42 protein-coding genes, 3 tRNA genes and 1 riboswitch (1 of these 46 only partly in view) are annotated in these 57,671 nt (G+C 37.3%); of the genes, 30 read left to right on the top strand and 15 right to left on the bottom strand.

Annotated features, from left to right (window positions below):
- The 4 genes from L323_RS36715 to tkt form a co-directional block, all read right to left on the bottom strand.
- Positions 1-572 carry the start of a DUF4153 domain-containing protein gene (locus tag L323_RS36715; RefSeq protein ID WP_020816674.1) on the bottom strand. Its footprint begins 1,000 nt before the window's first position, so only the first 572 of its 1,572 coding nucleotides appear in the window; its start codon is at positions 570-572; its stop codon lies off the left edge, out of view.
- A gap of 33 nt (positions 573-605) precedes the next feature.
- The gene (locus tag L323_RS36710) at positions 606-839 is read right to left on the bottom strand and encodes a helix-turn-helix domain-containing protein (RefSeq protein WP_020816673.1); all 234 of its coding nucleotides are present in this window, start codon (positions 837-839) and stop codon (positions 606-608) included.
- Between the two features lie 15 nt (positions 840-854).
- A complete protein-coding gene (locus tag L323_RS36705) occupies positions 855-1,325 on the bottom strand; it encodes a DUF2975 domain-containing protein (RefSeq protein WP_020816672.1) in 471 nt (156 codons plus the stop codon).
- A gap of 208 nt (positions 1,326-1,533) precedes the next feature.
- The gene (gene tkt / locus L323_RS36700; protein WP_020816671.1) at positions 1,534-3,522 is read right to left on the bottom strand and encodes a transketolase; all 1,989 of its coding nucleotides are present in this window, start codon (positions 3,520-3,522) and stop codon (positions 1,534-1,536) included.
- 258 nt (positions 3,523-3,780) lie between these two features.
- Here tkt and L323_RS36695 point away from each other — a divergent pair, with 258 nt between their 5' ends.
- Both L323_RS36695 and L323_RS36690 read left to right on the top strand, forming a co-directional pair.
- Entirely contained in the window at positions 3,781-4,590 is an 810-nt protein-coding gene (locus tag L323_RS36695) for a metal ABC transporter ATP-binding protein (RefSeq protein WP_020816670.1), read from the top strand.
- Positions 4,590-5,426, top strand: a complete 837-nt coding sequence (locus tag L323_RS36690; RefSeq protein ID WP_020816669.1) for a metal ABC transporter permease — start codon at positions 4,590-4,592, stop codon at positions 5,424-5,426. The genes L323_RS36695 and L323_RS36690 overlap by 1 nt, the downstream gene beginning before the upstream one ends.
- A gap of 45 nt (positions 5,427-5,471) precedes the next feature.
- Here the strand turns inward: L323_RS36690 and L323_RS36685 are convergent, their stop codons facing one another.
- Positions 5,472-7,946, bottom strand: coding sequence for a GH36-type glycosyl hydrolase domain-containing protein (locus L323_RS36685; RefSeq protein ID WP_020816668.1), 2,475 nt, complete (start codon positions 7,944-7,946; stop codon positions 5,472-5,474).
- Between the two features lie 116 nt (positions 7,947-8,062).
- Here L323_RS36685 and L323_RS36680 point away from each other — a divergent pair, with 116 nt between their 5' ends.
- On the top strand, positions 8,063-8,617 hold the full coding sequence (locus L323_RS36680) for a UbiX family flavin prenyltransferase (RefSeq protein WP_031342390.1): 555 nt from the start codon (positions 8,063-8,065) through the stop codon (positions 8,615-8,617).
- A gap of 25 nt (positions 8,618-8,642) precedes the next feature.
- Here L323_RS36680 and L323_RS36675 read toward each other — a convergent pair whose 3' ends face one another.
- A complete protein-coding gene (locus tag L323_RS36675; RefSeq protein WP_020816666.1) occupies positions 8,643-9,536 on the bottom strand; it encodes a TraB/GumN family protein in 894 nt (297 codons plus the stop codon).
- Between the two features lie 128 nt (positions 9,537-9,664).
- Between L323_RS36675 and L323_RS41800 the strand changes: the two genes are divergently transcribed.
- Positions 9,665-10,795, top strand: coding sequence for a glycoside hydrolase family 3 protein (locus L323_RS41800; protein WP_242835321.1), 1,131 nt, complete (start codon positions 9,665-9,667; stop codon positions 10,793-10,795).
- A gap of 28 nt (positions 10,796-10,823) precedes the next feature.
- A complete protein-coding gene (locus tag L323_RS41795; RefSeq protein WP_242835320.1) occupies positions 10,824-11,582 on the top strand; it encodes a glycoside hydrolase family 3 protein in 759 nt (252 codons plus the stop codon).
- A gap of 283 nt (positions 11,583-11,865) precedes the next feature.
- On the opposite strand, the gene L323_RS36665 is transcribed toward L323_RS41795, so the two are convergent.
- A complete protein-coding gene (locus L323_RS36665; RefSeq protein WP_020816665.1) occupies positions 11,866-12,165 on the bottom strand; it encodes a hypothetical protein in 300 nt (99 codons plus the stop codon).
- A gap of 228 nt (positions 12,166-12,393) precedes the next feature.
- Complete coding sequence (locus L323_RS36660; protein WP_020816664.1) at positions 12,394-12,945, bottom strand: ECF transporter S component; 552 nt, start codon at positions 12,943-12,945, stop codon at positions 12,394-12,396.
- Positions 12,946-13,048: 103 nt separating this feature from the next.
- Positions 13,049-13,177, bottom strand: a riboswitch (FMN riboswitch).
- A gap of 155 nt (positions 13,178-13,332) precedes the next feature.
- On the opposite strand from L323_RS36660, the gene galU reads away from it, so the two are divergent.
- A complete protein-coding gene (gene galU / locus L323_RS36655) occupies positions 13,333-14,208 on the top strand; it encodes a UTP--glucose-1-phosphate uridylyltransferase GalU (protein ID WP_020816663.1) in 876 nt (291 codons plus the stop codon).
- 86 nt (positions 14,209-14,294) lie between these two features.
- Here galU and L323_RS36650 read toward each other — a convergent pair whose 3' ends face one another.
- Both L323_RS36650 and L323_RS36645 read right to left on the bottom strand, forming a co-directional pair.
- Positions 14,295-17,153, bottom strand: coding sequence for a phosphodiester glycosidase family protein (locus tag L323_RS36650; RefSeq protein ID WP_020816662.1), 2,859 nt, complete (start codon positions 17,151-17,153; stop codon positions 14,295-14,297).
- Between the two features lie 98 nt (positions 17,154-17,251).
- A complete protein-coding gene (locus tag L323_RS36645) occupies positions 17,252-17,971 on the bottom strand; it encodes a tRNA 2-thiocytidine biosynthesis TtcA family protein (RefSeq protein WP_020816661.1) in 720 nt (239 codons plus the stop codon).
- A gap of 304 nt (positions 17,972-18,275) precedes the next feature.
- Here L323_RS36645 and L323_RS36640 point away from each other — a divergent pair.
- A tRNA-Pro gene (locus tag L323_RS36640) sits at positions 18,276-18,351 on the top strand.
- Between the two features lie 160 nt (positions 18,352-18,511).
- On the opposite strand, the gene L323_RS36635 is transcribed toward L323_RS36640, so the two are convergent.
- The gene (locus tag L323_RS36635) at positions 18,512-19,600 is read right to left on the bottom strand and encodes a DUF6385 domain-containing protein (protein WP_020816660.1); all 1,089 of its coding nucleotides are present in this window, start codon (positions 19,598-19,600) and stop codon (positions 18,512-18,514) included.
- A gap of 188 nt (positions 19,601-19,788) precedes the next feature.
- Here L323_RS36635 and L323_RS36630 point away from each other — a divergent pair, with 188 nt between their 5' ends.
- From L323_RS36630 to L323_RS36540, 19 genes are all read left to right on the top strand, one after another.
- Complete coding sequence (locus L323_RS36630; RefSeq protein WP_020816659.1) at positions 19,789-20,190, top strand: hypothetical protein; 402 nt, start codon at positions 19,789-19,791, stop codon at positions 20,188-20,190.
- A gap of 34 nt (positions 20,191-20,224) precedes the next feature.
- A complete protein-coding gene (murI, locus tag L323_RS36625; RefSeq protein WP_020816658.1) occupies positions 20,225-21,001 on the top strand; it encodes a glutamate racemase in 777 nt (258 codons plus the stop codon).
- Positions 21,002-21,128: 127 nt separating this feature from the next.
- Entirely contained in the window at positions 21,129-22,409 is a 1,281-nt protein-coding gene (locus tag L323_RS36620; RefSeq protein ID WP_020816657.1) for a glucose-1-phosphate adenylyltransferase, read from the top strand.
- A complete protein-coding gene (gene glgD / locus L323_RS36615; RefSeq protein ID WP_020816656.1) occupies positions 22,406-23,524 on the top strand; it encodes a glucose-1-phosphate adenylyltransferase subunit GlgD in 1,119 nt (372 codons plus the stop codon). The genes L323_RS36620 and glgD overlap by 4 nt, the downstream gene beginning before the upstream one ends.
- Positions 23,525-23,822: 298 nt before the next feature.
- Entirely contained in the window at positions 23,823-26,666 is a 2,844-nt protein-coding gene (locus tag L323_RS36610; RefSeq protein WP_020816655.1) for a hypothetical protein, read from the top strand.
- Positions 26,667-26,955: 289 nt separating this feature from the next.
- Positions 26,956-29,868 carry an Ig-like domain-containing protein gene (locus L323_RS36605; protein ID WP_020816654.1) on the top strand — a complete coding sequence of 971 codons (2,913 nt, stop codon included), beginning with the start codon at positions 26,956-26,958 and terminating at the stop codon, positions 29,866-29,868.
- A gap of 211 nt (positions 29,869-30,079) precedes the next feature.
- On the top strand, positions 30,080-32,362 hold the full coding sequence (locus tag L323_RS36600; RefSeq protein WP_020816653.1) for an S-layer homology domain-containing protein: 2,283 nt from the start codon (positions 30,080-30,082) through the stop codon (positions 32,360-32,362).
- Between the two features lie 102 nt (positions 32,363-32,464).
- Positions 32,465-33,709, top strand: coding sequence for a TolC family protein (locus tag L323_RS36595; protein WP_020816652.1), 1,245 nt, complete (start codon positions 32,465-32,467; stop codon positions 33,707-33,709).
- 19 nt (positions 33,710-33,728) lie between these two features.
- Positions 33,729-34,826 carry a TolC family protein gene (locus L323_RS36590; protein WP_020816651.1) on the top strand — a complete coding sequence of 366 codons (1,098 nt, stop codon included), beginning with the start codon at positions 33,729-33,731 and terminating at the stop codon, positions 34,824-34,826.
- A 186-nt stretch (positions 34,827-35,012) separates the two neighbouring features.
- The gene (gene yycF, locus L323_RS36585; RefSeq protein WP_020816650.1) at positions 35,013-35,711 is read left to right on the top strand and encodes a response regulator YycF; all 699 of its coding nucleotides are present in this window, start codon (positions 35,013-35,015) and stop codon (positions 35,709-35,711) included.
- 35 nt (positions 35,712-35,746) lie between these two features.
- The gene (locus L323_RS36580) at positions 35,747-37,570 is read left to right on the top strand and encodes an ATP-binding protein (protein WP_020816649.1); all 1,824 of its coding nucleotides are present in this window, start codon (positions 35,747-35,749) and stop codon (positions 37,568-37,570) included.
- A gap of 107 nt (positions 37,571-37,677) precedes the next feature.
- Positions 37,678-38,118 (top strand): hypothetical protein, encoded by a 441-nt coding sequence (locus tag L323_RS36575; protein ID WP_020816648.1) that lies wholly within the window; start codon positions 37,678-37,680, stop codon positions 38,116-38,118.
- A 5-nt stretch (positions 38,119-38,123) separates the two neighbouring features.
- Positions 38,124-39,629, top strand: coding sequence for a hypothetical protein (locus L323_RS36570; RefSeq protein ID WP_020816647.1), 1,506 nt, complete (start codon positions 38,124-38,126; stop codon positions 39,627-39,629).
- A 73-nt stretch (positions 39,630-39,702) separates the two neighbouring features.
- Complete coding sequence (yycI, locus tag L323_RS36565) at positions 39,703-40,536, top strand: two-component system regulatory protein YycI (protein WP_020816646.1); 834 nt, start codon at positions 39,703-39,705, stop codon at positions 40,534-40,536.
- 205 nt (positions 40,537-40,741) lie between these two features.
- The gene (locus L323_RS36560; RefSeq protein ID WP_020816645.1) at positions 40,742-42,007 is read left to right on the top strand and encodes a UDP-N-acetylglucosamine 1-carboxyvinyltransferase; all 1,266 of its coding nucleotides are present in this window, start codon (positions 40,742-40,744) and stop codon (positions 42,005-42,007) included.
- Between the two features lie 23 nt (positions 42,008-42,030).
- Positions 42,031-42,822, top strand: a complete 792-nt coding sequence (locus L323_RS36555) for an MBL fold metallo-hydrolase (protein WP_020816644.1) — start codon at positions 42,031-42,033, stop codon at positions 42,820-42,822.
- Positions 42,823-42,899: 77 nt separating this feature from the next.
- A complete protein-coding gene (rlmH, locus tag L323_RS36550; protein WP_020816643.1) occupies positions 42,900-43,379 on the top strand; it encodes a 23S rRNA (pseudouridine(1915)-N(3))-methyltransferase RlmH in 480 nt (159 codons plus the stop codon).
- Positions 43,380-43,609: 230 nt separating this feature from the next.
- Positions 43,610-44,983, top strand: a complete 1,374-nt coding sequence (locus tag L323_RS36545) for an MATE family efflux transporter (RefSeq protein WP_020816642.1) — start codon at positions 43,610-43,612, stop codon at positions 44,981-44,983.
- 288 nt (positions 44,984-45,271) lie between these two features.
- The gene (locus L323_RS36540) at positions 45,272-47,377 is read left to right on the top strand and encodes a sensor histidine kinase (protein ID WP_020816641.1); all 2,106 of its coding nucleotides are present in this window, start codon (positions 45,272-45,274) and stop codon (positions 47,375-47,377) included.
- Here L323_RS36540 and L323_RS36535 read toward each other — a convergent pair.
- A complete protein-coding gene (locus tag L323_RS36535) occupies positions 47,374-48,714 on the bottom strand; it encodes a flagellin (protein WP_020816640.1) in 1,341 nt (446 codons plus the stop codon). The two genes, L323_RS36540 and L323_RS36535, sit on opposite strands and share 4 nt — an antisense overlap.
- A gap of 146 nt (positions 48,715-48,860) precedes the next feature.
- Here L323_RS36535 and arcA point away from each other — a divergent pair, with 146 nt between their 5' ends.
- Together arcA and amrA are read left to right on the top strand one after the other, a co-directional pair.
- Positions 48,861-50,087: an arginine deiminase gene (arcA, locus tag L323_RS0121090; RefSeq protein ID WP_031342385.1), complete on the top strand. Its 1,227-nt coding sequence runs from the start codon at positions 48,861-48,863 to the stop codon at positions 50,085-50,087.
- Between the two features lie 31 nt (positions 50,088-50,118).
- The gene (gene amrA / locus L323_RS36530; RefSeq protein WP_020816639.1) at positions 50,119-51,525 is read left to right on the top strand and encodes an AmmeMemoRadiSam system protein A; all 1,407 of its coding nucleotides are present in this window, start codon (positions 50,119-50,121) and stop codon (positions 51,523-51,525) included.
- A gap of 25 nt (positions 51,526-51,550) precedes the next feature.
- Here amrA and L323_RS36525 read toward each other — a convergent pair whose 3' ends face one another.
- The 3 genes from L323_RS36525 to deoD all read right to left on the bottom strand — a co-directional run bounded on the left by L323_RS36525 (position 51,551) and on the right by deoD (position 57,013).
- Positions 51,551-53,206 (bottom strand): PAS domain-containing sensor histidine kinase, encoded by a 1,656-nt coding sequence (locus L323_RS36525; RefSeq protein WP_242835319.1) that lies wholly within the window; start codon positions 53,204-53,206, stop codon positions 51,551-51,553.
- Between the two features lie 316 nt (positions 53,207-53,522).
- Positions 53,523-56,000, bottom strand: coding sequence for an LTA synthase family protein (locus L323_RS36520; RefSeq protein WP_020816637.1), 2,478 nt, complete (start codon positions 55,998-56,000; stop codon positions 53,523-53,525).
- A gap of 305 nt (positions 56,001-56,305) precedes the next feature.
- Positions 56,306-57,013, bottom strand: a complete 708-nt coding sequence (gene deoD, locus L323_RS36515; RefSeq protein ID WP_020816636.1) for a purine-nucleoside phosphorylase — start codon at positions 57,011-57,013, stop codon at positions 56,306-56,308.
- A gap of 160 nt (positions 57,014-57,173) precedes the next feature.
- Between deoD and L323_RS36510 the strand changes: the two genes are divergently transcribed.
- Together L323_RS36510 and L323_RS36505 are read left to right on the top strand one after the other, a co-directional pair.
- Positions 57,174-57,249: transfer RNA gene (locus tag L323_RS36510), tRNA-Val, on the top strand.
- Between the two features lie 271 nt (positions 57,250-57,520).
- Positions 57,521-57,596: transfer RNA gene (locus L323_RS36505), tRNA-Thr, on the top strand.
- The last annotated feature ends 75 nt before the right edge of the window (positions 57,597-57,671 follow it).

Here is a 57,671-nt window from a genome sequence, read left to right as displayed (position 1 = left end):
GCGTACAAGATGTTTTTAGTAGTATCAGATTTCTTGTTCTTGAGTATTCCAAAAGAGTTGAAGGGCATTGGAAGATTAGTAAAAGGCTTAGCGAATAGGTTTGAAATAACTTTGACAAGTGTGTCCGGCGAAAATAAGCTGTTTATCTGAAAATTGCCAAGAAGAATAAGCTGTATGCATATAATTCCGGTTAACGTAAGCCATGTAATCCATCTGGTACTTGGATTGTAATGAATAAAGAAGCTTACTGCCATTAGCATTGCCGGTATGGTTAAAAGTACAGCTGCTTTATTAAGGGGAGTAGCATTCTCTCTGAAAAAGTAATAAATGCTGCAATAAAAGGCAGTGAGATATATTGGAGCTGCTATCCCCGGTGATTGGAAAAAAATCGTTTCTAAAAACAGTATAGATAATATAATGCTCAAGATTGAGATTGTTAATCCTTTGGATGAAGTAACGCGTGATTTAAATTCATGATATTCAGGTTTTTTATTTCTTGGCACATAACTTGCATAATAAGGTGGGGGTAATGGAGTGGCTGAAGCTCCGGATATTTGATCTTTATTTTCCATTGTATGACTCCTTTCATTAATTAAAAAATATATCTATTCGTCTATTTCTGCGATTTTTTCTTCAGATGGTACGTATTCAAGGATATCACCGGGCTGACAGTTTAAGGCCCTACATATCTCCTCAAGAGTTGAAAATCTGATGGCTTTAGCCTTGTTGGTCTTTAATATTGATAGGTTGGCAGTAGTTATACCTATTTTTTCAGCTAGTTCTGTTGAACTCATTTTTCTCTTTGCAAGCATTACATCAACATTTACTATAATCGGCATAGTGGTTCTCCTTATCTATATTGTCAAGTCGTTTTCTTGCTTATATTTAACTGCCTGATAGAACAACTCTGCAATAATAAATATGCAGGCAGCTAAAAATAAAAAGGTCAGTCCTACTAGAATAACGAATACCGACGGGATAAAGAATATGCCTATAATATACGCAAGTGCTACAGGCAAACACAGGTAGGATATATATTTTATTCGATTGGCCGTATCAAATGTAAAGGGGCTTTTTGAATTAATATTATGCAAAACCTTCTTCGCTTGAATTAATATTGTAAAAGCACATATACCAGATATTACTAAAAGTACTATCATGGAATAATATATTCTAGGTTCTACAGTTGTATTTTTTAGCAGAAGGTAATAGTTTAGAGTCCATGGCAAGCTGGCAATCAATATAACACCCAAAACCTGAAACACTGTGCAGAGTACTTCCATAAGCTGACTTAAACCTTTTTTTCCAAGTATCTGATAACCCATAAATAATTCACACCTTTTTTAATTTATTATATTTATTTTACTGCTATCCAAATGTAATATACATCTATTATTATTGTTTGTCAATAAAAAAAGTATTAAATAATGATAAATACTTTTCGATATTCAGTATATTCAGCAAACAAAAAACACCCGGAAAATAATATGTTATTTTCTCGGGTTGTTTTTTGTATTTTTATATAAGAATTATTTATTTAGCCAAAACAGCCTTTGCCTTTGCAACAACATTTTCAGTTGTGAAGCCAAAGTGCTTAAATAGCTGGTCTGCAGGGCCGGAAGCACCAAAGGTATCTATGGAAATTACTTCGCCCTTTAATCCAACGTACTTATGCCATCCGAATGAAGAAGCTGCTTCAACAGCCACTCTGTTAGCAACAGATGATGGAAGTACGCTTTCCTTGTATTCAGATGACTGTCTATCAAAGAGTTCCATTGATGGCATACTTACAACTCTTGCATCAATGCCTTCTGCTTGCAGTTGTTTGCCGGCTTCAAGAGTAATGTGAACTTCTGAGCCACAAGATATCAAAATGATTTCAGGAGTTGCATTCTTTGAATCCAACAAAGTATAAGCACCCTTTAATGCTACCTTTCCGTCGATATCAAGGACAGGAAGGTTCTGTCTTGTTAATACCAGGCAAGTAGGTGATGAAGGGTTGGTAATTGCTGTAAACCAACCTGCAGCTGTTTCATTTGCATCAGCGGGTCTGAAATCAATAAAGTTTGGTATACTTCTTACAGATGCCAATTGTTCAATTGGTTGGTGAGTAGGTCCGTCTTCACCTACACCAATGCTGTCATGAGTCATTACATAAGTAACAGGTAATTTCATTAGAGCGGAAAGTCTCATAGCACCCTTCAAATAGTCAGTGAACACAAAGAAGGTTGCACAGTACAGTTTTAATCCGCCGTATACAGCCATTGCGTTTGCTATAGCTGCCATTCCGTGTTCTCTTACGCCGAAGTGAAGGTTTCTGCCGCTGTAATCTTCAGCTGAGAAATCTCCAACACCTTTCATAGCAGTCTTGTTTGAAGGTGCAAGGTCAGCAGAACCTCCAACAAGGTTTGGTATTCTTTGTGCCAGATAATTTATAAGGTTTCCTGAAATAGCTCTTGTCGCATTTGGTTTTGAATCAGCTTTCCAGAAGTTTTCATCATTTAGCAGCATTTCTTCGTAGCTGTCATTATGCCACATTTCCCATTCCTTTGCGAGACCGGGGTATTCTGCAGCATATTTCTTAAACATTTCATTCCATTCGTTTTCAGCTTTTATACCCGAATCAACGAGTTCCTTCATGTAAGCTGCAACTTCTTCATTTACGTTGAAGCAGTCATCCTTGCACATTCCCAAGAATTCCTTAGTCTTTGCAAGACCTTCATCTCCAAGGGGTTCACCATGAACAGAAGAGCTTCCTGCTTTTGGTGAGCCATAGCCTATTTGAGTATTTATGATAATAATTGAAGGTGCACTTGTGTCAGCTTTTGCCTTGGCAACTGCTGCACTGATGTCCTCAACACTGTTTCCGTCTTCAACTTTAAGTACCTGCCAACCGTATGCGTCAAAACGTTTTGCAACATCTTCAGTGAAAGCTATGTCTGTACTTCCTTCTATAGTAATTTTGTTGCTGTCATAAAGTAATATAAGCTTGCCCAGTTTTAAGGTACCTGCAAGTGAAGCTGCTTCGCTTGCAACACCTTCCATGAGACAGCCATCTCCTGATAGTGCAAAAGTATAGTTATCAACTATTTTGTAGCCGTCCTTGTTGAATTTGGCAGCAATAAATTCTTCAGCCATTGCCATACCAACCGCATTGGCAATACCCTGACCAAGTGGTCCTGTTGTAATTTCAACACCCGGTGTATGTCCGTATTCAGGATGTCCCGGCGTTTTACTGTTAAATTGTCTGAAGTTCTTCAAATCTTCCATTGAAACATCATAACCGAACACATGCAGCATTGAATAAAGCATTGCTGATCCATGACCGGCTGAGAGTACGAATCTGTCTCTATTCGGCCATTGTGGGTTTTTGGGATTATGTTTCATATGTTTTGCCCAAACAGTATAGGCTATAGGTGCTGCACCCAGTGGCAAACCCGGATGTCCTGACGATGCTTTTTGAACTGCTTCTGCAGCCAACACCCTTATAGTGTTAATAGAAGCTGTGTCTATCTTGCTCATTATTAGTCCTCCCCAATATAATTATTACATTAAACATATTAACACAAAAATATATAAAAATAAGTATATATTACAAAAATTATAACTATATAATAAAAAAATTAATACTAAAATTTCTCAACACATATAACTAAGTGTTTGCATATAGGCAGATATTAATACCATATAATTTTAAAAATATTATCTTTTCAAAGGGAAAGGTGTATAATAGTTAATACTAAAATTAACTGCAATATTATTGGAATATGAGGAAATATAATGGAAGAGTTTATTGGAAAGCACAGGGGAAATTGTGAGAATAGCTTGGGCTGTTGCGGATACTGCTGTACTAAGATAGAGAATTTTTCAGTAACGATAGGCAGAACGCAAATATTACAGGATGTAAATCTTCACCTGCACTGTGGGGAGCTGACTGCGATTATAGGCCCTAATGGGGCAGGAAAGAGTACTTTGCTTAAATCTATACTCGGAGAAATTAAGCATGAGGGTAATATTGTGTTTGCAGGAGCCAGTGGGGAGGCTGCCGGGAGGCCTGTTGTCGGGTATGTACCTCAGCAACTGGAATTTGATACTTCCGCACCTCTTAGCGTAAGAAACCTGTTTGCATCATGTATGAGTAGAAAACCTGCATGGCAGGGTGTTTCAAAAAAAGTGGACAAAAGAATTATAGATTGTCTGGACAGAGTTCAGGCGGATAAACTTATAGACAAACGATTGGGAGCTTTGTCCGGTGGAGAGTTGCAAAGAGTGTTACTGGCGCTGGCACTTGAGCCAATGCCACAGCTTTTACTTCTGGACGAGCCGGTGTCAGGAGTTGACAGGAAGGGTCTTGAAGTTTTCTATGAGATTGTATCTAAGATAAGAAAAGAGTATGATCTGACTATAATACTTGTATCCCATGACCTTGATTTGGTAAGGAAACATGCAGACAGGGTGGTTTTGTTAAACAGGACTGTAATACTTAACGGAACTCCGGAAGAAGTTTATACTGATGAACGTATGCATGAAACCTTTGGTCTGACCGGTATTTTGGGAAATGAAACCGACGAGAACGGAGGCGGGAAATAATGGAGCAGATATATAAAATACTTGATATTATTCTCCCGTTCAGTTGGCTTAGCTATGAATTTATGAAAAATGCCTTTCTGGCTATTTTGCTGATTGCTCCGGTATTTGGTATTCTGGGAACAATCATTGTAAACAACCGTATGGCATTTTTCTCTGATGCCTTGGGGCATGGTGCGTTTACCGGGATTGCAATAGGCACTGCAATAGGTATTTTTCAGCCTATGTGGTCTGCGATAGTGTTTTCTATTGCTTTTTCCGTACTGATTACAATTGTGAAGAATAAAACAAAGACATCCACGGATACGGTTATAGGTGTATTTTCTTCTGCTGCAATAGCCTTGGGTGTTGTCCTAATATATTCGAAAGGCAGCGGTAAATACTCTTCTGTACTGGTGGGGGATCTTTTAAGTATAAGTGCCGGAGAGGTAGGGCTATTACTCATTATAGCCATTGTAATAATCGTACTTTGGTTAATGTTTTACAATAAAATACTTTTGGTAAGCTTGAATCAATCACTGGCAAAAAGCCGCGGAATAAATACTATAGCGGTTGAACTGGCTTTCACATCTGCTATTGCAGTGGTGGTAACAGTCAGCATACAGTGGATCGGACTTTTGATAATTAATTCACTCCTGGTTCTTCCCGCCGCAGCTGCAAGAAATGTATCAACAAACGCCCGGCAGTACAATATCATTGCGTTACTGATTTCTTTTGTTTCAGGTATTGGTGGACTTATCATGTCATACTATCTGGATACTGCAACGGGGGCAACAATAGTTATTATTGCTGCGGTTATTTACTTTATAACGCTTGGATTAAGGAAAAGGTTTATATAACAAGAAGCAGGGTATGTGATAATATATCATACCCTGCTTTCTCTTTTATTTTCCCATTACTACTACTATTTCATTAGTATCCTTAAGTTCATTTATGCTGATATAACAGCCATCAATGTGTTTCCCGTTAACGGTAACGTATTGTACTCCTTTTTCCACTCCCTGACTGTTGTCGACAGTTATATTGAGAACATTATTTCTAAACACCTTTGTCATTTTAAAGTTCTTCCAGATTGAAGGGATGCATGGATTGATTTTTATACCATCGTACTCAGGTTGTAATCCCAGAATTCCGTACACCATTGAAACCATGACGGTTGAAGCTGTACCTGTCAGCCAGTGAACATGTGAACGTCCGTGATTTTGGGTATCAATTCCTTCTGTGGCCTGACCGTGGATATATGGCTCCAGTTTTCTCTTTTCGGCATTGTCATTCATGGCAGCCGGATTTATTTCGGTAAAATATTCATAGGCCCTGTTGCCATTTCCTATTATTGTTTCAGCTAATATCAACCAGCCTTGGGGCTGTGAGAATATTCCAGCATTTTCCTTGGTTCCAGCATTAAAAAGTGACATTCTTGCCACAGGAAGACCATATTCCCTGAAAGCCGGGTAAAATAACATTGCACCATATTTAGTATTCAGATTGGCATATACCTTATCAAGAACGGTACTGGCCTTTTCACCTTCAGCAGCACCGCTTATAACGGACCAGACCTGAGGATTAAGCCACAGGCTTGCTTCGGAATTGTTCTTTGATCCGATAATATATCCGTCATCAGTGAATCCACGGACATATTGATCCCCTTCCCATGCGGATTTTTGGAGATTTCCGCTTAATTCTTCAAGACGGTCTTTTGCCCATACCATATCAGCTGAAGCACCCTTTTTAACTGCAAATTCTTCAAAAATTTTAAGGGCATGGTACAGCTGGAATGCCACGAAAAGAGATTCTCCCTTTGAGCCAAGTCTAAGGCAATCGTTCCAGTCAGCAAACAAACCGGCAGGCAGACCATGGCTACCTTGTCTGTCCAAGTTAAACTGTATCGCTTGTTTCAGGTGAGTGTAAACAGTTGCTTCACCCTTGTCTGCATAAGGGATTTTTTCATCTATAAAGTTCCAATCGCCGCTTTCTTTAATATATGTAATAACAGTTGGGAAGAGCCAAAGTGCATCATCTGCCCGGTAGAAGGATTGTCCCGTCTCTTTTGCATATTGTGATTCATCAGGAGTAGCTTCCTTTCCGGGCATATGATCGAACTTCACAAGAGGCAGACCGCCGCCGTTGGAAACTTGTCCCGAAAGCATAAGCCAAAGTCTTTCTCGTGCAGCATTAGGGTCTAAGTGGATTATACCCTGTATATCCTGTACCGTGTCACGGTATCCTAAACCGTTTCTCAGACCGCAGTATTGGAAGGAGGCTGCTCTGGACCAGAAAAATGTTATAAAGCACTGGTATGCATTCCAGACGTTTGCCATATTATTAAAATTATCATCCGGGGTTTCCACCTGAAGGTTGCCCAGCCTTGAATGCCAGAAGGTTTTAAGTTGTGTAAGCTCATGTGATACAACTTCGCTGAAGTCAAAAGCATCTTCACAAGAGCACTTATTCGTCTTTCCAACGGTATCATATTTTGAAATTAAATTTCTTGCAAACTCGTCATTTCCTGCTCCAAGGAGGAAAGTCATTTCAGCTTCCTCACCGGGATTTAATTCTATATCTGTCTGGAGAGCCCCAAAGGAATTTCCGTTATAGGCAACGGTATTTGAACACCTTCCCGATTCTACGGCAACAGGATTGCCATAATTTCTGTAGTTACCTATAAACACATCTCTTTCGCCGTCAAAAGCAGAAACTGACTGTCCTGCCAGACCGAAGAACCTGTATATGGGGTCGCCCTTTTTATTGGAAGTTCCTTCAACATCTGCTGATGCCTCACTTCCATTTTCGTTAATTACCTGGAGTATGTGATTATCTTTAAAATATGTTTTACTTATAAATTGCGAATATTGAAGATTTACAGTGTCATTTTCATAGTGATCATGGTTTGTAAATTCCGCCATGCCATATATAGATAAGCTCCGTTTGTTTATGCCAGTATTCTTTATTCTCAAATTCCATACTTCATAGTTTTTATCAAGAGGAACATAGTAAAGGGTACGGCTTTCTATATCCTTGTAGGAGGAAGAAATAATAGTGTAGGCAGTTCCATGTCTGCACTCACTCTTATAGCTGTCAATTGATTTACAAACCGGCTGCCACGAGCCTGACCAGTAATCCCCGTCTGCATTGTCCCGTATATAAATAAATCTTCCGGGTTGATCGTTGGACATTGAATTTAATCTGAAACGAATTATTCTCCCGGCTGCACCGGATTTTACAAAACTATAGCCCGTTGCATTGTTGGATATAATTGCACCGTAGTCTACAGACCCAAGATAATTACACCAGGGGGCAGGAGTATCCGGGCGGGTAATAACATACTCCTTGTTAACTGGATTAAAATGACCAAAATTCATTAAAGCACCTCCGAAAACCAAATTCAGAGATAATAATATCATAAATCTTAAAATAAATGTCAACAATTCAAAACATTAGAAAAATAATTATTAATGAAAAAAGGCAGGTGTTTTAAATAAATATAGTTGTAGGGATTACCGGGGCTTCAGGAGCCATTTATGGAATCAGACTCCTTGAGGTACTTAAGATTGTACCCCAAGTAACAACTCATCTTGTAATGAGCAAATATGCCGTTAAGAATATAGGACTCGAAACGGACTACAGTATTGAGCAAGTGTTGGGGCTTGCAAATTACACATATGATAATGATGGCTTGGCTGCGAGGATATCCAGCGGCTCATATATAACTGACGCAACAGTAATTGTTCCGTGTAGTATGAAGACACTGGCTTGCATTTCAAACGGTATCTGCGACACTCTTGTATCAAGAGCTGCAGATGTTGCTCTTAAAGAATCACGAAAGCTCATCATTTGTCCCAGAGAAACTCCGCTTAATTCCATACACCTTGAAAATATGCTTAAGCTCTCACGACTTGGAGTGAAAATAATACCGCCAATGCCGGCTTTTTATAATAAGCCGAAAACACTGGATGATGTACTGAATCATCAGGTTATGAAAATATGTGATTGCTTAGGCATTGCCAATGAAATAGGACGCAGATGGGAGTAATTTACCTGCAAGCCCCTTTTAAGTACTACAGCTGTTCTACTTTATAGCCTTTTTCCCTGAGCATATTAATAATACCGCTCTTTCCAGTCAATCTTGAAATATCTGCTATGGCAAAATATTTACCTCCGGATTTTAAATATTTTGTAATGCATTCATAGGTTTTTTGGGTTACCGTTGTTTGAGTGGCCTTGTCAAATGAATATAGCTCGCTAAGGCCCTCGATGTCACCGTCTTTCCATAATGCCGTTGCATTTTTTACAGCTTCAGATTCCTTTTCTATAACTTTAATGGTATTTTCAAGTAGTGAACCTTGAAGAGAATATGACATTGAGCTGAGCCTGCTTAGCTGTGAATCGGGAGATTCAATTTCAAGTATTGACTTTCCGTCCTTCTTTGCCTTTGTTATAAAATATGAAGGAACAGGGTCTTGTAAAAAATTTGGTGAGTTGCTAATTGAAAGACTAGAAATCAGGTTTTCTATTACCCAGGGCATAAAAGTCTTATAGGCAGAAAGTGATTTCTTATTCTGAGTATACTTTTTTATAAGGTTGTCTGCTTTTGTATACTGTTCCTTTGTTAACACCTTATCTATGGTTGTTTTTGATAGCAGTCCATATTTTAGCAGGGCTGTTACGGTTTGATCCTGTGTAGTTTTTGTCATGTCTGTTTCTACAATGATTTTTGAACATTCATTGTATACCTTTTCAAGTTGTGAATTTAAAGGGAATATGCTTTTGTCTGTAATTGATAATGATCCCAGAAGGTATGTAATATTTCTTTCCGAGGCATCATTTTGATTTGTAACTTTCCACATGCTTATATGGTTATTCTCGGCAGGAAGGGCTTCAGTAGAAGCTGAAGATGCCAAAGTAAGGCATATAATAAGTATTAAGGTAATAAAGGGTAGTAATCTTCTCATTGAAAACCTCCGGATTATATTAATTTATTAAATACTACTAACTATATTAAGATATAAGTAGATTACTGTTGATATATTACAATAATTTTAATATTATAGTAATATATACCAAACACTGGGGTGATTAATTGAACTTTAAAAGACTGGAAAGATTACTTCTGACCTCTTTATTAATAATATCACTATGCTGCTGCAGTAATACTACACCAAATACACATAAGGCTCCAAACAACACTCATATTTCCACAGACAGCGGAAATAATTCAGGAGTAAAGGCAATATACGACAAAGAAAAATCAATCAAAGAAAATATAACTGCATACATAAAAAATATGACGCTGGAGGAAAAAGTAGGTCAGATGATTATGGCGGAAAAGGACTATATTACCGTGCAGGATGTTAAAACCTACTCAATAGGGTCTGTTTTTGCCCAAGGGGGCTCAGCTCCGGAAGAAAATAACCCGGATGGTTGGAGAAAAATGATACGTACATATAAAAATGCGGCTAAAGAGTCAAGGCTGTCGATACCTCTCTTATTTGCCGTAGATGCAGTTCATGGCAACAACAACATGAAGGATACCGTTATATATCCTCACAATATCGCCTTGGGGGCTACCCGTAACGGAAAACTTGCAAGGGAAATCGGAGCAGCCGTGGCAGATGAATTAAATTCAATAGGCGTTGATTGGACATTTTCCCCGTGTGTTGCAGTAAGCAACGATATAAGATGGGGGAGGGATTATGAGTGTTTCAGTGAGACCTCGGATCTTGTGACCATGATGGCAACCCCTTTTATAACATCTCTTCAGGAAAAGGGGATAATTGCATGTGCAAAGCATTACGTGGCAGACGGAGCAGTTGAGTTTGGCTCAGGCACGAATGGACTGCTTGATCGTGGAAATACCAATATCAGCACAGAGGAACTTAAAGATAAATATATATCTGTATACAAGGATGCAGTTAAAGCCGGAGTTAAAACAATTATGGTCTCATACAGCAGTGTAAAGGGCAGAAAAAACCACTCCGAAAGAGATCTAATAGAATACAAACTTAAGCAGGATATTGGCTTTCAGGGAGTAGTAATCAGTGACTATGAGGGTGTTGAATATCTGGATGGCAACAGCCTTTATATAAAGGTAGTAAATGCAGTGAATGCAGGAATAGATGTATTAATGGAAGGGAAACGGTGGAAGGAGTCCTATAAATGTTTACTGGAGGCAGCAAGTGAGAAGCGTCAGGATATAAATATGGATAGATGAAGCAGTTTTCAGAATACTAAGAGTAAAAATGGAGACAAACAAATTTGCCGATAAAGGTGATAGGACAAATAAGGATTATGATATCAGGCAGAATTCCAATATTAAAATTGCAGAACAGGCTGTGAAGGAATCCTTGGTTCTTCTGAAAAATAAAAAGAACATACTTCCACTCAAAAAATCAGCAAAAGTTGCAGTTATTGGACCAGCCTCTGATAATATAGGTGTACAATGCGGGGGGTGGACAAAGACATGGCAAGGTGGATTGGATGTCGGAGATAAGAGGTGGATGAGTGGTACAACTATTCTGGATGGATTTAAGGAAATGGCAGATGAGGGAAGAGGTATTATAATCACCGATCCTGCAAAAATAAAAGACGCAGATGTTGTTGTTGCAGTTTTAGGAGAACATCCTTATGCTGAGGGAAAAGGCGATGAAAAGACTCTGGGATTAAGCGAGGGGCTGGCCTTTAGTGATAATGCCCATACACTGAAAATTGCATATGAATCAAAAAAACCCATCGTTGTCATTATTGTATCTGGGAGACCAAGGATAATTACAAGTGAGATTAATAAATGGGATGCCTTGGTTGAGGCATGGTTACCAGGCACGGAAGGAAGGGCAGTTGCATCGGTCATTTACGGAGATAACTGCAATTTCAAAGGACGATTACCTGTGAGCTGGCCTAAATCAGCTGAACAACTTCCCATTACAATTGAAAAATTGGATAACAATGAAGAATATGATGCTCTTTTTCAGTACGGATTTAATTTGAAATATTCAAATTAACTCACTTTTCCACACTTATGTGAACTATCAAATTTGAATTATGCACAGATTTATACACATTATCCACATATATAACGCAATATTAAAAAGTATGTAGAAAACGCGGGGAATCCTTAATCCCCATGAGGTTTTATAGTTATTCACAGTTTTTTGTAAACAGTATCACATATCCACATGTTATAATTAACAAGTAATTCAGAAGTTATCAACAGCTTTTAGGACATTTTGTTGAAAAAATAAAAAGCGAGGAATTTTCCCTCGCTTTTTAAAATATAATATAACTTTATAATTCTTCTTCGTCAGTTTCTTCATCATCAAGAATATCATCTTCAGCTATAAATTTCTTGTCAGTGTCATCCAACCGTTCCAGATAGTCATCAATAAGATATGAAGCGTCATTTTTTGTCATGGTTTCGAAGTTCATTTCACTGACATCTTCATTTAACTGCTCTGCCAACTCTTTGATGTACTCAATTTGCTGAGTGGTAGCCAATTCTACCATAGATTTAACATGTTGATCACATTTTTTGTTTGTGCAATTCCCGCTAATCTTCAAAGAGCCGCATTTATTACAAAATTCCATACCAATATCACCCCGCAATTGTTGCATTAGCAAAATTAAAATTAATTGGCATATGATGCCCATGTGACACTGTCACAATATGATGTTAATATTATAATACGTGCTAATTATTTTAATGTAAATATGTAATTCCTAATATTTTATATTTTTGATAACATATATCATAATAGCTATAACAAATAATTGCAATCATTTCCTGATTTTTGGGGTGATAGTCCCCGAATAGCCTTATTTAAGGGCTATCTGGGATAGTAGTCTGCCGGCAGATTTGTACAGTAATAAGGCGATTGCTGAGTTAAGACCTGCCTTCATTAGATTAAAAGGAAGCAAAGCCGGAACAATCATTTTAATTACAGCATCAACCGGGGTTCCCGCAAACAAAGGATAAAATATCATGTTCATGGGTATCATTAGTGCAGTCATTGCAAGACTTCCCAGAATTAAACCTATAACAGCACTTTTAAGAGTTTTTTTCTTTAAATAAACTATAGAAGCGGTACTTACCAGAGCTGACGTAGCAACAATATGCATAACGCAACCTATCCATCCCCCTCCGGTACTAACTGCCAGAGTTTGAACAAGAGCCGTTACAATGGTAAGTATAATGCCTTCAACAGGCCCAAAGATAAATCCTCCTATAATAATGGAAACGTCTGCAGCATCATATACAAGGAACGGTGCAGCGGGAAAGGGAAATTTTAGTGGAGATATTATGAGTATTACTGAAATTGCTACCAATACACCCATTGTTGTCATTTTTCTGATTCTACTGCTATTCATTGAGATTTGCCCCCTTATGGTAATGTAAATAATAAAAGTAAATTAAAAAGCCCTGGGAATAATAATCCACAGAGCTTAACCAAATAACAAATTAATGTTGTTTATTGTTCTTCTTTCATCCAGACTGTACTGTCGGCCATGGAATCACACCATGTCTGCAAAACGCTCGCGGGCTAATACTAATTAGTACATTACCGCCGGTAGGGAATTACACCCTGCCCTGAAGATATTATGAAGTTTTTAATTATAGCTATGTTAAAACTATAACATAAAATAAAACGATAATCAATGCATTGGATTAAAAGGGTATAAATGGAAACATTTGTTGCGATAAAATTAAAATATGTGGTAAAATATATTTGAATAAAGTACATATGGAGGAAATCTATGAAAGTACGAAAAGCGATAATACCTGCTGCCGGTCTTGGAACTAGATTTTTACCTGCAACCAAGGCACAACCTAAGGAAATGATACCTATAGTCGATAAACCTACTATACAATACATTGTTGAAGAAGCAGTTGCTGCGGGGATAGAGGATATACTTATTATCTCCGGAAGAAATAAAAGAGCAATTGAAGACCATTTTGATAAATCTTACGAACTGGAAGAGGAGCTCCATAGAAAAGGTAAACAGGAGCTGTTGAGTGTTGTACAGGAGATTTCAAATATTGCAAATATACACTACATAAGACAGAAGGAAGCAAAAGGCCTCGGACATGCTATTTATTGTGCTAAATCGTTTATCGGCAATGAGCCCTTTGCTGTCATGTTGGGTGACGATATAGTGGATTCTCCGGTACCGTGTATCAAGCAGTTGATGGATGTATATAACGAATACCAGACTACTATTCTGGGAGTTCAAAAAGTACCCCTTCAGGATGTAACAAAATACGGTGTTATAGGTGGAACACAGATAGATGAAAGAGTATATAAGGTAAAAGGATTGGTTGAGAAACCGGAGGTTGAGCAGGCACCATCAAATATAGCTATACTGGGTAGGTATATTATTTCTCCCAGAATTTTTGAATTCCTGCAAACTGCTACGCCGGGTAAGAATGGTGAAATTTGGCTAACAGACGCATTGCAGAAGCTTATGGAGCAGGAAGCAATGTATGCCTTTGATTTTGAAGGCGACAGGTATGATGTTGGAGATAGAATTGGATTTTTAAAGGCTACGGTAGAATTTGCTCTAAAAAGAGAAGAATTAAAGGATGATTTTACAGCTTTTCTGAAGCATAAAATGGAACAGCTTCCTGAATAAGCAATGTACTATCACAAAAAGAGAAAATAAAAAAACCGGAAACATTTAAGCACTTAGCTTATTGCTTCCGGTTTTATTTTTATGGCTTAATTGAATGATTTGAACTGATATGTTATGGAGTTTCCCTTAACATTTACAACGGCATACTTTGCAGCACCCTTGTTGCTATCACTGAAACCATAAGAATCAAAGCCTGCGGTGACTACATATTTAACGCCCTTGTCCATATAGCTTGAATTGGAATTTCCTTTATAGAATACCCATATGTTCTTTCCGGTTTTCTTTTTAAAATCTGTAAGTGTATCTTTTAGAAGCTGTCCTTCTTTAGTATCATTGAATTTCAAAGGGTCTTCCTTTAGAAATACAAATACGTTTTTGCCGTTAAAGGAATTAAGTTGATTAATAAACCATAACCACTCATTGGCGTTTGTTACACGTAAGCCGCCTTTGGAGGTATTCAGCTGAATAAGTCTGCTGCCGTTAATATCCAAAGACTTGTAGCTTGCTGTGGTACTCAACTGAGGAACCTTTATACTGCTTCTTGTAAGACCGTCATTTGAGCCAACCAGAACAGAGACATCAACAGAACTGCCTACACGGCCTGCTAGTGTGTTAAGCATGTTAATCTGTGTCTTGTTGGATGAAGTATATGCTGTTGACTGGCCAAATACTGAAAAGGTCATTGAATCGGCGCCTGATACAGTACTATCCTTATAATTATCATCTTTTGGTACAGTTGTTTTTGGAACCTTTGACATATCAACATCAGGATAGCCTGTGTAAACCATTGTCAAGTTGTCAAAATAAACTGTCCCTGAAGACTTTCCGTTTTTAGGCTGGACAGCAAATACGTTTGTTACTTTTTTAGGTGTATTCAAATCATCTAAAGATACTTCAAGGTACTTCCACCCTGTCCAAGTGATACCTTTTGCAAAATATTCACTACTGTAGTTTCCTTTAGAATCATGAACAGTAGCTCCTATCCAAATTGGTCTTTTGGCTGAACTGTAAACCCACATACCAAGTTTTGAGGTGGTGGATTCCAATGTATAGCCTCCATTTGGCAAGTTCAAATATGCTGTTTTGTTTACACTTAAGTCAGTGGAAAAATCATATGTGATTTTCCCGGAGTATTTTGCTGACTTATATACGTTGGAGGCCAGATTAAAAGATGCTTTGGCCGATTTTGGCGAGGTTGTCAGTTTTATTCCTGTTGAATTAAAGTCTTGAATAATTTTGGTTATACCGGACATACGAATAGACACAGGACATGAAACAATTGCTGAGCCTACTGTGGCGGTTATATAACCTGTTCCTCCGTTTTTATTTGCAGTAAATACATTTGATGAGGATATATTTCCTACATTCCCGCCTGTACTCCACTTGATGTTTGCAGGGGGAATACTTGATGTATAACCGTTTTTATCCCAACCTTTAACTGATAATGTAACGGAACTTCCGGGGTTAATATTAAGAATGTCATGATTCAGTTCAAGTCTGGCAGGGGACTCCAGTACAGTAATAGGACATGTTCCAACTACATGGTCACCTATTTTTGCCGTAACTATAGCTTCTCCCGCTGTGGTAGGATATAGTACATTTCCTTTGAAAGTACCCTTGACACCGGAGACAGACCATTTTATATCATCTGTATTAATATTAACCGGATTCATATATTTGTCCAAACCCCTTGCTGTAAAAGCTCTGGAGGTGTTAACAAATACTTGCTCCTCATATGAAGTTACGTAAAGAGAATCTACAGGCCCTTGAGGTGCTACTGAGAAAATTCCCAGAGATGCGCCTACTCCTCTTTGTGAACCGTCTGAAGGCCTGTTCTGGACGCTTAAACCTGTTGTGCCCTGTTCTCTGGATACCAGTGTAGTCGAGCCGCCTCCGTCAAGATTCAGTGCATTTGCACAGCCAAGTTCATGCATATACGATGCAAGCTCTGCTTGTGTCATACCTATACTTGCACTGGATTTTCCGTCAACAGCAGCAATAATCAGGGTTTTTCCATCTTTTGATGTTCCTATTGCAGTTCTTGGTGCTCTTGTACTGGGTGACACGGGGTTGTGAGAGAAAGAGGTTAAAACTTTATCATCCTTTACAAGCATTGCACCGCCTGTAAGAGCCATGGTCATTTTACTCGTATCAACGTTCATGGTGATACTGTATTCAACCGGATCACCAACCTTGAAGTTATCCTTTAAATATTGAATATGACTTCCCGCACCTAACACAACAAAACCATTTTTAGGCATATCAATACCGGGTTTGTTTTCATTAAACTCTTTTACTATACCGTCTTCAACTACCATTTCAATCCATTCAGGATATTTAGTTGTGGCACCGGGAGTTTTAGCACCCCATTTTGCATCTATTATAGACATTCCGTTAAAATTACCGTTGTACCGGTTATATGATGCGGCAACTTTTTTTTCACCTTTTGGAGTGATAAGTTCAACCTTGGTATTCCAGTATGTAAATAGTGCTTCGTTGACATCATTAAGGGAAAAGGTCCCGGTATCCTTACTGTCTCTGGTAGCTGCCAGATCAACTTCACCTGAAGAAACAACAGGGCCGTAAGTATAACTGTTTCCGCTTCCCTTGGCTCCGAAATCAAAAAAGCTGCCGTTTACTGCAGCAATTGCTCCGCTGTTTTTTGCCAGATTCAAAACAGTTGAAGAACCAACCACTGATTTTTTATTTACCAGCGTGTCTACCTTTACGTTTTTATCAGACAAATCTACTCTGAGAACATAGGATTTAATCCACCCGCTTGTAGTAAAGCGGTCATAGCTTTCCAAAGTCACACCCGAAGTAACTGTCTGCTTTTCAACAGTTTGACTTATAAGCTGTTGTGCTCCGAATACATTGCTGAAAGATGTCAGCAATAAAGTTAAGATAACTAAAAGTGCAAGACTTCTACGTATGTATTTATTCATTTTTCTGTTATGTACCCCCAATATTATGTTGATTTACCCCGCTGTGAAATTAAGTGGCTTTACCCAGGTTCCATTGCAACAACTTACGGGGTATGGTGTTATTCGTGCCATCCGTCGATTTCCGCACGTTTTATTGCTCCAAAAAGGTTACTTTTAATTTCTCTGTTATCCTTTTGGAGTTCAAGAATCAAATCCTTGATATACTGACGTTTCGTTTTACCATCTACATGACATGGACTTTTAACAATTGGAAGACTCTCTGACTTTACAACTGATTTTATTTGCTTTTCTTCAGTATAAATAAGAGGACGAATAAGGTATAAATCCTTCCTGTCAAGATAAGTCACAGGAGAAAAAGTATGTATTCTTCCTTCATAGAAGGTACTGAGCAACAGGGTTTCAACAGCATCGTCCCTATGATGGCCCAGAGCGACCTTATTGCAGCCAAGCATTTTTGCTTTATTATGGAGAGCTCCTCTTCTAAGATTTGCACACATAGAACAAGGATTCTTTTCGTTTCTTACTTCAAAAATTATCTTGCCAATCAGCGTTTCTTCAATAGTATAATTAACTCCTATTTGTTTGCAATATTCGACAATCGGAGTGAAATCGGAATTTCCTATACCCATTGTAAGACTGATTGCCTCGAGTTCAAACTTTTTTGGATAAAAATTCTGAAGCTGTCTTAGTGCAGTAAGAAGGGTCATGCTATCTTTTCCGCCACTTACGCCAACTGCAATCCTGTCCCCATCTTCAATCATGTTATAGTCCTGAACCGCCCGTCTGACTTGCCCTAAAATACGCTGTATAGACACCACATCCTTTTTCCTTAGTTTTACTACATTATAAAAAAACTACCATGACGTATCAAGAGATATTACATTTCAATTATGTTACATATTGGATATATTGTTCTTGTGAACAGTGGAAGACGCTGAAATCACTCATGTGCATCGAAAAGTAAAATTTGTTGACAAAACAGGTAATAAAATGGTGTAAAAGTGAGCATGATAAAGAAACAGAAGGGTAAATGCTGAAATATGCTCAATGGACGAATTGATTATATTTTGGGGCTATAGTAAAATACTTTTGCACTCGAGAAAACAACGAGTGTGTAAATAACGGGGTGTAGCGCAATTGGCAGCGCGCTTGGTTTGGGACCAAGATGCTGGAGGTTCAAGTCCTCTCACTCCGACCAACTAAATCCTCGACAGATTTCTGTCGAGGATTTTTTGCGTTAAAAGGTAGGACTTGAACCTGGGAAGGCACGAAGCGAACGACAGGCACGAAAAAACCCTCGACGGTATTTCTGTCGAGGATTTTCTATATTTAGCTGGAGAGAGTTTATAAGTGTTCTTTTAGCCTTGACCTTGGAAAATAGCACTTATAGCTGTGCTGGCACCGGTACTGGTGGACTTGTAGCCTAAACGTATATATCTTAAAAATTTACTTGAAGTTATAATAGTTGCGGCACCGGGATTAACCTGACGTTCGTCACTGTCCACTACCCAATCGGTACCATTCGGACTCAATTCGACCACAACTGTAACATTGTTTGTGTCTCCTGTATTTTTTACAAAGAATTGATAAGTGTTAAGTTTAGCAATTTCTTGCTGGGTTGTATACTGATAGCTGTCTGTTGTGGCTGAGGTTGTAAGTGTAGCATTTGTAAAGGTTAGGGCAGAATTGACTTGCAGAATTCCGGCTGAATCGGTTAATAAAACACGATTGTCGGTGCCGTCGCTACCATAGACAGTAATACTGTCGGTGACTTGCGAAATATCAACATTAACAGTGTCGGAGGAGGTCAAAGGCCTGATATCCAGTTGGCCTGTAGCATTTGTTCTGATAATGTGGTTTGTGGTACCATCATTACCATAGACGGTAATACTGTCATCGGCCTCAGAGATATTAACACTAACGGTATCAGAAACTGTTAACGGTCTTATATCCATCTGACCTGAGGAGTTAGTTTTTATTATTTGATTGTCGGTGCCGTCATTACCATAGATAGCAACACTGTCAGTGGCTTGCGAAATATCAACATTAACGGTATCGGAAGAAGTAAGAGGTCTGATATCCAGTTGGCCTGTAGCGTTTGTTCTGATAATGTGGTTTGTGGTACCATCATTACCATATACGGTAATACTGTCATCAGCCTCAGTGATATTAACATTAACTGTATCAGAGACTGTTAAAGGTCTAATATCCAACTGACCTGAGGCATTTGTTTTTATAATCTGGTTTGCAGTACCGTCATTACCATATACAGCGATACTATTTACAGTCTCGTCTACATCAACAGCAAGGGGAGACGAACTGTCTGTTGCTACCTTTAATCTACCTGTACTGTCAGCCTGAACATTAATTACAGCTGATCCGTTTGTTGCAAAAATCTGATTTTTTAGATTCGCCGGAGAATCTTGATAAATTGGCATTCCGGGCATAATGCTCACTCCTTTTTATTTGCTTTTACTACATTATATTCAATAATATGTCAAATGGTTAACATAATATATTAGATTGTCAACATTTATCCCAACTGTATATTAATAAAATTTGATAACCGGAAACATGATATTATATAATAATAAATAAGTTTGAATATATGATTTTATTTGTAGATGAGGTAAATATGAGAAGAGTTTTCAGGACATTGGGAATTAGTATCTTCAATACGATTATAATAGTAATAATGCTGATGATTATTGTGCAGCTGAATCTGCCAATGGCCGGGATTTATTCCGTTTTTGCAGCAACTTCGATTTTATACCCTGCTGCTATGCTACTTTTGTACAGAAGACTGTGGGAAGCTGAAACATTAGTTATTATACCTATCAGCCTAGTACTATCAGCACTGTATTCTTTAGGAATATCCATGTACAGCTATTATGGTACCGGTGATTTTTCTATAATGTTTAAGGATTTGATGTATTTTATATATTTTCTTCCTTCAATTATTTATTGCATTATAGGGTGGATTATATTTGGTGTTATGGCTAAAATGTCTAAAAACACTCGCAGAAGGGAATTTTAAAAGATACAAAGGGCAAAGGAGTAATTGGATTTAGATGAACACCGATAAAATAGGTTTTTTGGATTCCGGCTTTGGCGGGATAACAGTTTTAAGCGAGGCGCTAAGACAGCTTCCCCAAGAAAATTACATATATTATGCAGATATAGAACATGTACCTTATGGAACAAAGACAAAGGATGAAGTAAGGAAGTACGTTTTTCAAGCCGTAGAATTTCTGGTGAATCAAGGAATCAAAGCACTTGTTGTAGCATGCAATACAGCTACAAGCATTGCTGTAAGAGAACTCAGAGGCATGTATGATTTTCCGATATTAGGAATGGAGCCAGCGGTGAAGCCTGCTGTCCAGAATGGTAACGGAAAAAGGGTTCTTGTCCTTGCCACTGCCTTGACTCTTCGTGAGGAAAAATTTCACAATCTGGTTCAGAGAGTGGATCAGGAACATGTAGTAGATTATCTGCCTTTTCCTGAACTGGTTGAACTGGCCGAAAATATGATATTTGATTATGAAAGGGTAATACCTGTTATAAAAAACAAATTGGAAGGTTTTAATCTGGATAATTATAAAACTTTTGTTTTGGGTTGTACTCATTTTCCTATATACAGGGATGCTTTTAAACAAGCACTTCCTCCTTTTATTGATATAATAGACGGAAGCGAAGGAACAATCAGATATCTCAAGCGTCTGTTGGAGGAGAGGCAGCTTATTAGTACAAATGTTGATGGCGGAAATGTAGTTTTTTTTGATTCCGGCATTAATATACAGAATCAGGAAAGGCTGAAAACCTTTAAATGGCTTATTTCTCATTGTTAAAAACTATTTTGTTATAAAGGGATAATTTCCCTACTATATATAAAGGGAAATATAAATTAAATGTAGAATTATAATAGTAAATTGTACGTTAAAGCAGCATAAAATCAGTTAACCGGGAGTTGGTGCAATGATTAGGAAAGAAATGATAGCAATGTTACTGGCCGGGGGCCAAGGAAGCCGTCTGGGTGTCCTCACAAAGAATGTGGCCAAGCCTGCGGTTCTATATGGAGGGAAATATAGAATAATTGACTTTTCTCTTAGTAACTGTATAAATTCCGGAATTGATACAGTAGGCGTTCTAACCCAATATCAACCGCTGAAGCTCAATGCCCATATAGGAATAGGTAAACCATGGGATATGGACAGGATAGATGGCGGTGTTACCATACTATCCCCCTATTTAAAGGCCGAGATAGGTGAATGGTTTAAAGGTACTGCAAATGCGGTTTACCAGAATATCCAGTATATAGATAAGTATTCCCCTCATTATGTAATTATTTTATCCGGTGATCACATCTACAAAATGGATTACTCCAAAATGCTTGATTTTCACAAGGAGAATCATGCAGATGCTACAATTTCAGTTATTAATGTGCCTTATGAAGAGGCTGGCAGATACGGTATTATGAATTGCCATGCCAACGGCAAAATATATGAATTCGAAGAAAAACCCAAAAATCCAAAAAGCACCCTTGCATCTATGGGCGTTTATATTTTCAATTGGTCAATTCTTAGAGAATATCTGATAAAGGATAATGAATGTTCCGATTCAGAAAATGATTTCGGAAAAAACATAATCCCCGCAATGCTGGCAGATGGCAAAAGTCTGTGGGCGTACCAGTATTCCGGCTATTGGAGAGATGTAGGGACAATACAGGCCTTTTGGGAGTCAAATATGGACTTGGTAAGCAGAGTTCCCCAGTTTAATTTATTCGATCCAGAATGGAGAATTTACACTCCGAACCCTGTTAAGCCGGCTCACTATATAGCTGGTAGCGCGTGTGTAAAAAAATCCATAGTGGCTGAAGGCTGCTCAGTTTATGGAACAGTTGTAAATTCCATTTTATTCCCAGGTGCTTATATAGAAGAGGGAGCAGTTATACAGGGTTCAATTATAATGTCAAATTCAAGGATATGTAAAAACGCATATGTAAACAGGTCTATAATTAGCGAACAGGTTATAATAGGCGAAAAGGCAAGGCTAGGAGAAGGTGCAGACGTGCCTAATGAATACAAGTCAGGAATTTACAATTCAGGAATTACGGTTGTAGGAGAACAGGCAAGTATACCTGCTGATGCTGTAATTGGAAAGAATGTTATGATTGATATAGGAGCTTCAGCAGCCGATTTTACATCTTTAAATGTTGAATCCGGCAAAAGTGTATTCAAAGGTGGTGTGGCGGAATGAAAAATGTAATGGGAATAATAATGTCAGGCGGCCGTAACACAAAGCTCAAGGAGCTATCAACCATGAGGTCAAGCCCGGCAGTGCCAGTAGGAGGGAAATACAGAGCTATTGACTTTATACTTTCAAATATGGTTAATTCAGGAATTACAAATATAGGTGTAATAGCTCAGTACAGTTTCAGGTCATTGATGGACCACCTTGGTTCAGGTAAGGAATGGGATTTGGATAGAAAAACAGACGGGCTTTTTCTTTTCCCTCCATTTTTATCCGATGAAGGTACGGGCTGGTACAGGGGTACAGCTGACGCCATGTACAACAATCTGACCTTTCTAAAAAGAAGTAATGAGGAATATGTATTGATTTCCCAAGGCAATTGTATATTTACAACAACCTTTGACGATATGCTCAACGCTCACAAGGAAAAAGATGCTGATATAACTGTAGCTTATCGTGAAATGAATGATATACCTATGGAGGAACTGACCAATATGGGTGTTATGCAACTTGACAGTTCCTCCAGATTAATTGATTTTCAGGAAAAACCCATGCATCCTAATACACTCAATGGTTCCCTGGGTATTTATATGATAAAAAGGGAATTATTAATTGCACTGCTTGAAGAGAGCGTTGCACATGGATACTATGACTTTGTACTTGATATTATAATAAAGATGCTCCATAAGCTCAAAATCTATGGATATAAATACAACGGCTATTGGAGAAGCATGTCTACGGTACAGATGTATTACAAATGTAATATGGAACTGCTGAACCCTGTAGTAAATAACGAATTGCTGGGGAAATTAAAAATATATACAAAGGTCAAGGATGAAGCACCTGCCAAGTACAACGAAGAAGCAGAGGTTAAGAACTCAATAATTGCAGATGGATGCATTATCGAGGGAGTGGTTGAAAACAGCGTACTTTTCAGAGGTGTAACCATAAAACGGGGCGCTGTCGTAAAAGACAGTATTATAATGCAGGGAAGTATTGTTGAAGAAAACTCGGCCCTCAACTATGCCATACTTGATAAAAACGTAGTACTTTCAAAAAACAGATGCCTCAAGGGTGAGAAATCATGGCCAATTATTATTGGTAAAAATGTTATTGTGTAATACTCAATTTGTAACCAATTACTTATAAAACAGAGCTGTCGTTAATAAGGCAAGCTCTGTTTCTTTTTTATACCCATCTTTACCCAAACCTTTATTACATGGGGATTACATTTAATTTACATAACGCAGATTATGTTGACCCAACAAAAAATCTGGTGCTATAATGAGTATGAAATTAAGGCGTGCAGTTACTCGTAAGGCCTTGATTTTAAACCATTTCAAGCCGGGGACGTAATCTAGTGGCCGATTTATCCCTGTAAAACCATTGGCCAGAAAACATCTAGGGGAGGATTTAGTAATGGGAAATTTTAAAAAGATTTCTGCTGCAGTTGTTGCCGGTGCAATTATGTTGTCATCAGTAGTACCAACATTTGCAGCCGCATACACTCCGGTAAACGGAGAAAAGGCTAGTGTTCTCAATCAGCTGGAATTATATGCTGGAACGAGCGATACTTCATTTGTACCATCTCTTGAAACATCACTTACAAGAGGACAGGGTGCAACTTTATTAGCAAAACTCTTCAATATGGATACTGCTGCACAAGCATTAACCGAAGAAGAAGCAAATGCAATTCTGAAGGATTTTGCAGATGCTGACAAAATACCTACATATGCAAAGAAAAGATTGGCTTACTTAGTTAAGAACAATATTATGTCAGGTTCAAAAGACACAACTACCGGGGATGTATTTGTAAATGCTGACGAGGCTCTTCTCGGAGGACAATTTGCAACTCTTATTCTAAAGCAACTCGGATACACAGTATCCAGCTGGACTGAAGCAATCAATCAGCTTTCAAAGGTTGATGGAGCAAAGGAAATCGCTGATTACCTTGCATTTGCTAAAAAGTCAGTTCTCAGAGATCAGGCAGTAGGAATCATGTTTGGTTCATTGACATCAGAATACTCTGACGGAAAAGCAACAATAATTGAAAAAATAGTAGAAGCTAAGCCAAACCTCAGAGCAATTGCTGAAAACGCTGGACTTATAGCTACTCCAGCAGTTCTTGCAGTTGACAGCGTAAAGGCGTTGAATCTGAAACAGATTCAGGTAGTATTCAACAAGACAGTTGATAAGTCAGTTGTAGAAAAAGCTGAATACTTCAATGCATTTAACAGTGGGTCAACAACTGACCTAGTAAGCGGTGGTTCAGTAGCACTTCAGGCAGACGGAAAAACAGCCATCGTTACATTGGGTTCAAACTTTAATAACGGAACAGTAGCAAAGGTTGTAGTAAAGACTATTGCTACCTATACAAATGATTCAGTTGCAGTTGCAGATACAACTGTGCCAACAGTTGCAGGAGTATCAGTAACAGGGCCACAGACTATCACAGTTGAATACAGCGAGCCTATAAAGGGAATCAACAACGCTGAGTACACTATTGACAATGGTAACTACATTGTAACAAATGCAGTTGCAAACGGAAGCAATAAGGTTGATGTTACAGTTGGTGTTAACCTCACAAATGGTGAACATTCACTTAAAATCAATGGTACAAACGTAAGCGACTATGCTGATTACAAAGTAATCTCAAGAACAATCAACTTTACAGTTGCAGCTGATACTACAGCTCCTGTAGCAACAGTTAAGTCTGTATCACCTACAGAAGTTAAAGTGACTTTCAATAAGCCTGTAACTAATGTAAATGATGCAAACGTTCTTTACAGACATACTTACAATAGTAACCTGTATGAATTAGCAGGTAATGATGCTAAGGTAACAGTTAATTCTTCAACAGAAATTACAATTGACTGGGCAGCAAAGCCAATTCCTCTTGGTGCTAACAAGCTGTACATTGCTTATAGCAGTGATACAGGAAATAAGATACAAGACTTATGGGGAAATAAGTTAGAAGCATTAAGCCTTGACTTGTCAGTAGCAATGGATACAGTTAAGCCTGCAGTAACTGAAGTTAAATTTGTTGACGCTTCAACATTAAAAGTAATATTCAGCAAGAAAGTAGAAGAAGCATCTGCTGAAACAGCTTCTAACTTCATAGTTAAAGATTCAGCTGGAAAAGTAGTTACAATCAATACACCTGAACTTGGCGGTACTGATGTTAATGAAGTAACATTGACAACTTCAACAGCTAATGCTCTTGGTGGTGGTAGCTACACAGTAGAAGTTAAGAATGTAAAAGATACAGCACTTGTTCCAAACGTAATGAACGCATATAGTGCAACAATGAACATAAATGACACAGTTAGACCAACCCTTGGTACAGCTAAACATTTAATAGATTTATCAGATGCAAACCATCAAAAAGCAACAGTTTACATCCCATTCAGTGAAGTAATGGATGCAGCATCATTAGTAAAAGCAAACTTCATGAAGGTTGTAAATAACGGAACAGCAGCAGTTCTTGGTGACAACGATACTCTTACTGTAGCAGCAGACAAGAAGTCAGTTACAATCGTAATCGACAACGGAACTACTGCAGTAACTGATATCAATGTAGTAGTAGGAGCTATAAGAGATGCAGCAGGCAATGGCCTGGCAGCGTTTGCGGCTAATGCAGATCCTGAAGCGGATGCAATTGCAATCGAAAAGGTTGAAGCAATCGCTAAGAAACAAATCAAGGTAACATATGACGGAAGATTGTCAGCAGTTACAGCAGCAGGCTACAGCTTGATAGCAAACGGTACTAATACCGGAATAAATCTTTCAGTAGCAGGCCACACTGTTAACAGCGACGGAAAATCAGAAGTTATATTCAACCTCGGTTCTGAATTAAGTGCTGATGCAAAATCTTCAAACTATGCAGTATCACTCGCAGCTTCATCAGCAGCAGGTACTAAGAGCTTCTTAGGAACTGTACTCAGTGATAATGCTGGAAAACAGGCAGATGATAAGATAGCTGCTTCAATAGTATCAGTAACAGTAGTTGGTGGAACTATCGAAGTTAAGTTTGACGAAGCAATCAAAGCAGACACTCTTGCAGCAACATTAAATGGCTTCTCAGTAACAGGCGGAGATGCTAAGTTAACTACAGTAGCTCTGAAGGGCGGAGATGCAACAACAATTGTTCTTACAGGAACAGGTCTTGTAGCTAACCAAACTTCAGTATCTTACAACTCAGCAGCAGGTATTGCTGATAACGGTTCAAACTTGATAGCAAGCTTTACTCAGATTGCTAAATAATAAGTAATTAATCAGAAATAAAATGAAACAAACCCCGGTATTATTACCGGGGTTTGTTTCATTTCTGTTACAAATTCTTTACACTTAAAATCACCACGTTGACTGCAAAATTTGCCAGTGATATAATACATATGAATCAAGATAGGTAAATTTAGGTAATCTAAATCTATTGCTACCGAATCTTGGAAAATAGGTTGAACGAGTTGGGCTATAAATAGTGGGAGAGGCGTAGCCCGCTCTGGAATTTAAAGCCCACCCGCTACAAAATACACAAGGAGGATTTGAGAACATGAGAAATCTCAGAAAGCTTACTGCAGTTGTTATAGCCGTAGCATTGGTATTAACATCTATGACTGCTGCATTCGCTGCTTCAGGTTCATACGATTTTGAAAATGAAGCAACAGTACTTAAGGATCTTGGCATTTGGCAGGGAGACACTACCGGTGACTTGATGCTTGGTGAAGATTTGACTAGAGCACAAGGTGCTGTATTAGTACTAAAGACTGTATTAGGAAAGACAGACAAAGATATGGAAGCAGCAGATGTTTCCAAAATCGCAAACTTTGATGATGCTGACGAAGTTCCAGCATGGGCTGAAGGTTGGGTAGCTCTTGCTGTTCAAGAAGGCGTTATGAAAGGTGGCAACAACAAGTTAGCTGCTGGCGATCCTTTAAAGGGAAAAGACCTTGCATCTATGTTCATGAACGCTCTCGGTTTTGCAGCTGAGAACGATTATGCTACATCAGTTGAATTGTTAGCTGCTAAGTCAGCTGGAAAACTTCTTTCAGCTATCGTAGATGATATTACTGATGCAGATCTTACAAGAGATGCTGCTACTGCAGTAGTATTTGATACTTTAACTGTTAAGGCTAAAGATGCAACTAAGACAGTTGTTGAAGTTTTAGTTGGAACAGACGCTGTTAAGAAAGCAGTTGCTGAAAAAGCTGGTTTGATAGTTGCTCCAGCTGCTCAGACAGTTACTGGCGTTAAAGCTTTGAACTTGAAGCAGGTTCAAATCACATTTGCAAAAGACCTTGTAAAGGCTGATGCAGAAAAGAAAGAAAACTACGTTGTTACTCAGGAAGGTGCAACTTCTGACTTGGTTGGAGGATCTGGTAAGCCAGTTCTGCAAGCAGATGGTAAAACTGTTATATTAACTCTTACTACAGCAGTTGACAATGGTAAGAATGCTATAGTTGAAGTTAAGAATATAGCTACTTACAAGAGTGATGCAGTTAAGTTTGAAGATACTACTGTTCCTACAGTAGTTGGTGTAACAGTTTCAGGTCCAAGTACTCTTACAGTAGAATACAGCGAACCTATAGCACATAAAACTAACGCAGAAACTACTAGAACTACTGAGTATAAGATTGATGGTGGATACTATACTGTATTGACTTCAGAATTAGATACTAACAAGATGATTGTAACGGTAGGTGTTCCATTTACTGAGGGTGCGCACAAGATAAGCTTTGAGGGAAAAGAAGTTACTGACTGCGCTGGATACAAAGTACTTCCAAGAACTGTTGACTTCACAGTAACTATTGATAAGACAGCTCCTGTACTTACTTTGAAATCAGCTGACCCTAAGACTGTAGTATTGACTTCTAACAAGCCTTTAAACGAGGATAGTGTTAAGAGTGCTAATGTTAGATACAGACATACATATAATACAGACACATATTTTGTAAAAGGTAATGATACAAAAACAGTTGATGGTGCAGAGGTTGCTAAGGTAACTCTTACTGATGCAGGAACAACACTTACTATTGACTTCTCAGGTAGTGTAATACCATTAGGAACAACTAACCTGTATATTGGATATGATGATGCAAATAGCACTCAGATTCAGGACTTATGGGGAAACAAATTACCGGCTACAACTATTCCTATGAACATAACTCTTGATACTGTTAAACCAACAGTTACAGAAGTTAAGTTCGACAATACATTGCAGTTAACAGTTGTCTTCTCAGAAAAGCTGGATAAGACAACAGCTGAACAGACAGCAAACTATGTAATCAAAGATTCAACTGGAAAGGTTATATCCGTTTCTGGTGCAACTCTTGTTAATGACGATTCACTTAATAAGGTACAGCTTGCATTTACAGATGAATTGGGTGGCGGATCTTATTCTATTGAAATCAAGGGTGTTAAGGACAACGCATTTGTAATGAATGCAATGGACACTTATACATCAACATTGAACTTTACTGATAAGGTTGCTCCAAAAGTACTTGATACTGCAGCAAAAATAGTTGTTGGTAAAGATTCAGCAGGTAACGATAACAAGAAGGCATCCATCTATATTCCATTTAGCGAACAAATGGATCCTACAACTCTGGTGAAGGCTAACTTCATGAAGGATCTTGGTGACACTAAAGGTTTTGTTGCTTTGGGTGAATTTGATACAGTTACTCCTGCTGCTGACGGAAAGTCAGTTACAATTGTATTAGATAAGAGTACTCCTGTTCTTACAGCAGGTGCAGTTTTAATTAAGGTTGGTCTTGTAAAAGACATTGCAGGAAATACTCTGGCAACTTATATTAAAGATGTGACACCTACAGAGGATTCTATAAAAATTGCAAAAGTTGAAGCTATATCTAAGAAGAGAATAAAGGTTACTTTTGATGGTAGACTTTCAACCATAACTGCTACTGGGTTTAAACTCGCAAATGCAGATAACGAGGAAATTGCGTTATCAGTTGCTAGTGTGACAGTAAACGACGAAGGAAAGTCTGTAGTTGAATTTAACTTGGGAGCAGAGCTTAAAGAAGATGCAACATATATTAAAGCTGCACCTACAGCGACAATAGTGCTATTGTCTGTTGATAGTACTAAAGCTGTTGATACTAAATCATACTTAGGTGCAGTTATAACAACTAGTTCTGAAACTGCTTCAGACGTAATTGTTCCAACTGTTAATACAGTTAAGGTTACAGCTACTGGTACTATCGAAGTTACATTCAATGAAGCTATTGATAATACTACTTTAGCTGCTTCAACATTGAATGGTTTCTCAGTATCAGGTGATGTGAAGATAAAAACAGTTACTCGTACTTCGACTAACATAATAACTCTTACACCTGAAGATGGTAAGAAGTTCTCAGACTCAACTGTAGTTAAATACAACTCAGTTGCTGGAATTACTGACACTTCTACAAACAAGGTAGCTGACTTCGAAAAGACAGCTACTAAATAATTAATACTAAAGTTTGGATGCAAATCCATACTATAAAAAGGAACTGCCCTAGGGCAGTTCCTTTTTTATATGGTTTTTTTATTCTCCAGAGTTTACAAATATGTAACCTAAATACAGGTCCTATCTAGAAAATTTGCCTTTATTGTAGATAACTATATTGATATAATGGTAAACAGAGGGAATATTTCTGGAAAGTGAAAAGGGGGACACAATGTACATAAGAAGAAAATTATCTGTAGTATTGGCTTTGGTCATTTGCTTACTATCTTTTATGCAGGCTTTTGCAGTTGGAAATGAGGATAGTATGACAACAAACGAGAAAGCAACAGCATTGAACAAGATTTCATTGTTATCGGGAACAAACACAGGCTTCAACCTTGACGGATATTTGACAAGAGCTGAGGCGACTACTTTTATAGTGAAGCTATTGGGCAAGGCTGAATATGTTAATCAGGAAAAAGACAGGCTTAAGGTATCACGCTTTCCAGATGTAGTACAGTCTGCATGGTATGCTCCATATGTAGGATATTGCAGTGAAAGTGGCATTATCGGAGGATATCCTAACGGGAAATTCGGGCCAAATGACAGATTGAATGAGAAGGCCTTTTTGACTATGGTTTTAAAAGCCATAGGATATAGTGAATTTACAGGAACTGAAGTATTTACAAAGGCATATGAAGCAGGGCTGGTAACAGACAGCGCATATCTTGATAAGACAGATGTAAACAGCGAGTATAAGCGTGGCGATGTGGTAGAGTTGCTTTATCACACACTCAGCATAAATCCCAATGGTTCTCAAGTATCCGTGTTGAAAGCACTTGTAAGCAGCGGTGCAGTCAAAATTGATGCAGCAATTTCAGCAGGATTATTAACAGAGGCAGATAAACTTGAAATAACTGAAATCATCCCACAGAGTGCCATGACGTTGATTGTAAAATTTAATAAGGAAATTCAGAAGCTTACGGCAGACGATGTAAAGATAAATACCTTTGGAAATGACAGTGAGGTGCTAAATGCCTCTATTATAAAACAAGAAGGAAATACACTGACTATAAAAACTGCTTTACAGGTTCCCCAAAAGAATTATTATTTCAAAATATCTAATGTATCTGATATGGATGACAATATAAAGCTCCCATATGTTGAAGCTGCATTTCCGGGCTATATACAGAAGGAGATAATTTCTGATTTCTTTAAAATAAGCAGTATAAAACCTGTAAGTAAGAATGTTATAAATATCTATTTTACACAGCCGGTTAATATCAATGCCGAAGACCCCACATTTTACTCAATTTTAGACGGTGATAATGAAATAGTAACAGGCAGTGCAAATACTATAGCGGTAAAGGCTTTGGACTCTCAGAAAAATGCTGTCTCGTTGACATTAAAAGGGATAAGCCTTGCACCTGATAAAGAATACAGAATAAAGGTTTCGGGTGATTTAAACAGCGAATACGGTGTTCGTTTGGGAGAAGCCGAAGGTGACTCAGGAGCGTTTATTAGTATAAATGAAGACAATGTGAAATTTGCAGTTGATAAAATATATGCTTTAAATAACAAGACTATAAGGATTGATTTTAATAAGCAGGTTAATCCTACTCTTGCACAGCAGATATACAATTATAGTCTTACTTCCCAAGCTGACTATCAGATTCAGATTACAAAGGCTGTAGTTGCACCTGATGTATCCAGCAACGGTAAAAGTGTATTGCTGACCATAAATGGCGGGTTGGATTCCACTCAGGAATATAAGCTAATGATAAATAATCTCAATGATATTTCAAGACAGCAAAGTATTACTGAGAGACAATACTCATTTTCCGGGAAATACACTGACAGCGGTGTCTTGAATGTTACCGATATAAGGGTTATTGATACCGGTACACTTGATGTTTATTTCAACCGTGAATTGGATAGTGAAACAGCTGCTGTCAGTAATAACTACACATTTATAGGTATTACAAATGCGATGTATTCATCAATTCCGGTTAAGGCATATTTTGATCCACAACAGCCCAAAAAGGTACGTTTATTCATTGGAAATGACAGCCAGTTTAAATACAGGGATAGTTACAAGCTGGTTGTACAAGCAGCACTTAAGGACTATATGGGTAATCCAATAGGGACACTACTTTATGCATCCTTCCCTTGCAATACGGACTTGAAAGCAGTTAAACCGAATATCAGCAGTGCGGTTATAATTGCTAAGGATGCTGTGAAATTGACTTTTTCAAGAGAAGTCTCACTGGAAACTCCTAATATATTGAATTCAAATTATGTACTTGAGTACAGTGACGGTGCAAATACTGTTAAGAAAATACCAACCTCTGTAAATTATATTAATGCTACCTCGATGATACTCAAGTTTGATAAACTGGACTTTAACAACAGGTATACAATAAGGTTTACATCACTTAAAGATATCTCCGGACTGTTTAAATCCTCAGGGTCTGAATTTAATCCAGTACAGGTAATCATGGGTTCTGACAAATAGGCTTGTATTTAAAATTAAAGGGAATAGTGGATATTCTGCTATTCTCTTTTGTATTACAGACATTTGTTGGGACAAACCCGTATATGGAAGGGGAGGGATAAAATGTACAAAAAAGTAATACTTTTTATGTTATTATTCTCATTTGCTTTTTCATCTATAAATACATATGCACAAGAGAAAAGCACAATGACTTTAACTCTTAAAGATGCAACACAGCTTGCGGTGAAAAATAACGGACAGCTGACTCGTCTTGGAAAAACAATCAAGGATTTGAGAAAGAAGTATGAAGGCTCATACGCCGTTGACGTACTCAACGCTGACCGATATGTGATGGTAGACAGGATGAATGAGTTATATGCTAAATTAACTTCACATAAACTCATGAGTCTTGATGAACAAGGTGAGCTTCTGATGCTTTATACAGTTTTAAACGGTACTGATGCGGTAAAAGACATTCAACTTGAGCCTGAAATCAATCCAAAGGATTTTCCTGATGCTGCGGCATGTGCGGCAATTGTAAAGAGCTGTTTGAATAAGGAATTAACATATTTGTCCATTGAGGATGGTATAAGGCAAACCTTTGATTCAATACTGAGCATAACTAAGAATATTAATATAGCGCAGAAGGCATATGAATTGCAAAAGCAGAGATTTAATAAAGCGGTAACGGACCATAAAAACGGAGCAATTTCAGAGGTTGACAGGTTAACAATTGAAACAGAATATAAAAAACAGGGTATTGAACTAAACAAGCTTAAAAGAACCCTGCATAATTTGGATATGTCCTTTAAAAGGCAATTGGGAATCAGTATTGATATTGATGTTACCCTTATACCCTATAAAGCAAATATTGATTACAGGATAGACAAATATGAAAATTATGTTAAAAGAGCATTGATAAACAGAAACGAGATCACTTCACTTAAAATGGACTTAAAGGCAGCGGAAATACAACTGTATACCTTTAACCTAATCTACTCATTTGAATTTAGTAATTCTGAACTGGATATTTATAAAAGGAACATGGAACTGCAGATTCCTGATATAACTAATCAGATAAAGGAAAAGCAGATTTCAGTAGAACAGGAATTAAAAAGCGCATATGCAGACCTTGTGGATAAGCGTAAAACAATGGAAAATTCAAAATTGTCTCTGGAGTCTGAAAGAAAAAGCTTCGCTGCTTCAAAACTGCTAAATAAATCCGGTTCATTGAGCAATATGGATTATAATACAGCAATGATTTCGCTGGAAATGGCTCAAAATGACTATGACACCAAAGTCAGGGATTTTGATTATACGATATATAAGTTTAAAAACTCTTGTAATATAGGGCCGGGGTATAATTAATTTGAGGAGATGATGGAATATGAGAGCAAAAGCTATAGGTTGTATAGTAATAGGTCTTTTAATATTGATTAATACAAATATATTCAGTTCTGTACAGGCATCAGCCGAAATAGGCTTAGAGTCTGCTATCGAGACAGCTCTGAGTAACAGTAAGGAATTAAAGCTTTACGACGATAAGATTATATATGCAAAACAACGTTATGATTTAGCATATGCAAAATCGGCCTCCGCAATGGCTAAAGGCTGGGATGATGATGCTGAACTGATATCAAATAAAAAGGAAGAACTTCTGTATCCGCTACAGAGAAAGAATCAAATAGATCATTTAGTATGGGAAAAGCAAAATAAAGCCCAATTACTGGAAAGAGATGTTACAAAAGCATATTACGAGATATTAAACAAAAATACGCTCATAACTTTACGAGAGAAATCAGTTAACAGGCTGCAAAATGAATTGGAAATTAAGAAGAAACAGTTAAAGAGCGGAACAGCTATTCAAAGTACCGTTACAAGCCTTCAAATATCAATAAATCAGGAACAGCAGAAAGTAAACAGCCTGATAAGAGAACGAGATGTTCAGATAATTAAATTGAATGGTTTACTTGGATTTGAACTAAGCAGCAGTACTAAGCTGAAAAAAGTGGATATTCCGGTTAATAGTGTGGATAACATAAATATAGAAAAGACAGCAGAAGGTCAAAATTTAAAAAATCATGATATAATAAAAGCGCAAAGAGACCTTGAAGAAGCTCGGCTGGAATACGAAATAGTAAAAAAATATTCATACAAGCCAGATACTAACGGGATAGATGAAGTTGAAGATCGTGTTCTTGATGCAGAATACACTTTGGAAGAGCTTAAAAAAGATATAAACGTCAAAGTACGCTCAGATTTTAATACTCTCCTTAATTTACGGGATGACATAGAAATAAACAGTCTCGAATGCGAAAAAACAAAGAAGCTTACTGAAATATCTGCGGTCAAATATAAGTTGGGACAAATTACATTAATTGAAAACGAAAAAGAAAAGGCTAATGAAGATGAGGCACAAATAGCACTGGAAAAAGCAAAATTAGACTATTTAATTGCTTATGATACCTTCAGGACAAATTTTTAAATAAAAGCGGAACCTTTTCATAAATATTACGTCTAAGTTACAGGAGTATATTATATTTATACTCCTTCATTTTACATAAAAAGCACTATTACCAAAATATTAATTTTTAATTACGTATATTTAATGGTATAATTCAGGTAGGTTTGAGTGTAGAAATACATAAAAAATTTGATTAGGGGTGTCATTTTGAGCAAAAAGATCTTAATTGTAGACGATGAGAAAAATATTGTCGACATATTGAAATTCAACCTAAAGAAGGAAGGCTATGATACAATAGAGGCTTATGACGGGGAGGAAGCAGTTAACCTCGCACTTTCCCAGAATCCGGATCTCATTTTGCTGGATATAATGCTTCCAAAAATGGATGGGTTCACTGTATGCAGAAAATTAAGACAATCTATTTCAACACCTATTCTTATGTTAACTGCAAAGGAAGAGGAAGTGGACAAAGTTTTGGGTCTAGAGCTGGGAGCAGATGATTATATAACAAAGCCATTTAGCCCAAGAGAGCTAATGGCACGTGTCAAGGCAAACCTCAGAAGGTTGATACCCGGTGAGCAACCTGGGGAGGATAATAATTCGCACATAAACAAGTATGGAGATTTGACTATTGATGTAGACAGATATGAAATTAAGAGGGGAGAAGAAACTATAGAGCTTACTCTCCGTGAATTTGAATTAGTAAAATTCCTCGCAGCACAGCAAGGCACCATATTTTCAAGAGAAACTCTTCTGGAAAAGGTTTGGGGGTATGAATACTACGGGGATGTTAGAACGGTTGACGTTACAGTCAGAAGAGTAAGGGAAAAACTCGAGCAGGATCCTGCAAATCCTCAGTATATTGTCACTAAAAGAGGAGTAGGATACTATTTCAATAAAATTTAGTTTAATTTAGCTAAATGTAATATGTAGGAGTTAACATGAAATTTTGGAAAGGGTTTTTTAGGCTTCTCAGCAGTCTGCAGTGGAAGCTTGTATACATTTTCATTTCAATGTGTATTATTCTGGTGTCCGTAGTATATGTAGTTATTAATACCGGGCTACAGAATATATATTATGACAGCTTTGCAAACAGTATAGAAACAGGATATAAAAATTGGATAGATGTAAGAGGCGGTGTTCCGGAATCCAATCAAAAACTTTCGGAATATTTTACTGAAGGTGGGGATGCCCTGTTCTTCGGGGCAAACTCCTCGTACCTTGGGATGACAATAATTGACTTAACGAAGATACAGACTTCTACCGGAGGAATCCTTTATTCGTCTGAAAAGGGTTATACAGATGATTCTGAGGCGTTTGCAAATAATATTAAAACCAGTGAAAGTCTCATGTCTATCTGGGCTGGGAACCAACCTCAGAAAAACGATCGGTTAATTAAAGGCGCTAACGGCAAATATTTTGAATATATAAAGCAGCCGAAGGACAATTTGATTTTTTACTTTACGTATCAGGAAGAAGCATGGTTGCCAATATTGGAAAAGTTTAACTATTTAATACTTACCAGCGCTCTTATAGCAGTTTTTTTGTCATTGCTTCTGGGATACATGCTTTCAAAGACTATTACATCTCCAATAATAAGTGTTATGCATAAGGCTGAAAAGGTTGCTGAAGGAGATTTCGGCGAACAGCTGGCGGTTAAATCGGAAGACGAAATAGGAAATCTGACAAGAACCTTCAACTATATGGCATCTGAGCTTAAGAAGACCTTGTCCGAGATTTCAAGTGAAAAGAACAAGGTTGAGACAATACTCAACTACATGGCTGACGGTGTAATAGCCTTTGATTTAAAGGGAGTGGCTATTCACGCTAATCCGGCAGCAAGAAAGCTCCTTGGCAATGACGTGGTAAACAATCCTTTCAAAGAATTTGCCGTTAAGGTAGGTCTGGATGTCAGAATTGAAGATATAGTTTATTTTGAAGAATCACCTGTGAGGGAATCAGATACTATTTTAAATGATATGTATGTAAAGGTGTATTTCGCTGTATTTACAGATACCAATAAAAAACCGGAAGGTATTATAGTAGTACTTCACGATGACACTGAACAGCAAAAACTTGATAGTATGAGACGGGAATTTGTGGCAAATGTTTCACATGAACTTCGTACACCTATCACTTCAATAAAAAGCTACACTGAAACACTTTTGGAAGGTGCCATGGAGGATCAGGAAACATCAGTACGTTTTCTTAGTGTAATTGATTCCGAGGCTGACAGAATGACCAGATTGGTAAAGGATTTACTCCAGTTATCCAGACTCGATAATCAGCAAATGAATTGGAAAATGGAAAGTGTGTCTCTTGACGCCATTGTAAAAGCTATTGTTGAAAGGCTTCAAATTGAAGCACAAAGAAAGCAACAAAAGCTTGAAAGCTATGTAATAGGTGATATTCCGGCAATAAGCGCTGATAAAGATAGATTGGAACAAGTTATTGTAAACCTTATAAGCAACTCAATCAAGTATACCTCTGAGAATGGTGAAATAACAGTATATGTAGGTATAATCTATAACGATATATATGTAAAAGTTACGGATACGGGGATAGGAATTCCAAGTGAGTCCTTACCCAGGGTGTTCGAAAGGTTCTACAGGGTAGACAAGGCAAGGTCCAGAGATATGGGAGGCACAGGGTTAGGCCTTTCTATTGCCAAGGAAATTGTTCAGGCACACGGCGGTACTATTAATATTTCAAGTGAAATTGGGAAAGGTACAGAGGTAACAGTTAAATTACCACGTGCAGTGTAAATATTATTTAAATGCCATGTAATGGAATTGTAACAGAATTTGTATTATAATAAATATATAGTACTGGGAAATAGTACAAATAGTTGTTTTTTTCTCGAGGTGATAGTATGAAATCAAAAATACTGATTTTTATTATAATAGTTTCTGTTATGACAGCGTTATTCGCGGCACCTGCATTGGCAGCTTCAAATATTGTCAAGATTACCAGACCGGACGGCAATGAGGTAGTAGAAAAACCCATATTCTCAATTTGTGGCGTGTGTACCTACGATGAAACTTTTATTGAGTTTCAGTACTGGGATAAAGTTACTGAGAAGTTCCAGCCTCTTGAGACAACTGACGGAGATTTAACCTTTAAAGTCGGAAGCAGTAAACTGTTTGGTAAGAATGTTGAACTAAAGTATAAGGGTGAAAATCATATCAAGGTTATAGCTTATACTAAGGCTACCAAAGAAGATCCGCAAACCAAGGATTACACTATAACTTACGCTGCTGAAAAGAAGAGTTTGTTAGATAATATCCGTAATTGGCTTTTAGATAAATTTTAAATATTATGATAAAATTAAGTTCTGATAAAGTTAGTTTTTATTTCGAAAAGCTTAAAACAGCTTTTTTGATATGCTTAATAGTTCTTTGCGTAGTACAGGTGGGAATTCTCTGGAGTACTCAATCCAGCAGTTTCCCTTTTTTATCGTCTCTTTTTTCTGATTCCAAAATCGCATTACAGGTATCGGTAGAGGACACAAAATCAAAGTATCTTTTACCTTCAAGAATTGTGCTGTCAACAGACTTTGATGGGGATCATTTTATTATCCCCAATGGGTCAAAGGATTATAACAGTATTTGGGATGGAGCTAAGCTGTATTTGGCTCAAGCTCTGGATATCAAACCCCAAAAGACGCAACTATATAATGATAAATTGTGGGGTAAAATGGCAGCCAGCAAACCGTATATGCTCGAGTTTAAAACATCTGTTCCGACAGATATTGTCAAATGGGTGTTAAATCTCAAGCCTTCTGCAGCAGATGGCCTTTCAAGCATTTATAAGATAATCATATGTCCGGATGACCCGGATAACGGATACAGCGACACTCTTTATATCAGAGATGACAAGAATATATATACATATAGTTTGACCAATAAGATTAATTCTTTGAGAAGTGAGGAATTTACAGAAATGTATAATATCCTCAAAGATAACCCGACATCCAAAAATTATCAAACTGCTGCTGAAAAGTGGGGAAAATCCGAAGAAATAAATTTTCCAAATGATATGCTTGGTCCAATGCTTGATAATACTGAAGAAACGTATCCCAGCATCACATGTTCAACTTTTTCAGGGATGGATGAAACAGACTTAAATTCCCTGGATTACGAAGATTATGAAAAGATTGCTTCAGAGCTGTTCGGAGAGTCAAGCAGGGATTATGACTACGACAGGGACATCAATGGTTCAGTGGTCTTTAAAAGACTTGATATCGTGTATCGGCTATACAAAAACTCGGTTCTGGAATACAAGTATACAGGGAGTCAGTCATCAGCCTATAATCTTAGGTTATTGGATGCCTATAAGAAAGCAATAGAGTTTATTATAGATGTTAACAAACAGAATAACTTTCTTTCTAAAGTAAATGTATATCTTAGTTCGTTTGAGGAAAAGTCAAACTCATATATCTTTAAGTTTGACTATGCAATTATGGTAAACGAACAGTATGGCGAGGTTCCTTTGATATTGAAGGATTATTCAGTTGCAAAGGGTATGGATAATCAGGAAAACAGTATTATTATTGAAGCAAACTCAAAGAGAGTAGTTCATTGTCAGATGATACCGATTAAGTTTAAAACAGGAAAACCGTTGAATTATCAATGGGCATTCCAATACATGTACTCGAAAGCATTTGAAAAATATCCGGAGCTAAGCAACAAAGATATTTCGGTTAAAAATTTCGGGATATATTACGTATTGACAAATTCTGCGCTTAAAGAACATATAGCACCAAGTTTTGTCCTGTATACTGAGGACAACGGCACGTATGTAGTACCTTTAAGTGAAAAATAAAAAAGAAATTACAAAATATGATTATAACAGGGTGCAAGGGGAAATAATTACATAATGACCAGAGGGAGGATAAATGGACTGGAAAAGAGCCAAGATAATTTTAATACTAGTATTTACAATATTGAATATAGTTTTGGCTTTCGCCTGGTATAAAAATATTAAGGTTGAGCAGGTATCGCAGCAAACTATAACTAATACGGGACTAATTATGGCCAAAAACGGTATAAATGTAGAATGTCCCATACCTAAATATAAAGGCAAGGATTACATACTCCAATATGAAGAAAGCCCCTTAAATAAGTCAAAGATAGCTGATGTACTTCTAGGGAAAGGGTATGTAAAATCAGGGAACGATACATATACAAAGGATACGAATAAGCTTGTGTTTACATCCGATTCAGGCTTTGAGTATACAGGCACTGGCGAAAACAGTGTGAAAGTTTATACTGACAGCAAAGACGGAATCAATGCAAAATTCAAGGTATTGGCTTCTAAAATGAATTTACCATTCGATGAGTTCAAACAGGATTACTACCCTGATACAAAGAAAGTAAATGAAAAATTGTTAATATATAAAGGTTTTTATAAAGGATATGAGGTATTTGACAATTTTATTGAGATTCAGGTAATAAATAAGGAAATATGTGGGCTAAAATATCAATATAAAAAACCTATAAATATAACTGCAAGAAGAGATATAAATGTTATACCCGTGTATCAGATTTTAATTACAAAGATGACTAAATACCAAGGCATTGACATATGTAATGTTGATATGGGATTTAAGGGTTATACCGGAGTTGACAAGGAAACAAAGACTCTTTACGAAGGGTTATCCTGGAGAATAAGAAATACTGATGGAAAAGAGTTTTATTTTAATGCACGTAATGGCGAAGAAATAAAATAACTAAGTTTGGTAAATTTTAATATATGATATTAATGGTAGAATAATTTAAATCTAAATGGTATAATGAAATCGTGTGTGTAATGTTTTAGCAATTACTATTTGATTACATAATTTGATGTATTTACAGATTTACCATTTGATTTATTAAACAGGTATTGCTGTTTATAGCCTGGACAGTTTATACAAAAGGTTGGTGTATAAGGGTTTGGATAAGTTTATAATAAATGGGCCATGTCCCCTAAACGGCGAAGTTACAATTAGCGGAGCCAAGAACGCTGCAGTAGCTGTTTTGCCTGCTGCACTCATCATAAACGGTATCAGCCGGATAGAAAATGTTCCTGATATCAAGGATGTAAAAGTTTTATTGGAGATACTCGGTAAATTAGGTGCTAAAATTACTAAAGAAGATGCCAACACCGTTATATGTGACACCAGAGAAATCAATTGCTGGACAGCTCCGTATGAGCTCGTAAAAAGTATGAGGGCTTCATACTATTTGTTGGGAGCATTGATTGCAAGGTTCGGAAGAGCAGAGGTATCACTTCCCGGCGGTTGTGATTTTGGATTTAGACCTATTGATCAGCACATAAAGGGTTTTGAAGCAATGGGAGCTAGTGTTGAGATTGAGCATGGTATTGTTAAGGTAGATGCCTCAAATCTTACCGGAGCTCAGATTTACCTTGATGTTGTAAGCGTAGGTGCTACTATAAACCTGATGTTGGCAGCTGTGAAGGCTAATGGGCAGACTACCATCGAGAATGCTGCCAAGGAACCACATGTAGTTGATGTTGCTAACTTTCTCAACGCTATGGGTGCAAACATCAGAGGTGCCGGAACAGATGTCATAAAGATAAAGGGTGTAGATCACCTAAAAGGCGGAGGAACTCATTCAATTATTCCTGACATGATAGAGGCGGGAACATTTATGATTGCTGCCGCTGCTACTCAGGGAGATGTAACTGTAAAAAACGTTATTCCCAAGCATATGGAATCGCTTACTGCTAAGCTGATTGAAATGGGTGTTACCGTTCAGGAAGATGAAGATTTCATAAGAATATTAGGTGGAAATAAGATTCGAAATGTAAACATAATGACGTTACCTTACCCGGGATTTCCTACTGACCTTCATCCTCAGGCCACCGTTCTTTTAAGCCTTGCAGAGGGTGTAAGCACTATTACGGAAGGTGTATGGGATTCCAGATTCCAGTATGTTGATGAATTAAAAAGGATGGGTGCAAGGATTAAGGTTGAAGGAAGGATTGCTGTCATAGACGGAGGAAATCCACTTTCAGGTGCACCTGTAAAAGCTACCGATTTGAGAGCGGGGGCTGCAATGGTTCTTGCAGGATTAATCTCAAAGGGGCGTACTGAAGTTTTGAATATCAAATATATAGATAGAGGATACGAGGACTTTGTACACAAGCTGAATATTCTCGGAGCAGATATCAGCAGGGTACCATGCGAGGATTAATTATATACAATGAGGTCAATTAAATGGTCAAGTTTTGCAGTTTATTTAGTGGAAGCAGTGGAAATGCGCTTTTTATTGGTACGGAAAAAACAAAACTTCTTATAGATGCCGGCTTGAGCGGTAAGAAAATACTTGAGGCACTGTGTTCCATTGGTGAAAAACCGGAGGAACTAAGTGCTATATTAATTTCACATGAACACGTTGACCATGTTCGGGGTGCGGGGATTCTTTCAAGGAAAGCGGATATTCCCATATATGCAAATGAGTCTACCTGGTGTGCCATGGAAACCGGTCTTGGGCCCGTAAAGCTTGAAAACAAAGTAGCATTCAGTACCGGTGAAGAGTTTGAAATCGGCGATATATGTGTAAGGCCATTTTCGATTCCTCATGATGCAGCGGAACCCGTAGGTTTTAACTTTTTTGCGGAGGGCAAAAGGATTACAACGGCAACAGATATAGGACATATGAGTGATGAACTTTTGGACTATATAGTAGGAAATGACCTGGTTTTACTGGAATCTAATCATGATATAGAGATGCTAAAGGTGGGTCCTTACCCATGGCCATTGAAAAAAAGAATTCTGGGAGATCACGGACACTTGTCAAATGAGAACGCTGCGAAGGTAATTGCATATCTTGCGGAAAAAGGCTGCACCCGATTTATTTTGGGGCATTTAAGCAGTGAAAACAATTTCCCGGAGCTTGCCTACCAGACAACATACAATGCACTTAACGAAAAGAAAATAGCGGTAGGAAGTGACGTTGAGCTTGCAGTTGCTTTAAGGGACAGGGTAGGACATATTAATATAATATAATTAAGAATGAAAAAGGGGGGAAATCAGTAATTACTGGTTTTCCTTTATTTTTGCCGTTAAAATTAGGAGACAAGAAAATGAAAATTACAATAGCAGCTGTAGGAAAGCTGAAAGAAAAGTATTTGAAAGAAGCAATATCTGAGTATTCGAAAAGATTATCCCGCTTTACGGAAGTCGAATTTATAGAAGTAGATGATGAATACGCACCGGACTCCCTCAGTGAGGCACAGGAAAGTCAAGTTAAGCTGAAGGAAGCGGAGAAGATACTCAAGAGAGTTAAACAGGGAAGTTACGTTATATTATTGGATTTGGCGGGAGAGCAGATAACTTCTTTGGGATTTTCCGCTAAGCTTGAAAATATAATGCTTTCTGGAAATTCACATATAACATTCATTATAGGAGGCTCTCTCGGCTTAGATCAAAATCTTATAAATACTGCTGATTACAGGCTTTGTCTATCAAAAATGACCTTTCCGCACCAGCTGGCCAGAGTTATACTTATGGAGCAGGTGTACAGGGCTTTTAAGATAATTAAGAATGAGACATATCACAAATGAGGTTCATATGTGAATAGTACAGGTAATAGGTAAAATCAGGAATTAGAATTATAACTTCTGTAAACAAGAGATGATTTTAATAATGTGAAATATACTCACACTTATTTTAAGTAACTACATAGCAAATATAAATCTATACTGTTATAATATGTATACATAAGCCACAGCAGAATAAGATTTACATCACAGCACAAATGGTATGTACATTATTGTCAAGTAAGGGGTAAAAAATGTCACTAAACTACGTACAAGATATGACGGAAGGAAATGAAGTCAAACTTCTTATTAAGTTCTCAATACCAATGCTTATCGGTAATATTTTTCAACAATTTTACAATTTAATTGATTCGGTAATTGTAGGAAAGTACATAGGTGCCAACTCACTTGCGGCAGTAGGGGCTACAGCTTCTCTGAACTTTCTGACATTTTCAATTTGTTTGGGGTTGTCAATTGGAATAGGAATAATCATATCACAGTATTTCGGGGCAAAAAAAGAAGAAGATGTAAAGAGTGCTATAGCAAATGCAGTATATGTAATAGCAGTATCAGGTATAATCATGAGTTTAATAACCTGTCTGCTAGCCCGACCAATATTACAGGTGATGCGAACACCTCATGAAATTATAGACGATTCGGTGAAGTTTCTGAGAATAACAGCCGGAGGTATGATTGCAGTAGCGGCGTATAACGCCATAGCCGGGATATTGAGGGCGTTAGGGGATTCAAGGACACCCTTGTTATTTTTAATTCTATCATGCGGGGTTAATGTAGGGCTGGACTTGTTGTTTGTTCTGAAATTCAGGTTTGGCGTAGCGGGGACAGCTTGTGCTACTGTTATTTCTCAGGCAATTGCTGCTTTGGGTTGTATTATATTTGCTTTTATGACGAATCCTTATTTTAAATTAAAAAAAGAACATCTGAAAATAAGCTGGCCTATTATAAAAAAATGTTTTAAAATCGGAATTCCAGTTGCATTGCAAAATTCAATGATTGCAATTTCATTGGTAGCATTGCAGAGTGTTGTAAATGGCTTTGGAAGAGTTGCAGTTGCTGCATATACGGCTACTAGCAGAGTAGAACAGCTTATAGGACAGCCGTATAACTCTTTGGGAGCAGCCATGGCCACGTTTGCAGGACAAAATATGGGTGCAGGCAAGCTGGAGCGGGTAAGAAAGGGATATCATAAAAGTATCATAATAGTTGCGGTGTTCAGCCTAGCGGCACTGTTGGCAGCCCAATTCGGAGGTCATATTATTATGGGCATATTTGTTAAAGAAACGGCTGTAATAGACCTTGGAGCGAGAGCAATAAAAATTACAAGCTGTATGTATTTTGCACTGGGTATGATATACATTACAAGAGGTGTTTTAAACGGTGCCGGAGATGCGTTTTATGCCATGATATACGGCGTTGTGGAAGTTGCATGTAGAATTGGATTCTCAATGGGGTTTGCATTGATTCCCGCAATTGGAGTGTGGAGTGTGTGGACCACAACAGGGCTGACATGGGCTATATCAGCAATTGCAAGTATAATAAGATACAGGCAGGGTAAATGGGAACATAAATCGTTAGTAGTGGCTGAGACTGTAAAGCGAGGGGTATAGTACATTTATCTAACTGGCATCGATTAAAGCGGTGCCAGTTTTACTGTTTTCTATACATTTTTTGCGGTAAATCTGGTTTAATATAGTAAAACAGTAAATAAATTTACTTATATGTATAAATTTATATATTATAAAAGGAATTTACAGTACAATGTCGAATAATTCCTGTGCTTTTCATGTCCGGTGGACAGAGTATTGGCTAGGGAATTGCTTCTTGGTTAAGCGAACAAAATCTGTTAGTCCCCGGAGCAAATCACTATATTATATAAAATTTCGGGGGTGTGTCTTATGAAATTAGCTAGAAATTTTTATTTTCAAGGAGTTAATGCAGAAACTAAGCATATCAGGAAGGAATCAATCTTAGAAATATTCCTTTTTGTGGTGTTCTTAATATTTCTGTATTTAACACGGTATTCCCACCACTTATTGTTTCATACTTCAGCGGAGTTGTTTGTGTGTGCAATATCTTTTGCATTGTTTTTTATTTCACTTAATACCAGCAGCATGATTAAAAACGACTTTATAGTATTTTTAGGTATCGGTTATTTTTTTGTGGGCATTATAGACATGTTTCATATATTTATATATTCCGGAGTTTCGATAATATTTATAACCGGGGATCAGAGCAGAGTTGTGCAATTCTGGATGTCCGGAAGGTATATGACGGTAATTACACTACTTGGCTCGACCTTGCTTCTATACAAAAACTTAAAGAAATTCAGAAAATATATTTTATTTCTTTCATACTTTTTAGTTAGCTGTACGATCATAGTATTAATACTATATTTTAACGTGTTTCCAGAATGTTACATAATCGGTCGTGGACTTACACGATTTAAAATCATTAGTGAATTATTAATTACAATAATAATTTTAATTGTAGCAATATTATACTTCAGAAAGAGAAAAAACATTGATTTTAAACTTTTCTTTAATATGGAGTGTCACTTGATTCTTATGGCATTCTCCGAACTCATGTTTACAGACTTTTTCAATCCCTCCGACTGGACAAATGTCTGGTCTCATATCGTCCGGGTATTCTCTTATTTCTTTCTTTATAAAGCAATAATCGAGACAGGGCTAAAACGGCCTTACAGCATATTGTTTAATAGAATAAATATTATTGATAATCAATTAAAACAGGAAGAGCAGCAGCGAATGATGATAGAAGATATGCTTGTCAAAAATGAACGTTGCTACGAGCTTATAATAAATAACTCAAGCGATGCCATAATTGTAACCAGTGAAGGTAAGCTGATTTTTGCAAACGACAGGGCAGAAAAAATATTTGGAGCCTATAACCCCGGTGAGCTAATTGGAATGGAGCTAATGAGTTTTGTTCATCCGGAAGACAGAACACTTGTAAGGAAACACATGGAGACGTCTTTTTTGGGACAGACCTCCCCTGTACAATATGAGTATAAAATAATGTCACACAAGGGGCGTGTAATTGACCTTGAATCAACAAGCGACCTATTGGTATATCAGGGCAAACTGTCAAATATAAGTATACTCAAGGACATTAGCTCAAGAAAACAAATTAGTAAGCTTAAAAACGATATAAGAGACAATGAGAGGGTATTAAATGAGACGAAAGAATATAATAAGTTGCTGACAGAGTTTTTCTCTAATATTTCACATGAACTTAAAACTCCGTTAAACGTTATACTCGGTGCAATACAGATTTTAAACTTACCCCACGATTTCGAGCTGCCGTACACCTATGAAGAAAATCTGAATAAATATCATAAAGTGATGAAGCAGAATTGTTATAGACTTCTAAGACTTGTAAACAATCTAATTGACCTTTCAAAATTCGATTCTGGATTTTTAAAGTTAAGCCTGTGCAATCAGAATATAGTAAGTGTAGTTGAAGAGATTACACTTTCCGTTGCGGACTATGTTGAGAACCGAGGTCTTAGTATTACATTTGATACTGATTGCGAAGAAAAAATAATTGCAGTAGATGCTGATAAAATAGAAAGAATTATTCTTAACCTCCTCTCAAACTCCATAAAGTTTACTGATAAGGGTGGGAGTATTTTAATCAGCATGGGCGACAGAGGTGACCGGATTTCCATATCTGTCAGGGATACAGGGATAGGTATACCCGAGGATAAGCTGGAAACTATTTTTGAAAGATTTGGCCAGGTCGATAAAACACTAACAAGAAACAGAGAAGGAAGTGGTATAGGGCTTTCTCTTGTTAAAACTCTTGTGGAGTTGCATGGAGGTATTATTAAAATAAGTAGTATAGAGGGTCAGGGAAGTGAAGTATACATGGAGCTTCCGGTAACGGTAATCGATGATGAGTCTATTTCTGCCAACAGAGCTATTATAAGAAGATCAAACGTCGAAAACATAAATGTCGAGTTTTCGGACATATATTCTTAAAAGTTGAGTAAATACAAAACCCTTTCTTTAGAGAGGTTCGCCTCTTTTAGTAACATTTGCGCAGATTCTTGTAAGATACTGAATTTTGTGTACTTAGTATATTCCATCGCCATATCTGTATCTCTTATTCTTGATTCTGCGGAAGTGAGATTTATACTGCTGTTTAACACATTGCTTGCAATATGTTCCAAGGCATTATTATAAGCACCAAACTTTGAGCGTTGGGACGATATGGTGCTCATGGCTTTGTCAATTTTAGAGACGGCAGCTTGTGCATTGTACTGGTTTGTTACATCAATACCGTTTAATCCTAAATTTGCAGGTTTGGAATTGGGTAATTCTATTTTAAAGGTATCTCCCATATCTGGCCCTACCTGTAAAGTTACAGGAGCGCTGGATGATGACGGCGGAGTAGTCTTTAACTCATGGTAAATAAAATCAGCAGTCCACCCCTTCTCTACCCACGTGGTTCCACTGCAGACTCCACTGCCGTCAGGCCCCCCTGCGTGGTATGTAAAATTGGTGGCTGTACTGTGTTTTATAACAAGAACGTCAACTCCATATCGGGTAAGGCTGATATTATTATCAATCAGAAACCTCTTTTGTGCTGTTTTTATCGGGTCACCGCTTGTATCATTTTTTAAATCCTCCACTGTCCTTAACATATTCTCTATAGTTGAATCAGTATCTTCACCTAAAGGACTATATATAAAATTTGGATTTAAGGGAGGGTTTTCAAATGTAAACATTGCATTGTAGGGGGAATTTAAATTAGTAGGGAAATTAACAATTCCAACAGCCAAATATTGAGACAGATTTCTTGTATAGTCAAATACAACTGCCGCAAGGCGTAAATTAGGATCGCTGAGAGTTGTTTCTACTTCAACAAATTCTTCTGTACCGGGAGTGTTCGTAACATTTGAGCCGTCAAGAAGTTTAATCGAGTTGAATTTGGTGTTGTTGGAAATATTTTCTACTCCGAGGTAAAGTTGTGTTATTTCTTCTTGAACAGATTGACGGTCAGAATAGCTTAATACCCCGTTTGAAGCTTGTATGGCAATTTCTTCCATCCTTGTAAGGGTATTCCCTATCGAGGACAAGGCTCCGTCTACTGTTTGAATCAATGAAATCCCGTCCTGTATATTTCTTTGAGCCTGGTCCAGTCCCCTGATTTTAGAACGCATTTTCTCAGATATGGCTAAGCCTGGGGAATCATCACTTGCACTGTTAATTCTCAGACCTGAGACCAATTTTTTTACCGACTTTGACTTTTCAATATTTAGACTATTGTAAGTGTTGTATGTATTAAGGGAACATGTACTGTGAGGAATTACCATATAATTACTCTTTTCATGTAATATTTTGTAATATTTTAAGTGTAACAAACAACCGTATTAGCGTCAATATAATTATAACCAAAAGAATAATGGCAATAAAACAAGGAAACTATAGACTAGAAACATATTTACAACGGAGGATAGACATGTCTTCAGAAACTCATACTATGAGTGTTTACAGTGAAATAGGAAAATTGAAATCTGTACTCCTTCACTGCCCTGGTGAAGAGGTAGAAAATATCGTTCCTGATTATCTGAGAAGGCTCCTTTTTGACGAAATAGTATATCTGGAGCAAGCACGCAGAGAGCATAACCAGTTTGCAGACTTACTCAGAAATGAGGGCGTGGAAGTTATATATCTTACGGATCTAATGGCAGATATATTGCAAAATCCGGATATTCGAAGAGAATTTCTAAAAGAGCTTATGATAGAAGGCAAGGCTGTTACAGAAGGTCTTCAGGAGGCAATATTGGAATATCTTGATGATTTATCCCCAAAAGAACTCATAAATAAATGTATAGCGGGGATAAGACAGGAAGATCTGCAACATATAAAACCAAAAGAATTAGGTGATATGATTAAGAATGCCTATCCGTTTTACCTTGATCCGATACCAAATTTATATTTTCAACGAGATCCCTTTGCATCAATCGGAAGAGGTATTTCTCTCAATGTAATGGCTAATGAAACTCGTAACAGAGAAACACTTTTTGCAAAGTACATTTTCAACTACCATCCCGGCTTTAAAAATGTACCCAGATGGTATAACAGAGATAAGACACACCCCATTGAGGGAGGCGACATACTTGTTCTGTCGGAAAAGGTTGTAGCTATAGGAATAAGTGACAGAACAAGTCCGGTAGCAGTTGAAAGAGTGGCAAATAATCTCCTTAGTTCAAACGAGCCAATCGATACAGTGCTGGCATTCGATATCCCAAAAACAAGAGCTTTTATGCATTTGGACACTGTATTTACAATGGTTGATTACGACCAGTTCACCATATATCCCGGGATAGAAGATCCTCTTGATGTGTACAGCATAACAAGGGGAGAAAAAAATCAATTGAAAATAAAATACGAGCACAAGGATTTATCTGATGTATTAAAGGAATATTTAAAGCTACCGGCGGTAAATCTTATAAGATGTGGAGATGGCGACCCTATTGCCGCCAGCCGTGAGCAATGGAGTGACGGTAGTAATACTTTGGCAGTATCTCCGGGCAAGGTTGTATGCTATAACCGAAACATCGTTACCAACAATGCTTTAAGAAAAAACCGTATTGAGGTACTGGAGTTTGATTCCTATGAATTATCCAGGGGCCGGGGAGGGCCAAGGTGTATGAGTATGCCTTTGTTCCGGGAATCTATATAGGTAAACTAAAAAAATAACAGAGGTGATTTGTGTGAGTTTAAAAGGATACTATCTCTTACCTCATCCCCCCATTGTATTACCGGAGGTGGGAAGAGGCGAAGAACAAAAAATCAAAAGAACATCTGAAAGTATGGATGCTATTGGTAAGGATATTGCAAAAAAGGCACCGGATACAATTATTATAGTAACTCCACACGGTATAATGTTTCAGGATGCAATTGTCCTGAGCTGTGAAAACGAGATGTCCGGCAGCATGAAAAAATTCGGTGTGCCCGATGTATCCCTGAAGCTGCCGGTTCAGAAGAAGCTAACGCAGAAGATATATGATTTGGCGCAAACCGAAGGAATACCGGCTTTACTTGCAACAAATCAACTTATGAAAAAATATAATACATCTGTGGCTATAGACCATGGTACATTAGTTCCCCTTTACTTTGTAAGCAAACATTATAATAACTATAAGCTTGTACACATAACCTATGCACCTCTTGGCGACATAGAATTGTACAGGCTGGGGATTATAATAAATAAAGCAGTTGAAGAATTGAATGAAAATGCAGTCTTTATTGCCAGTGGGGATTTATCACACAGGCTTAGTGAAGAAGGGCCATACGGGTATCATCCTTCCGGAGAGAAGTTTGACAAGGAATTCCTTGAGGCATTGCAAGAAGGGGATGTAAAAAGGGTTTTCTGTATGGACAAAAATGTTATCTGCAATGCGGAGGAATGTGGAAGACGTTCGGCAGCAGTGATGCTTGGAGCTTTGGAAGGTAAAAAGTTTAAAGGAGAGTTGCTTAGCTACGAGGGAACATTTGGTGTAGGCTATGGTATTATGAAATTTAATACACTGTCCGAAGATACTTCCAGATTATTTGACCTTGAAACAATACGTAAGGAGGCATACGAGAATAAAATCCAAAATTCCGACCCATATGTAAGGCTTGCCAGAGAGAGCCTCACAACATACCTTAAAACAGGCAATGAATTGAATAGTTTACCTGAGTATGTTACTGAAGAAATGAAAAAGGAAAAGAGGGGCGTTTTCGTATCTCTCAAAAAGAACGGTGAACTTAGAGGCTGCATAGGAACAATTTTTCCTGTAACCGAGAGTATTGCTTTGGAGATTCTGCATAATGCAATAGAGGCAGGTACCAATGATCCCAGATTTTACGAGGTGGATTTTCAAGAGATTATGGATATCGATTTTTCAGTGGATGTATTAACGGCACCTGAACCTGCACAAAAGGATGAACTGAATCCGGCAGAATATGGAGTTATCGTGAGAAGTAAAGGTAAAACAGGCCTTTTGCTTCCTGATTTGGAGGGAATAGATACCGTTGAAGAACAACTGTCCATTGCGCTTGATAAGGCAGACATAAGGCCTGATGAGGACTATTCAATTCAGAAATTCAAAGTAATACGGCATAGAGAAGAATAATAGGGTAAAAGGCATATTAAATGGTTTAGTAAACATCTGAAAACTCTATGTTTACTTTCTCGTTTAAAGTTAGAACCGTAGGCACATTTTTGCTTGCACTTTTCGGCACAAGGCATACGGGCAGTGTGATTGTAAAAGTGCTACCCTTGTTGGGCTCGCTCTCAAGGGTTATAGTACCCTTGTGCAGTTCTACCAGATACTTTGTAATAGTCAATCCCATTCCACTTCCCTCATGTTGACGGGTAAGAGACTTATCCACTTGAATAAACCGATCAAAAATCAATGGTTGATTTTCCAAGGAAATACCGATTCCGTTATCCTTTACTGATATTTTCACATTATCTGTAGCGTCTGCAATACTTACATAAATCTCTCTTCCGCTGTTATTAAACTTTACCGCATTAGAGATTAAATTAAGAAGAATTCTCTGTATTTGGTCAGGGTCGCAAGCTAGAAACTTTTCTTCCACGTCCGTATCAAATATCAGGGTAATACCCTTATCTTTAATATGAGATGCTACTGACAGGACAGTCTCCTCTACAATATCAACAATATTGTTGTTGGATAGGTTCAATTCCAAAGACCCTGCATCAATCTTGGTAATATCTATAATATTATTAATAATTCTCGTAAGCCTGAAACAATTCTGGTTCATTATGTGAAAATGCTTGTGCATCATTACTGTGTCCAGCACACCGTGGTTCTGGCTTATTTTAAGAGCTGAAAGTTTAAGGCTGCTAACCATAAGATTTAAAGGTGTTCTAAGCTCATGAGAAACATTACACAGAAAATCAGTTTTGAGCTTGTCCAACTCTTTTAGCTTATCATTTGCCTGATTGGCAACCCTTGTAACAGCAGCTTCCTCTGCGACTTTCTCCGCAAGACTGAGTACATTACTCATATCCTGCAAGACATATGCAGTTCCGATTATGGTCTTATCATCGGAATAAATCTGGGATATAGACATATTGACAGGTATTGTGTGATTCTCCTTGGTTAAGATTTTATAGCCTGATACCTTTACGCTTGATTTATCCGAGGATATCTTAGGTGAAAACAAAGTACAGATATCTTTTTCCAAAAGCTCAGAATAACAATATCCGGAGAGCTCTTTAAGACTATCATTGACCTCCACTATTTTACCCTTTGTATCAGTAATAATAACCATATCAGGCAATTTTGATATAATCTGTTTGGCCGAAATTGAAGCCGATGTCATGGTCAGGCTTTGTTTGGCAAATATAATATTTAAAGCAATGGAGTATATAATAACAGCAGTATGTACAAGAGTCGGTGATATGTTTCTATTGAAAAAAGGCATTATAATATTCGTAACAATTCCAATGCTTAAAGGAATTATTTGAAGAAGAGCGTGTGTAATAACCGACTTCAGCTCAGTTGATTTCAAATTTACATACAAAAGTATCCCGATAAACAGGAAGCAAGGTAAAAACCATGGGTCGGGTGTTTTAAAGGAGTACAACCAAATCCCGCTACTTTTGTAGACAGAAATATAACTTAAGTCGTCAAAAAGGAACAGTATCGCTATAGGAATGCACAACGAAAATATGACGGGTACAGTCAATTTTGTTTTCTGCGGCCCGTCATTAAGTATTGATACAATGTTAATTGACAAAATATTATATGTACAAAACCCTATAGCACCTACCTTATACCACATAAGAGCTGCTTCTTTGTCAGGAGAACTCGAAAAAAATACAAAAGACAAAGACCAAAGTATTAGTACAATATTTAAAAGTAAATAAAATCGTCGCTTGCTATTATTACGCTTTATGATAAAGACACAGGAGGTAGTAACTGCGTAAGTTAACAAAATTATAAGTGATATTATCGGCACTAAAACCGAATAAGACAAATAACACATATATATGACCTCTCTCTACACCATAATATTATACTGTTATGTAAAAATAAGTCAAATACTATTATACACCAAAATTCGAGCTTTTTAACGGTAAATCACGGTATTATTATGTCTATTTCAAGTATTTATTTCCAAATAATATATCATATTGGATTAAACGGTAATCCTTAATAAGTGGGTTGTTATTGTCAACCGTATTTATAGTTTGCTGATGGAGAACAGGGAAGCTTTTCTCCAACTCAGGCAGTATATTAAAATAATTAGGATAGTTAACACCGGCATCCTGCAAAATTTTGTACGCTATATGAGATGGTGAAACAATTTCAGAGAAGGAATCGATCTCTTTAAAGTTTGACCACGCAGCAAATGGAGTTGTGTAGTATTTAAGCTTTTCTAAATTTTGATTTTGGGCTGACCTGTCATTAGTCCCCAACAGATCATATACCTTGTAAAAATCATTCAGACTTCCTAATCTGGGGGCATGATCTCCAAAGAAATATACCAAGGTCGGCTTTTTAGTCTTTTTCAACTCTTGTATAAGTTTTCCAAGAGACTGGTCAGCGTCATAGATACCCTGAGCATAATTACCTACGATATTCTTCTGTTGGTCGTCCAGTTTATCTGATTCTACAGTTACATCATGAGAACTGTATTTATCAATATAGGGGTCATGATTCTGCATTGAAACTCCAAAAATAAATGCAGGCTTATCAGAGGAATTCAAAGTATCCATAATTTTGTCAACTAAGGCATAGTCCGAAATATACGGTCCTTTGCACTGAGAACTGAGGCTGAATTTATCAACATCGTAGAAATTATCAAATCCGAAATAATTATACACTTTATCTCGGTTATAAAACCAACCATAATTTGGGTGGATAGCAGTTGTACTGTAGCCGTTGTCTTTTAAAACAGATGCAATACTTGGAGTTGCTGTCCTGAGATATGCATTGTAAACAATAATACCGGGGCTCAAAGAAGATATTGACATTCCTGTGAGTGCTTCAAATTCACTGTTTGCAGTTCCCCCACCGATAATAGGCGCTGCTATCTGCCCCTTTTGGTATTTATGTGTATTTTCTACGATATCCTTGCTGAATTTTAAATCATTCAACTTGGTTATATCCCAAAAGCTTTCACTCATAATCATGATAACGTTAGGTTTTTCTTTTGAAACAGCGGCGGAGGCAGCTACACTATCGCCTGTTTTGCCGTATTTCGTATTAATCTCAGCCATTGTATTTTCGTTGTATCCTTGAGGCTTAGGATTAAGGTACTTATCAAGCTCTGTAAGGTAAAAATAGTTCTGAGCAAACATTCCGTTAGCCATTATTTCATCTTTACCTATATACCATGACTTCTGTATTCCCAGCTGTATTGACAAAGGTGTATTTGTAAGAATTACGGAGTTCAGCAGAAAAAATACCGCAGCAAAAGGAAGCAGGAATAAAGAAGTTCTAGGTTTCAGATATCTGCCTATAGCCTTTCTGAAATGTATCACAAGATATACCAGAATTCCAATTGCGGCAACAACAGCAATTATAATAGGTATACTGAGGTATTCTCTTGATATACCGATTAAATTACGAATCAGGTATAAATCCCATGGGTAGAAAGGTTCATCGAAATAAGTGAACTTAATATAGTTAGCAACTGTAAGAAAAATTGTTACTATTCCAATAATAATTTTGGGAATACCTTTACCTAACAATGCTGTCAAGCACAGATAAATGCCGCATAAAACCAATATATTAAACATCAGATTAGGGTCAAGTACATCCTTGATTGTTTCCGTTAGATTCTGCCTTATGGAAAGCTCGCAGATAAAGGTTGCAATACCGGAAACGGCAAAGAAAGATATTAGGCTTACTACCGGTTTTATGAAATCTGAAAGATCAAAAGCGCTATTACCCTTTGAGAACTTTGATATAAGCATACGGAAAATCATATTTGCAGATATAGCAAACCATATAGAAAAAAGTGTTATAAATGGCAAGTAAACAGCTGTTAATGCGCCCGATTTGACAATATTTATCAAAAGTACACTGTCAATAATTGAACGACCAAGAGCTTTAAATAGAAAAACTGCCAACCCAAAAGCAGATATTGCCAAGTTCAAAAGAGCAAATGCCCATATTTTTTTTGACTTGATAATATTTTTACCATTTATCAAAGAGCCAAATACATATGCGGGATAAAGAGCTATAACAAATATAGGCACACTGAAGTCAAACATGGATACAGCATACACGGAAATAAACGAAAGCAAGAAAGTTATAGAGAACAATAATTTAAAACGCTGAAGCTTTGGGGTAATAATACTCCATAAAAGATATGAAAGGAACAGCATATTTAAAAGATATATTCTGTGAGTTAGTGATATTGTTAAAACAATCAAATTTGCGCCAAAAAGGATAATAAATGTAAGTCTGTTAATATTAAATTTAATAGAAGGCATATAGAAAACTACGGTTGAAGCCAGTAGAACTAAAGCCAATTGAACAAAACCGTTACCGTTATAAAATATATCTACAGCACTTATTACTGCAACCAAAAAAAAGAAGATTAAATTATTTCTAATATTTTTCATATTTACCCAGCTTCCTGTTATTATTTAAGTCAGAACAAAGCAAAATAGCTTTTTCTGTGTAATATAATACCCGCAGCCGTATCTTCATGTTTATCGTATTACTAAAGAAACAGGTAAACCTGAAAACTACTTACCTGCAAAGTATTATTGTACAGATTCGCTGACTTTAAAACACGAAAACGATTATATCAAAGTAAACCTAAATATTAAAGTGGCTAAAAGTAGAAAAACTTAAATGTAACAAAAAATTTATAATTAAGAGCCTACCCATATATAATGGGACAGGCTCTCATTTTTACAGTATCCTATGCTAATTCTAGTGAAATTTCCATCATGTTAGTAAAAGATGTCTGACGTTCTTCCGCTGAGGTTGCCTCATGTGAAACAAGAGAGTCAGATACGGTCAATATGCATATGGCATTTGCTCCGGCTCGAGCAGCATTCATGTATAATGCAGCAGCTTCCATTTCTATTGCCAGAACACCCATTCTGGCCCACCTTTTCCAAACATCAGGCTCATCATCATAAAATATATCAGAGGATAAAATATTTCCTACTTTCACCGGGATTGCTTTATTCTCTGCAATATCCAAAGCCTTTTTCATTAAGGTCCAGGATGCAGTGGGAGCATAAGTTCCTGGTAAGTTATATTGAGAAGCATAATTGGATGTAGTAGATGCCGACATTCCTATAATAATATCTCTGATTTTTACATCCTCTTGAATAGCTCCACAGGAGCCTATTCTAATAATGTTCTTAACTCCATAAAAGTTTAACAATTCATATGAGTATATTCCGATTGAGGGCATACCCATTCCCGATCCCATAACAGAGATTTTTTTGCCTTTATAAGTACCGGTATATCCGAACATATTTCTAACGGAGTTAAATTGAACCGGGTTTTCCAAATAGGTTTCGGCTATAAATTTGGCACGAAGAGGATCTCCCGGCATTAATACTGTTTCAGCGATAATACCCTGCTCGCTTACATTGATATGTGGTGTAGGAATCATAATTCACTCTCCTAAATTTAATATCTTACATTAAAAAACTTGTAATACATATAAATTATACAATTTTCCAATCAAAAAAACAGTAAAAATATAACAAATGAAATCAATATAAAAATTATTGACATTTTAAATTGATAAGTTTATAATAATTCATGCATGAGGGAGCTTAGCTCAGCTGGGAGAGCATCTGCCTTACAAGCAGAGGGTCATAGGTTCGAGCCCTATAGTTCCCACCAAAAGCAATTATCATTTTATGATAATTGCTTTTTTAGTGTAAAAAAAACTTCCTACTTGTCCTTCTCTCATTATCCCAATTTGAAGCTTCTATATTAAAATTCATAGGGTCTCCTTTGCAGGAAAAATTTTTGAATATTAAAACGATTGACATTGATTTTTTGATGTTTAATGGACAAATTTTCTTATCAAAAAGTGTTGACACATAAGTTTTACCCTGTTATACTATCATAGTGTCAAGGGCAGAAACAACTGCTTTGATACAGAAAAGATGCTGGTGTAGCTCAGCAGGTAGAGCAGCTGACTTGTAATCAGCAGGTCGGGGGTTCGATTCCGTCCGCCAGCTCCAAACCCTTCAAAATAACATTTTGAAGGGTTTTTTCATATCTGCAGGAAAGCTGGTTTACAAGAAGCCTGAACACCC

Source organism: Ruminiclostridium papyrosolvens C7 (genome assembly GCF_000421965.1).
Classification (GTDB): domain Bacteria; phylum Bacillota; class Clostridia; order Acetivibrionales; family DSM-1351; genus Ruminiclostridium; species Ruminiclostridium papyrosolvens_A.
Note: the sequence above shows the minus strand (reverse complement) of the source record. Positions and strands in the feature narration are given on the sequence as shown.

What these genes read in the sequence shown, in the direction of transcription:
- L323_RS36660 (WP_020816664.1), bottom strand. Translation starts at nt 12,945, where the DNA reads ATGAATAGCAGTAGAATCAGAAAAATGACAACAATGGGTGTATTGGTA.
- L323_RS36520 (WP_020816637.1), bottom strand. Translation starts at nt 56,000, where the DNA reads ATGAAAAATATTAGAAATAATTTAATCTTCTTTTTTTTGGTTGCAGTA.
- L323_RS36685 (WP_020816668.1), bottom strand. Translation starts at nt 7,946, where the DNA reads ATGAATTTTGGTCATTTTAATCCAGTTAACAAGGAGTATGTTATTACC.
- L323_RS36630 (WP_020816659.1), top strand. Translation starts at nt 19,789, where the DNA reads ATGAGAAGAGTTTTCAGGACATTGGGAATTAGTATCTTCAATACGATT.
- L323_RS36635 (WP_020816660.1), bottom strand. Translation starts at nt 19,600, where the DNA reads ATGCCCGGAATGCCAATTTATCAAGATTCTCCGGCGAATCTAAAAAAT.
- L323_RS36605 (WP_020816654.1), top strand. Translation starts at nt 26,956, where the DNA reads ATGAGAAATCTCAGAAAGCTTACTGCAGTTGTTATAGCCGTAGCATTG.
- L323_RS36535 (WP_020816640.1), bottom strand. Translation starts at nt 48,714, where the DNA reads ATGGTAATTCCTCACAGTACATGTTCCCTTAATACATACAACACTTAC.
- L323_RS36650 (WP_020816662.1), bottom strand. Translation starts at nt 17,153, where the DNA reads ATGAATAAATACATACGTAGAAGTCTTGCACTTTTAGTTATCTTAACT.
- L323_RS36600 (WP_020816653.1), top strand. Translation starts at nt 30,080, where the DNA reads ATGTACATAAGAAGAAAATTATCTGTAGTATTGGCTTTGGTCATTTGC.
- L323_RS36540 (WP_020816641.1), top strand. Translation starts at nt 45,272, where the DNA reads ATGAAATTAGCTAGAAATTTTTATTTTCAAGGAGTTAATGCAGAAACT.
- L323_RS36705 (WP_020816672.1), bottom strand. Translation starts at nt 1,325, where the DNA reads ATGGGTTATCAGATACTTGGAAAAAAAGGTTTAAGTCAGCTTATGGAA.
- L323_RS36570 (WP_020816647.1), top strand. Translation starts at nt 38,124, where the DNA reads ATGATAAAATTAAGTTCTGATAAAGTTAGTTTTTATTTCGAAAAGCTT.
- yycI (WP_020816646.1), top strand. Translation starts at nt 39,703, where the DNA reads ATGGACTGGAAAAGAGCCAAGATAATTTTAATACTAGTATTTACAATA.
- tkt (WP_020816671.1), bottom strand. Translation starts at nt 3,522, where the DNA reads ATGAGCAAGATAGACACAGCTTCTATTAACACTATAAGGGTGTTGGCT.
- L323_RS36590 (WP_020816651.1), top strand. Translation starts at nt 33,729, where the DNA reads ATGAGAGCAAAAGCTATAGGTTGTATAGTAATAGGTCTTTTAATATTG.
- L323_RS36555 (WP_020816644.1), top strand. Translation starts at nt 42,031, where the DNA reads ATGGTCAAGTTTTGCAGTTTATTTAGTGGAAGCAGTGGAAATGCGCTT.
- arcA (WP_031342385.1), top strand. Translation starts at nt 48,861, where the DNA reads ATGTCTTCAGAAACTCATACTATGAGTGTTTACAGTGAAATAGGAAAA.
- L323_RS36675 (WP_020816666.1), bottom strand. Translation starts at nt 9,536, where the DNA reads ATGAGAAGATTACTACCCTTTATTACCTTAATACTTATTATATGCCTT.
- L323_RS36595 (WP_020816652.1), top strand. Translation starts at nt 32,465, where the DNA reads ATGTACAAAAAAGTAATACTTTTTATGTTATTATTCTCATTTGCTTTT.
- rlmH (WP_020816643.1), top strand. Translation starts at nt 42,900, where the DNA reads ATGAAAATTACAATAGCAGCTGTAGGAAAGCTGAAAGAAAAGTATTTG.
- L323_RS36575 (WP_020816648.1), top strand. Translation starts at nt 37,678, where the DNA reads ATGAAATCAAAAATACTGATTTTTATTATAATAGTTTCTGTTATGACA.
- L323_RS36665 (WP_020816665.1), bottom strand. Translation starts at nt 12,165, where the DNA reads ATGGAATTTTGTAATAAATGCGGCTCTTTGAAGATTAGCGGGAATTGC.
- L323_RS36525 (WP_242835319.1), bottom strand. Translation starts at nt 53,206, where the DNA reads ATGTGGTATAAGGTAGGTGCTATAGGGTTTTGTACATATAATATTTTG.
- L323_RS36545 (WP_020816642.1), top strand. Translation starts at nt 43,610, where the DNA reads ATGTCACTAAACTACGTACAAGATATGACGGAAGGAAATGAAGTCAAA.
- L323_RS36710 (WP_020816673.1), bottom strand. Translation starts at nt 839, where the DNA reads ATGCCGATTATAGTAAATGTTGATGTAATGCTTGCAAAGAGAAAAATG.
- deoD (WP_020816636.1), bottom strand. Translation starts at nt 57,013, where the DNA reads ATGATTCCTACACCACATATCAATGTAAGCGAGCAGGGTATTATCGCT.
- L323_RS36580 (WP_020816649.1), top strand. Translation starts at nt 35,747, where the DNA reads ATGAAATTTTGGAAAGGGTTTTTTAGGCTTCTCAGCAGTCTGCAGTGG.
- L323_RS41795 (WP_242835320.1), top strand. Translation starts at nt 10,824, where the DNA reads ATGGAGACAAACAAATTTGCCGATAAAGGTGATAGGACAAATAAGGAT.
- L323_RS36690 (WP_020816669.1), top strand. Translation starts at nt 4,590, where the DNA reads ATGGAGCAGATATATAAAATACTTGATATTATTCTCCCGTTCAGTTGG.
- L323_RS36620 (WP_020816657.1), top strand. Translation starts at nt 21,129, where the DNA reads ATGATTAGGAAAGAAATGATAGCAATGTTACTGGCCGGGGGCCAAGGA.
- galU (WP_020816663.1), top strand. Translation starts at nt 13,333, where the DNA reads ATGAAAGTACGAAAAGCGATAATACCTGCTGCCGGTCTTGGAACTAGA.
- murI (WP_020816658.1), top strand. Translation starts at nt 20,225, where the DNA reads ATGAACACCGATAAAATAGGTTTTTTGGATTCCGGCTTTGGCGGGATA.
- glgD (WP_020816656.1), top strand. Translation starts at nt 22,406, where the DNA reads ATGAAAAATGTAATGGGAATAATAATGTCAGGCGGCCGTAACACAAAG.
- L323_RS36695 (WP_020816670.1), top strand. Translation starts at nt 3,781, where the DNA reads ATGGAAGAGTTTATTGGAAAGCACAGGGGAAATTGTGAGAATAGCTTG.
- L323_RS36610 (WP_020816655.1), top strand. Translation starts at nt 23,823, where the DNA reads ATGGGAAATTTTAAAAAGATTTCTGCTGCAGTTGTTGCCGGTGCAATT.